We start from the raw sequence: 57,671 nt of genomic DNA on the forward strand, positions 1-57,671 counted from the left end.
TCTTTTCAACCAACTCATAACCGAACCTAACAAGTCTATCTTTGTGCATGACAACAATTTTTTCAACCTCATTGTTCTCAATGCGTTCAATTAACTTATTAAAGCCTTTTTTCGTATAGTTGATTCCAGAACCAATATCTTCGATAATTTCAAATTGATAACCTCGTGCGATAAGATATTGTTTCATTCTATCGACTTGTCTTTCTAGGTCATTTTTTTGACTCGAAGAACTGACTCTACACTAGCCAATTATTGTGCGATTATTCGGGCACTCACCTTTTAGATAATGAAAGATTTGTTCTTCTGAATAGTAACGTGTTCCACCAGCAGTCACCTTTTCAGGTACTAATTCACCTTTTTTGTGCATTCTCCTAAGACTACTAGGATGCAAACCTGTTAATTCCGATACTTGACTAACTCGTAAAAATTTCATTATTATTCTCACCTCATTGAATTTACCATAACACATAGGTTCGGTAGATTCAGTGAGATTTGATAGATTTGATTAAATTTATCTCGTTCAACTAAGGGCGCAATTCCTTAGCCAGTTCTCTTATGAACTTCTCATGTTTTCACATGAGCGCAGACTATTTGTTTATCTCCTTAGAGATAGAGGATTTTTCCATCACCATAGGCTTGTGATGTACTCTCGTCAGTTATACGAGATAGTCGTTGAACGTTCATCTTATCAATTTTAACTTAGATGATTCGATGCGGAAGACCCATTGTTCTAGTGTTTAGGATTTAACCTTGCACCATCTGATTGATTTTTTCTGCTTTCGCAACATTCACGCTCACCATTTCTAGCCACGTTGTAGTTCAATCAGCTTTAGGGATTGCCCGCAGTTAACCCTCACTACTAGCCAATCACTTGACTAGCAGGGCTTACTGATATATTTAATTAACTTTAGTTATAATTGGTTAAATAAATCGTAACAGTTAGTTACCCTTCTAAAAAAACAAGAATTCCCCAATATCCCTCAGTACATTTGCAGAACCCAATATTAGTATATCGAATTCTAATATAAGCATATCAAAAAATATATCATTTGTTGTCGATATAGCAGTATAATTGTATATGCAATTGTGCATAAATTTATGGAATGGCAAACTAAAAGGAGTCGACCATATACGACTCCTTTTAGTTTGCCTATTTCTTAACTTCAGCCCATTTATAATTAAATTCCCCACCAAAATCAGACGTCACTATACCTTTTATAGAAGAACGCTGTAAATACGATCTACCCTGCTGATAGAAAGGCGCTACTGCCACGTCTTCTAATAATATTTTCTCTGCTTGTTTCATTGCTTTCCAACGAGCTTTTTCATCAACAGCTAAATTAGTTTTCACTTGATGAATTAGTTCATCGTATTGTTTATTTGAGTACTTATCGGAATTATAGGTACTATCTGTCGTGAATAAATCTAAAAATGTAATAGGATCAGGAAAATCGGGCCCCCATACATCAACACCCAAATCGTAATCACTATTCAGCAACAATTGAATTTGTTGTTTGCGCAGTTGTGGCTTAACATTGACTGTTAACCCCTCTAAATTCTTTTCAAGCTCACCCTTTAAATACTCTGCATTTCTCTTGGCTAACGCATTGTCACTAGTTAGCAATTCTAATGTTACTTCCTCTTTCCCTAGCTCTTGCTTTGCCTTTTTCCAATCTTCCTTCGCTGCATTCACATCATCTTTTACTAATTTCCCATTTTCTTCTCGGAAATCTTTTCCGTCCGGTCCTTTAGCAAAACCATATGGCACAATACCATCCGCAGGAAGAGAACCATTGTTTAACACTGTCTCTACAAAAACTTTCTTGTTCATTGCCTGACTGATTGCCAAACGAGCATTTTTATTTTTTAGCACCTCATTTTTTTGATTTAAACGCAAGAATTGTACTGTAACTTCAGACCGTTCCTTGAAGTCAGTATTATTTCTATATTTGTCCACAAAATCTCCTGTTAATCCTACACGATCAATTTGACCTGATTCATACAAATTCACTTCCGTTGACTTATCTTTTATAATATCGAAGTTAATTTCGTCTAATTTAACTGTTTTAGCATCCCAATAAGTAGAATTCTTTTTTAATTTGAAACTTTGTTCATGTTTCCAGTTATCTAGTGTAAATGCTCCATTATAAATTAATTGGTCCGCTTCTAGACCATATTGATTCCCTTTTGATTCAAAGTACTTCTCGCTGATTGGTAAAAACGTTGGAAACGTTGTCAAATTTATAAAGTAAGGAACAGGTTGTTCTAATTGTACTTCTAATGTTTTATCATCAACTACTTTTACCCCTAATTCGTCTACAGATAATTCCTTACTGTTTATTTTCTTTGCATTTTTTATATCAAAGAATAAAAACGCATATTCTGCTGCCGTTTCCGGATTCACCGCACGTTTCCAAGAAAATTCAAAATCTTTTGCCGTAACAGGAGTTCCATTTGACCATTTCGCATCATCTCTAAGATGAAACGTATACGTTCTTTTATCTTCGCTAACATCATAAGATTTTGATACACCTGGAACCGGCTTATTCCCCTCACCCAGTGTATATAAACCTTCAAATACATTACGCATCACAGTCATTGATTCACTGTCAGTTGCCTTTGTTACATCCACCGTTGGAATCTCGGCTATATACGGTAAATTAATGGATTGTTTTGTTTCATTCTTGTCAGTTGCCTTTGCTGTATTTTTTGTCTCTTTTTCTCCACTGCTACAAGCTGTTAGTAGTAGACTCGCCCCTAAAATAGAAGCCACAACCGGTGTAACTTTTCTAAGCATCTTGCTTTCTTCCTCTCTAAATGTACGGTTCATTTAATTAATTGAATTATCTATATATTTAATTTTAAAGACTATAAGAAGAGAGTTTTCCTTTCCCTAAACGTATTCCGACATCTTTTCTCATTATATATGTTACCCCTAAACAATAAACCTCTTATAACTTTAACATTAAAAAAGTAGCATTCTAGCGCTTATTGTGTCAATTACTAAAATTAATTTTTAATGAGGGGGTCGCCTTACATGCCCATCAACTTAAGAACGGCTACAATCATAGGCAACACCCAGAATATTAAAAGCTTTTTCTCTTCATATCTGTGAGGCTTCCGTCCACTCTCCTGTAAGGGGTGGAACAGCCGAATAAGAATCGTTGCTATTTCTTGGGTGTCTTTCTGTATAGCTTGATAGGGAAAGACACCTAAGGGATAAGTTTATTTTGTTAATATTTTCAAAAATAGTAACATTTTTACTTAATTATGTTATAATTGAATATGTAAATAATACATAAGGGGATGGGAATATGTTTAAAAAAGCTATTTTAGGAGTTTCATCTTTAGCAGTTGCGGCGGTAGTTGGATTAGGAATGGCACCTGAGGCATCAGCAGGGTCAGCTCCTCCTTTAACTTCCTTAGATGTAGTAAAAATTGAATCAGAACTAGGAGGGGTCGAATATGTAAACCCTAATAATCTTAGTACGGTCAAAGATCACGGTGGAAGTTATTTATACATTTATACAAGAGAAATTGGCTATGGTCACCTTCGTACTGCTAAAATGAATGGCACAGAATTAAAAGAGATTGATCGAACAATGATAGATTTAAATCGCGATCGCATTGTAGATGGCTGGACAATGAAATGGGATGGATCAGGGCACCAAGATGGACGATTTGAATATCAAAACAAGTCCGAGAACTACCCTTGGAATAAAATGTATACAGCAATAAATATTAGATAATAAGTACTTATACGGTGGCCTGTGTAGCAACCGAATGATGAAATTATCTAAAACTAGATCCTAAGGAAATTAATTATAGTTATCTTTTCTTTATGGACATAGGGCACTCACTAGAGTGTCTTTTCTTTATGAAAAAATCCCCACACATTGGTGCAGGGATCTGAAGTAAAATACTCTACAAGCTCACCAATATATGATAACCCACCTATTTCCGTAGGTAAGTTATCACTTTATTGCACACCATCAAAGTATACCCTCTTTTTTTCATAAACTTTATGCAATTATACATATTCGGAACAAATTACATGAAACAAATAATTAATATGGTAAAATAACTATTGTGGATACGTTCTATAAAACAGATTCTATGATTAGAAGGCGTAACACATCTCAATCATATAGATGTGGCGTTATTCTAATCTAATCAACAAAATGATATCAATAATCTTGTATTTGTACACTAACAATCTGGTAAAAATAAATGATTCTGTTTTATAGGACGTGTTTACACGTATAACAATGGGGTAATACGGATAGATTCGTATTAAATGAAAGTGGTTCAAGTTAGAGAAGGCACCTTATGGTGTCTTTTCTTCATTTCTCAACGGACCTGCTGGGGTCTGTGTAGCAAAATACAGTTTATTGCCGTTTCTGTTCCATTACTACACAAACCCCGAACTCAGCTCATTTTTTTCGTTTTGGGGAATAATTAATTTCTTAAGTTGATGGGTGTGTAAGGTGACACTTAGTAACTCAATTATGTATCTTACAATCAACAATGTCCGTGAATTGGAATTGATTTTTAAAACGGAATGCATCTGTAGCAATTACTATTTGAGCATATGGATCTATTTTTTGAATATCCATGATTTCATGGAAGATAAAACCGTCCTTATAGTACCAAAGGTCAACTTCTTCCTGTGTTCTATATGCATTATGTAACACACGCTCTATCTCTTCCTTTTGCTGCTCATCTAATATTGGTTTTGGCACTTTCGTTTGTTCATGAATCATTCTGTGTAAGCCAGCAAACTGCTCATGCATACTAATAAACGGAGCCCACTTTTCTTTTCCTCGCCCTCTTGGGATACGTGTTTCTTTCATGCTCGGTGTCCTCCTATAAGCTGATTTCTGTATTTAATTGTAGAATGTGGCATATATGACACAGCTCTTAATACGCTATTTTTTCCAAAACGAGTACGAATCTCATCACTTTTAAACTTTATTATTCCTACACACATGTAATGAATTGTTTTTACATTTGAGCAAAAGGATTGAATGTTATAGGCTTACTTTCATCTGTATTTAATATTACAATTCTATCTACAAGATTAATAGCCTTATCCAGTGAAATGTTTTTTAAATAACATTGATACCCTAACTCCAATGTTAAAGCAGTAGCTTCACTAAGAAGATATTCATTTTGAATTTCTTCAATTTGTTTTCCTGCATTGCGATATTTGATATATTGTTCTATTGACATGAATTCAACCTCCCATAATTTGTTTCCTTTATATTATTGTTTAGATTTTTTATTACTAAAAAGTATACTTTTTTAAACTATTTACTTGATTTCTCAATAAAAAAAATGAAAATCGCATATAACAAAACAAATAAAGAAATCGCACCAAATATCTTAATAAAAGCAATTAATATATTCATTCCTTCACCTTCTTCCAAACTAGATTAATTAAGTCATAGATTTACTAAAATTATATTAAAGTATTTGAAGTTATCAGGAAATACAAGCCCAAAAATGCTGAAAATCTGTGAAGAAAAGCAGCCAGTAATTACTAAACCAATACCAATAGATAATAATTTCATTCGTAGTTTTCTAGACCTTGTAATACCCCCATTTATTTTAGTGCTGAGATAACATATTATCTTCTTCCATTTCTTCTTGTCTTTCTTTTGCCTCTACACAAAATTTAGCGTATATTAACGTTCTTTCAAGTCCATCATTAGAACCATTGAAATCCTCAATATAACGTTCTTTGCGTCCAGGGCTTAGAAATTCGTTTTCTTGCATATATTCTAACGTTTCTATATCTAATATATTTCGAACTTCTTTCAAATGAGTACTTATTTTAAATGATATAAATAAGCCTATTGCACACAATATCGAACCTATAGTTGCAAATAATAATAGATATAATGAAAGGGAGTTATCTATAAACATAAAATAAATAAAATAGATAATTGCTAAAGCCCATAATGTGGGATGATAAACTCTTTGTATGCTTTTATATTTTTTAATTTTGCTATTATGAAACTCTTTTTTTGCTTTTAGATCTTCTGACATTTCAATACTCCTTGATGATAGTGTGTTAACTTTAACCCATGCAACTCAATATTTCTTAATTAATTTTCTGTTTTCATTACCTGATTCATTTCACCAATTCCTATTATATTACCTTTAGAATCATATGAGAAATTGACTTTAAATACACCTCTATCGGATGTTACTTTGGTAAATTCTTCATTCCTTTCAACTATTAATTTATCTTTACTTGTTTTTAATTCCTTTTCTAATAGGTGATACATCTTATCCTCTTTCTTTTGTTCAATTTCCTTTTGCTTTTGTTCAAGTTCCTCAATCTTACCTACGAATTCAATAACCTCCTCATCACCTTTTTGCCCTGTATGATACATCCATAAAGAACCCAGTCCAAAAAAAGCGATGAGACAAGTCAAAGATATGTATTTAGCTGCACTAGAATCAATCCCAGAAACTAATGTATATGTTAATACAATTCCAGCTGCAATGAATATCGAAATCATCAGTATGGAAAAAGACGTTAGCATATTATCCCTCCTTATTATTGCTTCTCACATTCAATAGGCGTGATGGTTGCTGAACCAGAATTGTTGCTATCAGAACTATAAGTATATAAATAAGTACAATTTTTTTGTTTGTCCCGTAATATCATAACTTCCTTTAGAGCGCTATTTTTTTCTCTGAAAACTCCAGTACCCCCGCCATCATCGACTTTATGAGACTCCAGGATCTCAATTCTAGGTTCTACATTACGCTGCTTCTCTGTAATTTTTATTTTACCAATTTCCTTTTCATTAAGTTGGGCTTCTAGAACGTTGATAGCAGATCCTTTAGTAGTCCTTTGCTCTGCAACTGGTGAAGAACAACTAACTAATGTAGTTCCAATTGTTACTAAAGAAAACAATTTACATATATTTTTTGTATTTACCATGGTATAAGCACTCCTATTTAATTTATATATTAGTTAAAAATAATAAAACGATATATAGATTATACATATGTATTTAATAATGGTGAATGAATCGGTTCGAACTTTTATAGAATTGTGGAAATGCATATAGAATTAAATAGGTTAAAGTGAGATGATTGCAAATAATTATCAGATACACTATAATTGCTATCTCATAGAGTAAATTAAGAGGTGGATATAAAATGAATAAAACTGAACTAATAAAAATCGTAGCAGAAAAAGCAGAACTATCACAAAAAGATGCAGCTGCAGCAACACAAACTGTATTAGATTCCATTACGAATGCACTTGTAAACGGAGAGAAAGTACAAATCATTGGATTTGGTACATTTGAAGTCCGGGAGAGAGCTGCACGTATGGGACGTAATCCACAAACTGGTGAAGAAATGCAAATCGCTGCTTCAAAGGTACCTGCTTTCAAAGCTGGAAAAGAGTTAAAAGAAGCAGTAAAATAATAAATAACAAAAAGGATCTGCATGAGTAGCAGATCCTTCTTTAATTAAAAATAACCAAAGATATTTATCCATTCTGTTGATCGATGTGAAGTGACTCCACATCGATCAAATTAAAGTAATCAAATACCCACATAGTTCAAATAAAACAACGATGAAACAAGCAGAGAAAATCTTGTTAGAAGACTTTATATCCCATATAGTTCAGATAAAACTAGAATTCGGAACACCTGCACCATTACGCGATAAACACTTTAAATCCCAAATAGTTTAGATAAAACTTGCTTAATAATATTGATAAGCTGTCCCGCATAGTCCTTTATATCCCACATAGTTCAAATAAAACAACATCTCCCCAACAATCAGCGGGCTCAGGAGCCTTCTTTATATCCCATATAGTTCAGATAAAACTTGTATTGCGACATTCAATCTTGTTTTCTTTTCGTCCTTTATATCCCGTATAGTTCACATAAAACGGGGAAGCGGGACTAGAAGCCGCAGTTCCTCTGGTCTTTATATCCCATGTGGTTCAAATAAAACAAAGTTATATGCTGCTACTCGATGCCATGCTGAACAACTTTATATCCCATATGGTTCAGACAAAACTTCTTACAAAATCTCAACTTCGGTTGATTGAAAGGTGTTTATATCCCATAAAGTTCAGATAAAACATATCACTGTTGATGAATAGTGTACAACTGATACCTCTTTATATCCCATAAAGTTCAAATAAAACTGGAATGTAGAGTCTGATTTAAGTAGTTCTGTAACCTTTATATCCCATATAGTATCAAATAAAACACGTAGAAGGAGAAGGTGCTACACAAGTAACATTCAACTTTATATCCCACATAGTTCAAATAAAACGCGCTCGCTAGAATCGAAATTATGACCTTCTGCCACACCTTTATATCCCATAAAGTTCAAATAAAACTGTCGAAGATTAAAAAGGGCGGTGTAACCATTGCTCTTTATATCCCATATAGTTCAGATAAAACCCTAGCTATATACAGGTGATAAATCTTATTATACCAACGTTTTAATATGTGTATCAATCAGCATTTTGCAGCAAACCATCGATCGTGGTTTTGTATTCCCTTAAAAAATGCTTTAAGACCTTGTCATATTAATGTTTTCTGCACTTCTGACAAAAACGAGGTTCACTGCAAAATTACGGAAGTACAATTCCTGTTCCTGTTATATTTTCTTTATCAAAATCGTACTTACAATATAAAATGTGAATGTATTGAAGTCCGGAAATATCAATTTCCTTAGTTTCCATTCCGATTTTTTTAACCTGATTCCTAGAAATAGAGGTTGTAAGCTTTTCAATTTGCATTCGTAATAATTTTCGCTTTTTCGAATTTTTTTCCTGTTTAAATAAAGTAAATAGTGTTTGATTCTCTTCATATACAGAATAGGGAATAACTTGATAATTATCAATATCACGTAACAACCTTTGTGCTTCTGTATTTCCCATATCGTTTAGTGGAAGTTTATCTAGTACCTTTAAAGCTTGATAGAATTCGTCTAAGTATTTTTTGCTTAGGTTTTCTGTTTTATATAATGTTTCGACAAGCTCCATTTTTGTTTTTTCATGTAGTTTTTGTCCATTAAAGGGTTCTAAAAGTTTTAAACCGTTATGAACAATATCCTCATCATAAACGGATCCGATCCCTTCTGCTTCTGTATAAACAAAAACATTAGGTTTTGTACCTTCATACTCTCTTCCACGATAACAACGACCTAAACGCTGAAATAAGCTATCTAATGTAGAAATTTCAGTAAATAACAAATCAAAATCAATATCTAATGAAGCTTCTACAAGCTGTGTAGCAATCCAAATGCCACTCTGTTTTTCACGATTTTTGTCATTTGGTGCGAATTTCTTAATTTCTTCTTCTAAAACGGAACGGTGTTTTTGAATAAATTGCGTGTGCAACAATCTTGCATTTTCATTATGTAACAGTCCATATATACGTTTTGCCTCTTTTACGGTATTAGCAATAATTAATACCCGTTTATTTCGTCCGGCTTCACGAATATGTTCTAAATCTTCATCGATTTTAATTTTGCGTATAGATATCCGGTGCCGAATTAGGTCATTGTAGAATTCACCTTTTACAAAATCACTTACCTTGATTTTGCCTCGTTTCTCCATTGTTTCCATAAAAACAGTAGGAAGTGTAGCGGTCATAATCATAAATTTTCCGCCTATCTGGTGAATCATTTCCAATGCTTTAAGTATAACAGCTAAGATTTTCGGAGAATAACCTTGTATTTCATCTAAAACTATCTTAGAATACGCCATTGTAGCCAAGTATTTCTCATACCCGCGAAATAAAAATGGAAACTTCAAGATTTGATCAATTGTACTAAATGTTAACTTTTTACTCAATAAACGAGACTGTTCGTAGATAAGCTCATTGGTTCCGTAATCGTCTTTTAATGTTTGTAGAAAATCAACGCTACCACTGTGAAGCAATCCAGCAATCGCTTGCTCTTTTTCATCAACATATCCCATTCCATTCGTTATACGCTCATACAAGGCATTTAAGCTTACGCGGATAGGAAGCGTAATAAAACCTTTCGCTTCATCAATCCAAAATAAAGCAGATTCTGTTTTTCCCATACCAGTTTGTGCTACAGCCACAATGTTCTTGTTTCGATTCTCGTAAGAAAAAAGCTGTAAATCACGTGGTTTATGACCATTCTTCTTTAGGAATATATCGACATAAGTGCCCACCCCTTTGTCTGCATGATATTCTACGAGCTCTCCTGCAGAAGCTGCATGATCTACACGGTTTAAAAGTCCCTTTACAAGCACAAGAAGAGGATATTCTTTATCCTTTTTCTTAATTGGTTTCCAACCTATAGTTGTAGTATCAAGTTCTTTATTAACAGAACAGCACAATTCTTGCTCCAAACGGTCCATTTTTCCTTTTAAATCTGGTAAAACTGCATTTAGTATTTGCGCATCAAACATTACGTTCCGTACATGATGATATGCAATTGCCTCTTTTACAACCCGTTCTGTACTTTGGGAATAATGAAATTTTAAGAATGGGACACAAAGTAAGGAAATAAAAGCATGAGGAACATTAGGATATTTCTTTTCAATTTCTTGTTTTGTTAAAGAAGATAACCCCATATTGAGTTTGATAAATTGTTGAAATCCCTCATAAATCTTTCCTGCATCGTGGTATTGTGCAGCTACTTGTGAAAGCTCCCAAACCTCTTCTGACAAAAGTGAACCATACGAGTGTTTTAGTAAAGATAAATTTTCTAATACACGTCCTGTATGTTCTTGTAATGTTTCAAATTCTCCTGTTTGCTGAGCCCACTTTGCGTAAATGAAATCTTCCATGGATTTTTCCTCCTGAAAAAAATCCATGCCTACTTATAAGGCATGGAAAAATACAATATGACCATCTTCATCTTCCATATACTGAGGTGAATTTAATCCCTCTCCTTTACGGAAGAATTGTGTTTGAACCGTCTCCCAAGTACGAATTCCTTGTTTCACTTGATATACCGTATTTAAACGGTATGAAATTCCTTTATAATTCATATAATCAAGGCGATCAGCAATACTATAACGTGGTACATAGATATCGTTTTTGAGTGTAAGGATTTCTTTTGTATGTCTTTCATTCAACGTTACTAATTTCACGTTTTCAATGACTGCTAAGTCTTCACGTCGACCAATGCTTGGGGCCTCATTGATATTTTCTAATGCTGTTTGTAATTGTTCCAATACACTTTGTTCTGCACGCACATGGAAAATAAGAGAGATTTCTTTCAACATATGAACATGCATGGGCATGGTTGTTACTTCTTTCGACTTGTAAAAATGATGTGTTTGCAAGTCAAACAGCTTTCCTTCGTGAGTGCCCTGGATGCTGATTTCCATTGGAATTAATTCATTTGCATCTAGTACATAATGAAGGAACCCCTTTACCGTACTGTACGGTGGAAGAGGATAGGTTTCCTTTGCCTTTTGTGCCATTGGTTTCTTGTAACAAGCAGTTTGTTGATATAACTCTACTCGTAATGCTGCATTAGCCGACATAATAATTCTCCACTTGCTCTAATAGATAATCTAGCATACCTTGAATCGTATGGGTTGAGTCGCTTGAAACCAGATTTCGCAACTCTTCTTCATTGGCGAAAACACCAGATAATAGACCAACATGTGTTTGTTCTTGTACAGTCCGTCCCATACTGCGACGTTCTAAAATCTCCTGCAGCATAACAGAATTTAAACAGTATTCACGTTTTCTCGGAAGTAATTGTGCACGGCCTAAGAAATACGGTTGATTAATCGAATACAGCCCTCCAATTACAAACAAAGGAGATAAATCTTCTTGACGACCGCGGATATTACGGTTTAAGGCAAATACAATTTCTAAGAATTCTTTGATACGTCTTGCCTTTTCTTCACGTGGTAAGTCAATTTCTCCATCTACACCAATTTTATCTAAATCAATAGTAATGGTATAAGAATATAGGCTTGTATGCCGCTCAGATGTTGCGATATTTGGATTTTCATTGATACGTGAAGCATGTCCTAAATTTGTTAAAAATTCTAAATCTCCTCGGTACGGTTCAAGAGAAACGGCATGAGACAAACGAACACTCGCTGGGCGCTTGTTCCCCATATCACCTTTTACAGTTTTCATGTAACCAAATAAGTCCATTTCTTCTGACTCTTGAATGGTAGCACTAGGAGAATATTGGACCACATTTTTACTTTTCCCTTCCCCTTCACCTTTTTCACGACCAACTGTATCCAAGTTCCAACTATAACGCTCGGCTCCTAAACGAACCATATCGTATCGAATAGCTTGGCGTGAAGCAAATGTATGAACATCCCCATTTCCACGATTAAATTTCTTTAATTCGGAGATGTTACCGATTCCTTCCCCATAATTTAATGAATCTCCTTGAAACACGATCGTTAATGTTAATCCAGCCATTAGTTTGTTTCCTCCACTTCTTTTTTATAGGGTTTGTCATTTAATCCGGATAGTAAAGCACTTGCAATACCTTCAAATTCATTACTATGTTCCCTTGTAGCATCTACATACATAGAAGTGTTCTTTTCTACTAATAAAAAGGTGCGGAATAATGTTTCAAAGAATTGCTGACGGTTATTGGTAGTTAAAGCATTTAACAGACGGTAAGTAATGCCTGGAATCTTATTCTCCATTCTACGTTCAGTAAGTCTTCTACGGACCTCACGCCCATCCATTAGTGCATACTTGATTCTATTTTGCATAGATTCGTATTGTTCTTCTCGTGTTTCATTAGACATACCATAACACCCCTTTATTCTATTTAAATGAAACATAGCCAAAGTGGCTGCATACGTATCATAACAGGAATAATTGTTATCTACGTTTTTTCGCAATTGATTAGTAATGTCGCGGAAAAATTGCTCTCCATTTAATAATTTACGTAGAATCACGTTCCGAAACGGTGGATATTTAATATGATCGAGCTCTTTACCTCCGCGCTCCTGAAGGTATTGGATGGCATGTTCTGATAAAAAGTTCTGTGTAAGAGTCGTCTTTTTTCCACTATTTTGGAACTCAACAATTAGCATATTTTTAGAAATCCAACCTGCTTTATCTTTTGCTTCTTTTAATGTGTCATATAAAAACACTTCAAAAGGGTTGTTTTGTTTTTTATTGGTAACAAATAAATCATTTACTTCTGCTAGTGCATCAAAATCCTCATCAGTTTGAATAAATGAATAGGTTTCCCCGTCTTTGTAAAGCCCAAAAGCGGAACAAAACATAATTAACCGATACAAATTGGATATAGGAAACGTTTTTTGATTATTCCACGTGTAATTCGTTGCATTTGCTAAACTGACTGCATTCGGAAGAAATACCGCTTCCGTGTAATCAGTAAGGGCAAGTTGCCCCTCGATAACAGGACAATATAGTAATTCATCCTTCTTTAGTTTCGTAATTGTTTGTTTCGCTAACTTTCTAAAATCTGCATCATCAGTTTGCTGTATCACCTTGTTTAAGCCTTCTATTGCTTCGTTAGGATTGGTAGAAGATTGAAGAACAGCAAGAACCTCTTGTTCTAGTAAAATAGGTTGAATGAAGTCTCTTGCAAGAAATTCTTCATGTTCTGAACGATTTAAGGTGCTGCGTGATCTTTGTAAAAAACTCGTTTGACCATGAAGTTCTCCTAAACGAAACCGAATCATATTTAATGTTAACACTTCATTTACTTGTTCTTGCTTTAACAACCTCAGGTAATCTTTTGTGATTGTGTTTAATTCTTCAATGGTTGATACATCTTTTTTTCTGCTAAACAGCTCTTTTAAGGTTCTACCTTCAATCGGTAAACGTTTATTCAGCTTATTTTCTGTACTTTTAATATCAGCAAAGATAAAGTCTTTAAAACGTTTAAAGTTGGATGAGGCGTGTGTTAGATAAGCATTCATCCTATTTTCTTTTTCATTTGCAACAGAAAACATATCAAAAGCATAATTGAAAAACCATTTCGGAAAATCGTGAAGCAATTTTGGATCAAAATCTAGATATGTCTCTTCTATTTCAAATAAATCTGTTTCAGCATGCTCTAAAATACGATAAAACCCCAAAATACCAGTGTTCGTAGCCCAATCTTCTAAGTACAGCCGAATCATTGATACTCCACGGACACGCAGCCGTACCCTTGTGATTTTTTGAAAGATGTACCGATTTGACGAAGGATTTCTAAGTCTTCCTGGTTTCCTTTTAACAAGAATGTTCCTTTATAAGCTTCAAAGTGCTGGTAATGGGGGATGTTTTCAAATTTTTCTTTTACAACTTGTTTTGTTAAATTCATAGGTATAAATTGCAATGGTTTTTTCAGGCCTTCTCCATGATAATTACGCAAACTCATATCACAAATGTAATTGAAACTCTCTTCGTAACCTTCTTCTGTCGGAGCAAGGGGTTTCCCCTCCTTGTCTTTCATAAAAATAGGGGAAAGGGTGCGAAATACTACCGTATCACTTTTCACTTTGACTTCCGGCAGTAGAGATATACTCTTCTTCTGTAGTTTATATCCTTTGTACTGAAAATCTCTAATCTCATTTAAGCCATCTACTAGGTGACAAATGAATTCAGGATCAGGTGAACTAATAATCCAGTCCAGCCCGTTCTGTAGGAGAAATTCATCATTTTTTAAAATATAGTCTTTGAGATAAACAGAAAACGTAAAATTCTTACTTTTTTTGTTCGGTTTATTCTCAAAGACATACAGGTTCTCTGCATATACTGCGTTTGATGTTTTTAGAGCTTCTTTAATAAAACTCACAAACATAAAACGATACGAGAGAGGAATTACTTCGCAAGTAAAGCTTACTTTCAACCTCATCATTTTCCTCCTCAATCTGTAATATATGATTATTATAATGTATTCAAAAACTAAGATTCAATAAACACGTGGGAATAAACGGAAAAACATTCCTGTCTAAAGAAAGTTTTTTCTCGATCTCATATAGAAAGATAAAAATCATGTGGTAATTTCGTAATTTTGCAGTGAACCACGTTTTTGTAAATTGGGCAGAAAATCTTGATATGACAAGGTCTTTAAGCATTTTTTAAGGAAATACAAATACACGATTGATGGTTCGCTGCAAAATGCTGATTGATACACATGTTAAAACGTTGATATAATAAGGTTTATCATCTGTATAAAGATAGGGTTTTATTCGAACTATGTGGGATATAAAGCCGTCTAATCCCCAAAATCTTTGCTATCTCTTTCAAAGTTTTATTCGAACTATGTGGGATATAAAGTACTGGAACGATTCAGCTACTCTTTTAATAAGCGGTGTTTTATTCGAACTATGTGGGATATAAAGTATTCGGACATGACATTCCCGACGCCGTCGTTTTTCGTTTTATTTGAACTATATGGGATATAAAGTCTAGTAAAATTTGTTTTTCGATTAGAAATAAGTCTTGTTTTATATGAACTATGTGGGATATAAAGATAATACATTTTCCGGTGCGGATGCTGTTTTGTACCTGTTTTATATGAACTATGTGGGATATAAATTACCAAAGTACTGTGAAAGTCATAGTCGCGTTCATTGTTTTATCTGAACTATATGGGATGTAAAGAACATAAGTCATTCTTTTATTATTAAAAGCTATAAAGTTTTATCCGAACTATATGGGATATAAAGGCCGTTGTCACATGTTTTATTTGGTATTTATTCGTAGTTTTATATGAACTATATGGGATATAAAGAGATTTAATTTATGTATATGTGGTAGGGAAGAGTGGGTTTTATATGGACTATATGGGATGTAAAGGTGTCTAGCTTTGTTGTAGCTTGTCCGCCCGCGCCGGGGTTTTATATGAACTATATGGGATATAGAGGCTTCTTAAAAATATGAACCTATGACAAAGAAATGAATAGAATCCACAACAAACAAGCAAAAGGCACTCTTACTTCATACATCATATAAGAGTGCCTTTTGCTATTGATTTATTATCTTGTTAAATATTGTTGTAATGCTTTAAGTAGAGTCTTTGCACCTTCAGAACTTAATGTGATATTTCCATTGGCTAGCGAAAAATTATGCTCTGAAATCTCTCCTGTAATCATACATGCAGAGTTAGGTTGATATTTTTGAAGTACAATTGCATCTTCTTGTACAAATACTGCTAATGGAGTTTTATTCTCGATACCCAGAGTGTTTCTTAGTTCTTTTGGTAGAACAATACGACCTAATTTATCAAGTTCTCGTGTCATTCCTGTTGATTTCATCTTTTTTACCTCTTTTTAATCAAAGTGTATATCTAAATAATCATATTATACGCTTAGTTATGCCCTCAAACAATAGCATGCGGGTATATTCTCGTTTTGGGGCATTTGTTTTTCTTAGCTTGATGGGCATGGGGTACAGCCAACTAAATGACATAAAACCCACTCTAAGACATTTTTTTGGAAGTTGAATCCTTGTTTTTCGTACGCTAAAGATTTTCTAAGCTATAAAAAGACAATAAACAGTTTGAATTCCTTTGTAAGGGGTACCGCAAATCGGAAAAAATCATAACATGGGTGTTTTAGCCCATCCCCTCGAAAAGGGGGAATAAGCTTAATTAATTATAAATTTTATGTCATGTCATAAAGTGTGCTTTTTGATATGGCTAAAAAGTGAAGTTTTTAGCCATGTCAAAACTACAACTTAATCACATTTGAAACATGTCAATAAATTTGTATATGTTTTGAAATAAACATTTTTAGAACTATCTCTCTGTTATACTAAAAGAAAAAAGGAATTTACGGATTATGGAAAAATACACTGAAGAACAATTTTTATATTTTACAACTAGCCTGAATCATTTGGAATCTATTAAAGAAGATAGGGAAACATATTGGAATGAATATAAAAAACTACAAGACTGGTTGCAAGAACACCAATTAAGTACCGCTTTTATTAGTTGGGTTGAAAAGAAGTTAGAAAAATAATCCTTCTGTCACTACTCCATAAAAGGTGGGTACAACGATTTTAGCTTATTCCCCCTTTTCGGGGGGATGGGTAAACAGACCCAACATGAGCATTAGTGAATTGCTTGCTTATTGGTTAGAACAATATTAACCAAAAATCCCCTTGCAAGTATAGTTACAAGGGGTAGTGACAGGATTGCTGTCATAGACCACAAAGTATGAATCAATAAAATTATAAAAAGTGAATGAGGCACTTTTGGAAAAGGTTTATGGTAATCATTTTGGCAATTTAATATTTTATTCAGGGGTTTTGGAATCTTCTTGGTTTCTGTAGAAAGGATATACTTCTTCAAAAAGCTGTTTCACTTCTCGGTCAGTCATAGATGCTAGAGATCTACCGATAACTGTATACCCTATTTTCTTGATAAGGAAATCAACACGTTCTTTCCTGTTTTTTGGATTTCTTACTTTAACAGATTCTTTTTTATTCAAATTACATTTTTGCAGAAGCTTATTCGTATTTTTAAATTGTATCTCTCTGTTACTTAATGTGAGAAACATTGGTTTAAAATTAAATGTCAATTTTAAAGGTTCTATATATCTTGTATCTTCCACTACAAAATCAAACTTCTTATAAAACTTCACTAATTTCATTATGAAAAAACTGGTTTGCATACGGTCAGAATGTTCTTTCTTTTCATAAATTGGATAAGGAATAAGGTGAATCACCTCTACTTTCCCCTTAAAAAATTTAATTATTTTTCTCATGAAATATGTTCCATAACCTTTATTTCTTTCTTCTTTTTTTATATAAATTCTAATAACTCCAAATCTTCCGGGCATGGAGTTTATAAAGTCTTTAGCGTATGTATTATCTAATAAAAATTTATCCCTACTATCTTTATTACTTCTATCGACTATTAACAAAGATGCATATCCAACTCTTTTAGAATCTATTATCAAAGGTGTTTTTTCACCATCAGTATTAAAATTCATATCAAGTCCCCCTTTCCACAAAGTAACCTGTCATTACCCCTACAAGGGGTACGGCAACCATTCGTTACTTTTAGAGCCACTCAAAAAAAATGGACTAAATAAGCCTACTTTTTAGTTTTTTTGTATTCGGTAAAGTGAAATTAAAGTTAGAAATTACGTGTTCGGTAAAGAAAACTACTAATTTTTTATTGAATTACTATACCGAAGTCATATTCGGTATAGTAAAACACTTTAAAAACTATAAAAAATGCCGAGTGGCTCCAAAAAGAAGGAATGGTTGCCGTACCCGTAATATAGTAACGTTTTCTGTTCCATTATCACGAACCAGATGTATCTAATTGTGACCAATCACATAGTAAATCATTTTGTCCAGCCCATCCTTCTATCTGTTCTTTGGTCCACCCTTTTCGTGAGCCAAGCTCTACAAATGCCACTGGAAGCGCCGATAATATTTTAGAGCGGTCATTTCGTTTCTTTAACCATACTGACAGTGCAGTAGGGTTTCCAGAGAAGACAACTCTGCTAATCTCTCGGTTGCCATATACTTTAATTGTCATTCACAATCTCCTTTTCTATTTCTTCCCATATTTTGCTCATTTTTGTTGTTTGAAAATAACGCATTAATGTGGTGGCACATAATCCAAATTCTTTTAAACGTCGTATTGGAATACGGCCACCATTTTCCTTGTAGATCCGTTTTAATTTCTCAGTTAATTCTCGTTGGCTATACTTTTTCGGACGATATGAAGAAACAAATCCAGCCCTTTTTCGAAGGTTATCAAGGCCACCAAAACGTAAGGTAAATACATCTACATTATAGATATCATCAGATGCATTTAACTGAGGCCCAGTTGCAGCTGCTCCTAACCGGTTCGAAAAATCGATGTACATTTGAATCAATTCTTCATCCGTTTCTTTTACTCTGTCGGGAGTTTTATTCTTAGGTGTTATACCTGCTGCAATTAGTGCATTATTATAATTTTTGAAATGGGTTCTTATACACTGAGAGCTATACCTCCATTGTTCCATCTTGTTTTTCGAGGGTATTTCCCCAGATTCCTTGTATACCCTTTGTAATATTTTAATTATGTCATCACTAGTGTGTTGAAAATTAGTCAAACTATCTTTTGGAATACCTGCTAACACCAGTATATGATTCCAACGCTTTTTAAATCGGTTTTCATAATATGCTAATGAAGGTACTAATGTTTTATTCCGATCTCTTAAGAATACTTCTTTTTTGGTTGTACCAAGACGTTGTATTTCATTTTTTAGTAATTGCAGCAATTCCTCATCACTTTGTAAATAAACAGTCACATCTATAGGCTCATAGCCTAACGATTTAATAAAATCCGGATAGCTCATTTTAAAATGTCGCTGAATTGTTTTATTGTCAGGTAGATTTTGATCTAATATTAAATCTGAAGTGGTAGGAACCCTCTTATTAATTCGAATCCATTCATGAAACAACTCGCTAATCTTCGCAGCTGATAGTGTTCTTTGATTTACTTTTTCATAACCGGCCGCAGTAAGAGCATTGTTCCAACTCCCAAAAGTTTTTCGTATTGGTGTCTGTTGTGATATCTCTCTGCGTGTGGGAATCCTACCTAACTCTTTTGCCTTCTCTTGTATAATTTTTATCAGTTCTGATTTTGTATATTGCAACATCTCTCACCTACAGTACAAACTGTTAATTTCTCATTTCAACTGCTTCTCTGATTTCTTTTTCTATGGCATTCCATATTTCAAGTATGTCGTATGTATTTGATTCTTCTTCAGATAGACTATTCGATAAATAGCCCTCATAAGACCCCTCCGAATTGCATACATTTTCAAGGTAAAAATCTAACTCATTTTCAAACTCATGTTTCTCTGTAGCATGGCTACCTTCACACATTTCGATATCAACATGTTCTTTTACGATTTCGTCAAAACTTCTCATTTTTCTATCCCCTTTGTATTTGTTTATATAAATAATAACATAATCGTAGACCAATGTCTACGATTATGTTATTACAAGAAGTACAATTAATCTTAATAATGTTATACAATGATTTAAAAAGATAAGGGTGAACTCATGATGGATTTTTATGAAGTTTTTGGTTTAGAAAAAACCTGGAGTACAAAGTTACAAATACGTGGCGATATAAAGCATGAAGTACAATATATGTCTCAAAAATTAACTAAAGAGGGATTCAAAATTCTTTCCATTATTGAAAAAGAAAATGAAGCATTAATTTTATATCGTACACTGTTTGAAGATACTCCTATTGAAGAAGAGGACATGATAAGCATAAATCTTCACATTATCACAAAAAAGGGCAACTTGTATCCTAGACCGTATTTAAGGGCTTTGTATACAGGAGAAAATCGTAAAGAAATTGAACTAGCAGATATTTATATGCAGGAGCCCATGCGAAATTTAGGTTACGGTAGTGTGCTGCTAAGAACATTAATAGATATTGCAATGAACACTGGTGTTGAGTGTATCACTGGATTGATAGTTAGTGATAATGATGAACATTGGAAAGGACAAGTACACTTTTATCAGAAACACGGTTGTATGATTAATGGTAACTACCTTAAATGGGAAAGAACCAATAATTAAACCAAGAAGCAGGTAATCCCTTATTGTAAGATGGGTTGTTAATTAATACGTATGGTACGTGAAATTATATTTATGTGGCTTAATTGTTGTCTCCTAAATTATTATAGATTTTTATATAGATTTTGTGTTATTATGTAGATACAATCTTATATTCATTAAGTATTTCTCTATTGTATGTAGCGTGAAGGACAAACCTTACGCCCTGTTAACTCGGGCGAGGTTTGTCCTTTTTTAATTTTAAGGAGGTTTTTCACATGAAAAAAGTATATAAAATTGGAGCTATTGTTACGACTATACTCGTTGTTGGTATTTTGATCTTTACTCTAACTAAAAATGATGCCGTCAAAAATGAGGTAGCAAAACCAAACAAACCTATCGTATCTGCTGCGAATGCAGAAGCAAAACCTACTAGTATTAAGGATGTATCCAAAGAAGAACTAAAAAATATAATTGAATCCAAAAAAGAATTCGTTGCATATTACTATCAACCTAACTGTCATTATTGCAAGAAAGCTGCACCGGCTATCAACAGTATGTCACAAAAACATGACAGAGCCATTTACCGCATCGATCTTTCTACATCAGAAAATCAAAGTGCTTTCCAAGACTTTAACATTCCAGGTACACCAGTTGTAGTAGCCTATAAGGATGGACAAGAAGTTGAACGTATTGAAGGAGCAATGTCAGCTGCTACATATGATGGATTCTTTGCAAGACATGAATCGAGTACTAAATAATTGGTACTCGATTTTCTTTTCACAGAAAGGATGGAAACCTATGCAGCAGAACGCTCGTATTCAATCTCTAGACATTATGAGAGGAATTGCTATTCTTTGTATTCTCTTTGCTAATCTCCCTACTATGACGGGATTAGACCCTTTTAATCAAAATGGTTATATAGGAATAGATAAAACAATTCGTTTTTTAGTAGACCTATTGATTCAATCTAAGTTTTATACGATTTTTGCTTTTTTATTCGGTGTAGGATTTTATATTTTCATGGACAATGCAGAGAAAAAAGGATACTCTACGAATCTTCTATTTACCCGTAGGCTATATATTCTATTCGTATTTGGGATTATTCATTTTGTTTCTCTTTGGTTCGGAGATATCCTACATGCATACGCTTTGGCAGGAGTTATTTTGCTATTATTCTATAGGCGATCCACTAAAGTGATTTTTATAGCTGGATGTTGCTTTTTATGTATAAGTTATGGACTACATATCAGTTCAGTCCTTCTCTCAAAATCTAATTCCATTAACACTGTACCAGGTTATTATGAATTTATGTTTACTGGTGATAAAAGTAGCCATACAGTTAATTTATTTACACATTACACGAGTCAAGCTAAATCAAGGTTATTCTTCTTAATGACAGAGGAATTTCAGCAATTACTTTTTGGATTACCAGAGTATATTGGACTCTTTTTAATTGGATTATGGGCAGGAAAGCAAAACATCTTCAGGAGAGTTAAGGAATTGAATAGGCCTATTCGTATTCTACAGATTTCAACTTTATGCATATCAGTTCTTCTCTCCCTCCCTATTGTTAATTATTATGTGCATACCAATATCTATTACTCTAACCATGTTCAACTATGGATCCTTTTTGGAGGGAAAAGCTTAGCAATATTTTATATTTGCTCCCTGCTTTTATTATGTGAAAGAAAAAAATGGGTACGAAGATTAAGAACATTAGGGGCAATTGGCAAATTAGCATTAACGAATTATATAATGCAAAGTGTTCTTGTACTTACTGTTCTTTCAGTAGCCTTTGATGATATGTCAAAATTAACATATTTACAGCTCTGTATCTTTGGTATAGGTATTTGTATCATTCAATGTAGTAGTAGCATATTATGGAGTAAATTCTTTAAATATGGGCCATTAGAGTGGTTATGGCGTATGGGTGTCTATAAAAAAATAAGATGAGGACATGCCTCATCTTATTTTTAAATCACCAAATCTGACTCATAAAAACAAATAGATTCATACTAGCATGCACAATAAATGATACTAACAGTCTATTTGATTTTACATATACTATTGCAAGTGCAGTTCCGATTAAAAAGTATCCAAATACAAATGGAAAATCCATATGAATTACAGAGAAGATGATCGCAGCTATGAATATACTTCCTAATGTATTCAATCTGTATGTTAATACGTTCATTAATGCATACCTGAAGACCAATTCCTCAACTAATGGCGCAAGAATAACAACAGAAAGAATTGATATTGGTGAAATTTGAGCGATGCTTATTATATTTGAAGTATTTTCAGATACCTGAGGTGTTTGAAAAAAAACTTTGTCTAATACGCTACCTAAAATTTGCGCCACAAGTACTAATAGAACTCCTTTCCATATCCATGAACGTGAACCTTTAGGAATAGATAATGCTAGTCTTTCATCCTGTTTCCAATCATTTTTACAAACAAATAAAATTGTAATTATTAGGAGAATAAACCCTATCACTTCCCAATGCGCAATGATCTGCATAATTGCTTTATCATAGTTCCCCTGGATATCATACCAACCTGTTTTTGCTAGAAGTTGTACACCTATTACTCCTAGAAATTGTGTCATCAAGAGATAGAGGACAATAACATAAATTGATTTATATATTGTACTGTTTTTCATACATTCTTATCCCTTCCAAATAAAACAACATGCTTATCTTCGAACCCGTCTGTGTGAAGAATCTCGAAGATTTTTCATTCTATCTTCACTCCTGATTTTGATTCCCTAATTATTTTACTTTTTCTCCGAATTTGCTCTCTGGATCTATCATCAGAATTCTTTTTTTGCTTAACGCTAAATTTAAATTTTGTCGAACCTCTAATAAAAAACTTGCTCCGCTCATTCCAGTTAATTGTCCTTCGATGCTGATAATCTCAAATTTTTTCATATCATTATTATTACACTTTTTACAACTTCCATTAATTCCAGAGATCTTATTTTCTTCTCCACACTTTTTACATTTAAAAATCATAAAAATGCCTTCTTTCATAGGAAAATTAAATTTTTAATTAAACTAAATAGACTGAAGCTTTTATTAGACATTTTTCTTTTATTCAGCCTTTTCATAGTCAATACAAACCACGTGATTTTCAAAAATTTCAAAAGTGTTTCCACTCTCAGGATAATCTGCATCTTCGTATAATACATTGCCGCTAAGTTTATGAGTAACGAAATTATTTCTAATTTTTAATTGTGCGTCTTCTATATTTTTCACTTCTACAATAGTTCCTCTTTTCTCTCCACTACTTAAATGAAAAGTAACTCTTATTTTAGTCATATTGCTTCCCCCTAATTTTTTATTGTTAATTCCAATCTCTTATCATTTAACAAATCTCTAAGCAAACTAGGCCTTATTTTCAAAGCGGCTTTTAATATTTCACTTTCATTTTCGTAAGATATTTGATTCATAGATACCATTTTCCATAACTCCATATAAAAATCTTCATTAATCGCGTGGAGTTTAGAATCAAATTTAGAAAATATTTTCTGAGCATATTCCTTAAACGGTTCCTCTATATCCCCATATAGAAGCCAAGTCACACTTCTCTCAGCTTTTCTCTTAGATAGTAAAGAAATTATCTCTATCCTCCTTACATCCGGTATATGAACGCCGTTTTCCCAGCTAATCACCATTTCATTTGAAGCATAACCAACTAATTTTCCAAATTCCTCTAATGTCCAACCGCCTACTATTCTAATTCCGTTAATTCGTTTCCCTATTTGTTTTCTCATTTTTTCAGGTAATTCAGGTAGTGATTTCCCTTGATAAATCCACTCGACAGTAGTGTCCCCCAATAATGCGAGCTGTTTTACAATATCCAATGATGGTAGAGCCAGACCTCGTTTCCAAGAATAAACTGTACCTTTTGGAACGGGATTACCCTCTTTATTTACGAGCCGCTTGCCCAAACCTTCATAAGTTAAATTCTTCCTACCCATAATTTGTATAATTCGTTTCCCGACTTCTTTTTTATCTAATGACTTTCTATCAAATTCCATATCAAATTCCTCCGTAAACCTTATCTGTATTGTATATCACCAATAATTTTTTAAAAAAATCCTTCACTTATATTTAAATCATTTAGCATTAATTGGGTTTATGCAATAATTCCTGAAAATCTAAATAACCACAATGAGTACAAATAAAACGGATCTCTTCCTTAGAGACTTCTTCTTTTAGCGTGATTCTTTCACATCTAGGACATTGTTTATGAGGAGGTTTCTCCATATGTAAATAAATCGCCGTTACGTCCCTTCCCTTCAATTTTTCCTCCTGAATGAATATTTCTGCATCTTTTTCGTTTGGATGTATTGAGAACTCCTTATCTTCTATATAACCAATGAGTTTTGTGGCCAATTCATTATTGTCAATGACGAACAAAGTATAGTTTTCTTCTCTGCCTACTACAAGCTTTACTAGCATATGTTGCACCTCTCGATATTTATTTTGTAGCGTTTAACATAAAAAAGGACAAACCTATGGCATAGTAGCACGATAGGTTTGTCCTCTTCGTTGGATAAGTTCATTATAGGGTCTAAAGCGTCTAATATTTCATAAATAATTATATATCAATATTGGGTTTTTGTACATACATTCTCATGCCTAAACGGCCGTGAATAACCCGTACAATCCCCTACCAGATTCCTGATGCTTTCAGTAACATATTCACCATACTACCAGCACAAAAACTGAAGGCTAAACAAAACAAATTTTTATCCCATACACTTAACTCTTTTTTCTTTTTATTTCTAACAAGTAAAATACCCATGCCTACATACCCTACTACAATAAGACCAATATTTAAGTACAGCTCCCAAATATTCATATAAACCCTTATCCTACCTTTCTATTCAAATTACTCTTTTGTTTAGTTTTTCATTTCCATTGTTTTAGCCGTTTCTTCCATACAATTCATACATAATATACTGTCTGTTTTTGTTTCTCCGTAATATAAAATCTCAACTTTTTTGCTTGTTCCGCAAACTTTACATCTTTCTCCTTCACTAGCTTTTTCCCAATGATATTTGCTCATATGAAATCTTTTCATGATTTTTCCCCTTTTCGTTTAAAATAACGCTTTGGTTTAGTTTTTATTTTGTTCCTCAATTACTTTTAACGCTGCCTTACAAATAGCAAGTGAAGGACTTGGATTAATGACCTCAATATCAACTTCATCCAATTGGAAACGACATCTGTAATCAAGCGAGAACGCACTATCAGTAGTTAGTTCAAACCAAAATTCATGATCATTTTTCATCTTTTCTACTACTTGCCATGCATACTTTATTTCTTCACTGTACGAAGGAATGCCACTTCTACGACCTTCTCGTACAATGTAATTATCAGTAACTTCATAACCTAATACTTGACTAGCAATTAACTTATCAATATCTCTTGGTTTCAATTAAACTCTCTCCATTTCTTAACGGGGTAGCGTCCCGAAAATGCGGATTTACAACGTTAAGCTGTTTATATCATTAAAAATAATCAGCTTAACAACGATAAGAATTTTGAGACAAGTCATATGATACACTCGCAAGCCTTATTTGAATCAAAATCAGTTAAGTCTCAATAGAGTAAACCCTACTGAGACAAGGATTTCTCCCTTAACGTTGTAAATCCGCAAAATCCTGATGATACCCCTTAACCAAATTTAAATTGTATTAATTTAACAATCTCGTTTTAATTCTTCTAAATTCTCGACCATTTTAGCTGTTAATTCATAAATTATTTCCATTGCTTTTTCAGCCGTTATTTCCTTATTTAAATATTTAATGTTAGTCTTTGCGATGCATTCCATATACTCTAGATAATTTAACATCTTAATATTTTTCACTTCTGTAGATAACATAACAATCTACCTTTCTATTCAACTAACGCTCTTGTTTAATTCTATACCTCTCCCTTGCATTAGCGGAGTGAAAAATAACTCTTTCGTTCAAAACTCTTTAACTAATACCATGTTTCTTATTAAACGCTAATTCATCGTTATACTCGTCCACCATTTTTTGTTGTGTTTCCGATAATTCATCATAATGTTCATCTAACCATTTTGCTTGTTCATCAGTTCTCCCTAAATAAGATATAAATACATAATCCATACTTGGTCGTGATCCCCATTTCGGAACTCCCATAGGTATCCATAATAGTTCTTTCAACACCTCTTCTTCATGCACAACCGTCCCTTGTTCAAAGCCGATTCTTGACCGTTCTTTCCTTAACTTTTCACTGGCTCTCACTTGTTTGGTTGCCAGTTGCATATGTCCCCCATATTCACAAGGATAGAACACACCATCAGGCGATAACCATCCTGTTAACCCATTACCCATTCATTTCTCTCCTTTTCTATGCAAAATTCAAAATCTATCACAAATACTATCTATATATATAATTTTATAAATTAATAGGACAGAAAAATATTAGTTTTTGAAAGAAAATCAGCCTTACGCTACTTGCAAATGCTTCAATCCTATTTCAAGCGCTCCTGTTCCACCAAAACCTTGATTGAATAGTAGTGGTACATCATATTTTTTAGCAAAATCTTTTGCAACATCAATAGACACATGACCACATGCACCTTTTTGCACCACAATTACATCACATTTTTTAATCACACTGCGGAATGTCTTCTTGACCCCACCATGATTCTTCCCATCATGGAAAATAACCTTACAATTTCTTTTTTGTGCCAATTTCTCCAGTGTTCTACCGTTCGAACCACCCAATACTAAAATTGTATTCATCAGTAACTCTCCTCACTTTTATTTCCATTTTTTTGCTTCTGGTTCTGGAATTAATTTAAACGTAACTAGAACTAACCATGCAATTGTAGATGTTAAGATATCAAACAAAATCCATGCAACTACCGCTATAACACCAAAGACAGGCAGTAATGCAAGCAAAATAAATCCCGTAATCACAACACAAACAAAGATAAATCCATTACTTTCGCCCTCTAAACCTTGTACAATACTAAGGCTATGCATCCAGCTCATAATACTATCCCAATGTTCTACTAATAGATATCCACCACCAATAAACAATGCCCATCCTAAAATTGTTCCAAGAAACCCCGAACTTTTCCCATTTCTGTATCCAACATAAAAATTAGCAGCTGCGCCGAACAATGTTCTCATTTTTATCTCCTCCGTTTTCCATTTCTATTTATCTTTATATAAGAATTTTAAAAGGCTATAGGTTTATTATATCAGAAGATTCTAAATATTCAATAAATATTTTTAGGGTACTCTTTATTTTTTTTATGAAAGAGTTGTTTTACGCGAAAATTAATATATGGTATCACAACTCTTTCATTTTTTTCATTACTCTACGGGAATTTCCTCAGTATGTTCTATCTTTTGTATCGGTGTAACAATCTGTGCATATTTATTTACTTGAATCTTAAACTCACGCGTTTCAATAAAATTTACTTGTTGAATTTCAAATTCGACGTGAAATGTGTCTAATTTCCCCCCACGCTCAATCTTTTTAATTTTGCTGTTATAAAATGTATCACCTTTTAGAAAATAGGCATGTACAGCTTCTGTTGCACGCATTCTTTCATCACTTGTCATGTTCATTGGTTCAATACCAAAACCTTCTTTAGTAAATAGATATGGTACATCATAACTATTGTTAGAAATCATACGAATTAAGTCTTCCACTGTTTTGGTTTTGGCAATGTACTCTTTTTCTTTTGTATCAAAGCCTTTTTTCTTGTCACCTAGCATTTCCACCTCGTCCTTATCATGTTTCTCCACGACTTTAGACTTTGAATTTTCTATACTACGATGAATGGTGTTATAGATTGTAACACCTAACACAAGAATGAAAATCCCAATCCATATCAGATACTTTTGTGGAAGGTTTTTAACCATCTTTATTATTTTCTTCAATACCTTCACCTCAATCGATTACATTTCGAATTTGAGTCATATATTGACCTGGCGCAGTGTAATTCAATCCTGTTATTTGCACACCTTTATTATTACCAATATGAATCATTTGGTTATTCCCCATATAGATAGCAACATGCCCAGGATTTTGATAAAATATCAAATCTCCAGGTTTTGCAGATTCCAAAGTAACTTGCTTACCTTGCGTTACCTGTGCACCAGTCCAATCACCCAATGCCACATTAATACTCGTTTTAAATACATATTGTGTGAATCCAGAACAGTCTGAGGTACCAGCAGCGGGATTTCTTGCACCTAATACATAGCTTACCTTCCCTTGTCCAATCCATTTCTTCGCCTCTTCAATCACTTTATTTCGTTTATCGGACCCACCGCCAGAGGTCATACTTCCATCTGCACCTTTTTTAAAGAATTTCATAGGATCGACAGGTTGGTCGTTTATACGAATTTGGAAATCTAAGTGAACTGCATAACCATTCATATTTAGTTCCCCTGTACTACGGTTATAGTTTGAACCACCCATTTTGGCAATTACTTGTCCTTTTGTAACTTGTTGTCCGGGCTTAACTAAAATTTCATTTAAATGAATGTAGCGTGAAACGACTCCATTTCCATGATCGATATATACTCCTAAACCGCCGCCACCTACAAAACCTGTATCACTTCGAACAGTTCCTGCCTCCATAGCCCAAACATCGTCACCAGCTTTACCAGCAGTGGTTGCACCAATATCCACAGCATTATGTTGCTGACCATTCCGTACTGCATCAAAGGTGTCTGTAATTCTGGTAGATTGTGTTGGCCATTTCCAACCTTTATCTGAACTCATTCCTCCATCAGCAGTCACACATCCCACATCTTTGTAATTTTTCATTATTTTGGTAACATATGTATAATCCCCGTAACAATAAGGTGAACGCCATCCACATGAGCTTGAACTAGCTTGTGTCAATGAAAATGCCTTTGCTGTATCTTCAGAATACCCACCATGACTTTTCGCAAAGTTGATATAACCAGGTCCCATATTATATCCTTGTAAAGCAAGCGCAACATCTCCACCCGCTTGCGTTAACACGTCTTTAAATTCCAATACTCCAGCTTCAACTGATATATTGGGGTCTGTGATACATCCAACACGAGCATCACCTCTTACTCCCTTACAGGCTGGACTTAAATCCCCGTACGCTCCTTCAGATGCTTGCATAGGATCTCGTCCTTCTCCACCTGATTCCTGCATCATTTGAGCAGCGATAAGTCCTGCATACTCACCGATGCCATGCTTAGTCGCCATTTCTTTAATTTTCGGAAAATAATTCATTACACTTTGGCTCACACCTACTGGTTCACCACCAGGATTAATCGGGCCCACACACATTCCTCCAACAAATGAACTTGGAGCAAGGTGTCCATACATTCCTTCTAACATACCAGCTTCTAAAATTTCTCGCGCTCTTTCTTTTTGACTTTTAGTAAATTTAGCGAGTTCCATGGCTTTCTCAATCCCGTGAGAAGAATAGGTGACTTTTTTATTTGGATTACTGTTAATCTCATCTATTTTTTTCTTAAAATCTGTTTCTCCTAATATCTTCTTTACCTCTGGACCTGAATAGCTTTCTGATTTCGTTTTTTGCCTTTCTACTTTCTTCTTTTCACAAGGTCCATTCTGTCCAGCCTCGCATACTTCTGTTTCCGTATATTCTTCATACTGAACCTCTAAGAAGTATGAGATAGCATCATGTGGGTCGCGATCCGTTATGTCATTATCGTATCTTGCCATATCGAAGGCTAATACTTCTTTCCAATCTACATTTAACTCTGTTGCAATTTGTATATACCTCTTCACTTGTTCTTCCGTTTTGCTTTCATCCTTTGTAAAGGGAACAAAAGAAGCTATAATTACACACACAAGAATGATAAGACCCATCATTAAAGCTGCAGGTACTCCGATTACTCCTATAATTGCTGCTAGAATTTTCGTAACTCCTGCTTTTACTAGTTTAGCAGCAGCTTTCGCAGCTTTCTTCGCTCCTTTTCCAACAAGTTTCGCAGCCTTATTGCGAACCTGCATCCCTTTCTTCTTGACGAAGTGGGATGCAGCTTCTAAAATTGGACTGCTTTCTTTCTTATTATTTGGATCATTCGGATGTTGACTCATAGATTTGTCACACCATATTTACCAAATTCACTACTTCTATTACGTCGATTCATCAACCGTGGATTTGGCGTAAATGGAATTAAATTGTGCGGGTCGTGTTCCGACAAGTTCATGTGTGTCTCAGTGCGTTTTGTTTCATCATTATTATGTGTAACCAGAACCTCATCCTTGGTAACAATACTACTTTCTTTCACTTCACATTTTCTCTCTATACGTTGGTTTGCTTGTAAACGTGTATCTCCATTCCCAAATGGAGAAATACGAGAGACTGTACCATCTTGTGTCGTACCAACCATATAACTGCGGTCTCTTTCCACAACCATTTGAACATTACTAAAACCACCCGCTTGTAAATCAGCCATATAGAAATGCCCATTATCCACTTTGTGATTCGCTGTAAGCGGTGGTTCATTCATCACTCGTCTTTGCTGTAATGGTTGCGGATTTTGATTTCCTACTAGTTTATTTGGATTTACGTTAATCGGACGATTGATACCAATTCTGCCTCCGCTAGAATCCTGAATATAGGCAGAAGCCACTTGTTTCCCACTTCTATATGGGGTGAATTGTCCATCCGTAATGTTTAGATCTTGATACACAGCTTGTCCGGAACGAATACTACTATCTCCACTGCCGTAACGAGATACCACTTGTGTCATGCCACTTGAGTCTTTCGCCTCAATCCATGATTTATTATTTGTTGTCACTAGGCGAATTGCACCTCGTGCTACAGATTGATTTCCTGAAGGATCGGTTGTTGTAGGAACCATTCTTTTAATTTCATTCATTTCTTTTGCTTCTGCGCGGACAGCACCGTTATATGGATTGTATTTGCTAGCCATACGTGCTGTAGCTTGATATGCTCCTACACCGCCAATTACACCTGCCGCGTAGCTTAATCCTTTTGTCACGTTATAATGTCTTTCCGCAGCACTGCTTCCTAATGCAGTATTTACACCTGCTTGAGCACCACCTATCACTTGCTGTATAGCATTTCCGCCTTCTCCACGTACAGTTTGTGCACTATTTGTGTAAGCAGCAGTTACATTCTTAATACCATCCCAATTTACGGCTTGTTTGAAAGCTGTATCTAAGCTTTTTCCTACCATTGCCCCTTGTTGAGTGATACGTCCTACTGCTGAAGTTGGAATAGACATTTTCCCAATGCTTCGCGAGAAATCAGCTGCACTTGTAGTAGCATCTGCATAAGATTGTTCAATTTCTTTAACAGATAGATTTCCTGCTTTCGCCATACTCGCTTGTGTTTGGGTAGCTGTATATACAGCTTTATTGATCACACCACCATTCGATACCCCATGTGAACGAACATCTTGTACAGCACTCATAATACCGCCGCTCACTTGTTTACTTACTGTACCTAATGCTTGATGATTGTTTACTCCTTGTTGTAGTTGAGAAGCAAATGCATCCTTATTAATATAGGATTGTCCATGTAGACTATTCCCACTCGCATCTTTTGCACTTAATGGCATCGCACCTGCATTCACAGCTGCTTGTTGTGCCACTGCCTTAAATTCTGCTCCTTTTTGGTTCAGATGGGAAGCCCACGCTTCCGTTTTTTGTGCTTGGGTCATCGTAGCAGGTAAGTTATTCATAAATGCTGCTTGCTGGTCTGCAGCATATCCTTGTGTAAATGCTTCTGTTGAAGCATTCACTAAATTACCAACATTACTTACCTGTTTAGCAGTTTGACTACCATATCCGTTTGAGAGCGATTGTGTTTGTACGCCATCCACTGCTTTTTGAATGCCTGCGTTTGATATCAATCCATTCAGTTTTGGATCACCCTGTAATCCATTGGATAACTTAGACGCAAACGCATCTTTATTCACATACGATTTATTAAATAAGCTTTCGCCCGATTTATCTTTTGCATCTAATGGCATCGCACCCGCTTGTAATGCTGCCTGTTCAGCGTGGTTTCTAAATCCTTGTACTTTCGAATCCAGATGGTCGTTCCACTTCTTATTCTTTTCTTCGGCAGTCATGTTTTCTGGTAATTGATTCATGAATGCCTCTTTGTGATCTGCCTCATATCCTTTTTGGAATGCATTTGTAGCAGCATTTACTAAATCCTTTGCATTACCATAAGGCGTTTGGTTCCTTTTCATGTTTTGCAAGTTTTCACGATGACCATTTGCGAAATGTGAAAGCTGGTCTGCATTTGTCTTTGCAACTTTTTTTGCAATTTCAGCATCCGATGCCCCTGGAAAAGCTGCTTTCAATCGGTTCGCAATTTGTGAATCCGGATTATTTGCTTTCCAGTTTTCAAAGTCTTTTGTGGCTAAATCTTGTGCAATATCTTCATCTGTTAATTCTGGATATTTCTCACCATTTAGACCTTTATATTCATCGATACCTGCTTTTAATCCTTTTCCGACCTGCTTACCTAAACCAACTACACCTTCCATAGCCGCACCTGTCGCTCTACCTGCTATAGCACCTGTCACACCGCCTACTTTACTACCTGCTGCTGCACCTACTGTCATAGCTTCTGGACCCAACCCAGCACCCATGCTCATTCCAGCTAAACCAGTAGCCACTTTACCAATTTGGCTACCAATCTGACCTGCTTTTAACATGCGCTCCGCACGAGCTGTCGTACCAAGATCAGTTCCAAGATTTGCACCAAGAGCATTTTTAGGATTATCTGCATCATCATTTTTCTCTTTGTCTTCTCGTTTATTACCTATTACACTACTTGGTGTATTTTTACCATCTTGACGTATACCTTTAACCATACCAGCTACACTTGCTAAAGCCCCAAGCCCTAACATTGTTCCTGCTCTATGGATTGTACCCGAGGCATTTGTGCTTAAACCAATAAAGCTCTTTAAGATTTCACCTACTGGTATAAACATCGCAAGTAAAATCAACTTAATTATGGTATTTTCGGTATTTCCAATTAAAATAAGAATCAACCAAAATGTTATGGCATGAATACTTTGGATAAGAACAGTTCCAATGAATTCTTTAATCCAATATAACGTTTGTTGTTTCTTTGCCGGAAAAAGCCACATACCCACCATAAGAGGTCCCATGAGCATTAACACATATAATGATACAGCACGCATTAAATAGAAGAAGTTGGCCCATAACATTAATCCCGCTTCTATAAATAAGGAAAATACAGCAAAAAGATAATTATCCTTATTTTTTTCCATCGATAGGTCGGTTAGAGTTGAACCAGGTTTAAGAGCATCCATGGTTTCTTTCTTTATAGCTTCTTTAAACTCTAAAGTAACCCAACCGTTTATATCAAAAATAAGATTATAGAAGAAGTCTAAATGCCATATACAAATGGACACTATCATTAAATCCTTCGCATACTCAATCATGGAAGTTCGATACGACGGATTAATTGCAGTGGACGACATTTTTGCCCCTGCAATCACGGCGCTTACTAATACGATGAAAGCCGCAAACTTAAACATAATAGGCATACCGGTATCTAAAACACTTTTTGCTGTCGAATCTGTGAATAAATAGCCTAATTTGGCATTATCTCCACCGAAAATCAAGTCAGGAATTGTATCAATCAACTTATAGATTGGTGATAATAAAGTTTTTACCATCGATACAATAAGCCCACCGACCCATTCAATCAATTTATCTAGCACAGTTTCTCCCTCCTTTTCTCTTGTAATCTAATTAACTTGCATATCCTTGCGTTTTTTTCATATTATTTAGCAGCTCTTGTAATACCGCTTCATTCGATTCAATGAACAACATCTCTTTTTCTGACGGATCCGTTTGAATCCAAACAGAACTATCTCCTACACGAAAAATCCCCTCCCCTTTTCCTGGGTTGTTTAAAATAATATCGAGTTCCCCCGCCGTTAAATTGAAGTTCTCTTCAATTTTTTTCTTATCAATTTTGTTTTGTTCGAAGAAGAAGTATGAATAAGTGGCTTGCAAGATACCACGTGCTTTTTTGTTTTCTAAGATACGTACAAAATCCTGACTCGCCCAGCACATTCCGGCATTCCGCTTACGTGCACGACGCGCTACCTTTTCTAAGAAATTAACCGTTTGCTCATAATCAATGAACTGCCACATTTCATCGACATACAGTACTTTACGTTTTACTGCATGTTCTGGGTTCTTGATCCAATGCTCCCAAATATAGTTCAAGATAACGTGGAAGGCTATTGGTTTTAAGAAACCTTCTTCTAAATCCCTAATATTAAAGTTAACAACACGAGACTCATTTAATTGAGTTTCTACGCCACGCCCAAAGTAACTTTGTCCATCAAATAAGGGTTTTGAACCATCCCGTAGAAATGGACGAATAGCTGCGATTAACTCTTCTGCTTTTACATCCTCCCCATGATGTTCTACTAGTACATCGTAGATTTCTTTCAACTCCGGTTCTGGTTTTCTTACTTGAGATTGCACTAGTTGACCATCAATTTTCTTTACATCATCTGTGTATAAAGAGGATGGATGGGATGTAATTTTATGCTTATCAAAGACTTCACGAATCGCATCTTCTAACATAGTTCGCTGAAATACATTCAGTCCTGATCTATCAAAGTCTTGTCCACGAATAATAATGTCAAAGAATCCTAGTAATTCATTGACTTTTTCTAAGACAGGAACAAATCGAACATATTTCTTACCATCTCGTTCCACAATTTCCTTCTTATCATATTGTTCGATTGCTTCTAATTCTTCATCTTTATCTGTAAGCTCCAACTCTGTAACAGACATCGCACATGGATTGATAATGATGTTACTTTCTGGCGAGATATTAAGATTAATCCCTCCTAGCCGTTTCGTTATTTTAACGAATTCTCCCTCTACATCGATAGTCATAGAGTAGGTATCTGCAAGTGATGTTTCACGTGCCATTTTCATTTTCAACTTTAAGCTTTTACCCGAACCCGGAATTCCTGTAACACCAATGTTATAATTAGGCGGACGATATTCATTATTACCAAATGAGTTCAAAAATTCGACTTGTCCTGTAATTTTATTTTTCCCAATCGGAATACCACCATTAAACCTTCCTGAACCAGATGCAAATGGGGCAAATGTACATAATGCTCGTCTATCTATATTTCGGTACGTATCTTGTAAAGTATTCGGTGCTCCTATTGGCATAACTGCTTTTAAACCACTTTTCACCCTATTCCATGTACTTGCAATTTTAAAATGAGAAGCTTGCATTTCATCTTCAATATATTCACATAACACATCCAATTCTTTTTTAGACTCCGCAAATGCAACTCCCATTGTACTTACCATATAAGAATCATTTTCATTGAATTGAATTTCATCCATTAAATTATTTGTATCTTGAATTTTCGCAATCAGATCTTTTTCTTGGTCAATATTACCTCGTGTTCCCTGAAACGCTAAGTTAGACCTTAACATTGTCATTTGCATATCTAAGGAACGCATAGCTTTTGATTTAGGTTCTTTATAAATATCAATCATGACATCCACTTCTCCAGCAGACGTTAACGTATTGAGCCAATTTGTTTGCATCATACGTGGATAGCCATCACGTGGTATATAAAACGGACGAAAGAATGTATTCGTTCCTAATGACTGCTTAATCACTCCATAATCTTCTGCATCAATCTTGATTCCTTCTGGTGCAATAACATCAAAAACAGTCGTTTGATTCTCTAATTGTGTAGGTATCTCATCCTGTTCTTCCTCATCAATCCTTACTTCTTCCGTTTCCTCAACCTCTATCTTCTTTTTCTCTTTTTTCTTCCTATTAAATAACTTCATTTTTACGCCACCCCATGTTTTGATTTCGCTTCTTTTTCTTCAGCTATGACTTGTTTTATTAATTCTAGTTTTCTCTCATTTGTCTCACCAGTTGAATATAAAGAGAAGTTTTCATTTTCTATCAAGTCCTGGAAACGTGCTTTTAACGCTTTACGACGATTAAATGAAACGTATAAGAGTTCAATCAGCTTATCTTTTGTTAGCATTTCCACATTAACTTTTGCTTTAAGTAATAAATTTCTTGACGCATTGTAACGGCGATATAATTCGTTAAATGCTTTATCTACAATCTTTTCTTCCAACTCTTCCTCTGAATCTGCCGTAATGGTGCCAATATCAACCTTATATGGATAAATAATGTAACGTTTTTGTTCATATCGAGGTCGTGAACGTTGCCAACTCTCTATGTTATCAAGAACTTCCTGCCCATATAAAATTGTTTCAGGCGTTAAATCCTTTGCTCCTTTCATGGTACTTGTCATTTTTCTTACAGGATCCGTCAAGTCAACAAACTTACTTTGAATGTATATTCTTGTATTAAATTCCAAAGTAGTTAACCAAGATTCAATCTTGATATCAATCGCCTCTTGTTCTAGGCTGGATAACAAATAGTAGTTAACTGGATTTGCCTCCGCAATAAATACGAAAGTGTCATCGTCATAACGAATCATATGGTTTTCAATCTCTTTGATATCCGATACAAAATCCATGAAGAAATCCACGTCTTCTTCATCTATAGCTTCATCCTGTTTATTTTTTGTAACGTTTTTGTTTTTTCCCGTAGCTCCCTTAATTTGTCCCTTCTTTCCCGAACCGAAGAATGGCTTACCATTCATCTTTCGGTAGAAGAAGAAGCCAACAATGGCCACAACTGCGAAATAGATAATTTCTAACATTTACAAATTCTCCTTTGTCCAATTTGTTGGTTCATAACCCTTTCTCCATTTCCCACGTTCGGAACGACTACGCATCTTTATCATTAAATATCTATCCAAGTACATGTGTTGCTTCTCTTTGTAGATAAACGCAAATGCAAGTACACCAAGTACTGTAGGTAAGGCGGATAGGATACAAATCAAAAAGCCTACAATAGCATTGATAGGTGAGAAAATCCCCCAGAAAAACGGTACATAGATATACAATGCTGCCCCTCCGCCAAGTAAGTAAATTAATTGACGCTTACTCAATACACCAAGAAGCGTTTTTTGTTCCGAAGTCATATCCACCGGGACGGTAACTTTACGCATTCTATTCCCTCCTATACTTATTAAAAAGCCCTCCCCAAAACAGAGGAGAGCTTCCTAAAAACTCTAGACCTAAATTGTCGCAACCCAAGCAGCGATATCATATGACTTAATCATGATAAAACCGCCGACTGCTGCACACGCTAAACCTACGAGCGCTTGTGTACGATTCTCTGGGTTCTTTCCTTGCGCTCCTGATAATTTAATTGCCGCGAAAACAACACAAGCAACAACCCAAATCCCACCAAAGCTAATTAATACTTTTACAAGTGTATTCATACTATCTTGCACAGTTTTTGCACTGGCGCCACTACCTCCACCAACACCACTTGTGAAACTACTTTTTGCCAGTACAAAATCTCCTACTGGTGTTGTCATAAGCTTTGCAGACAACCAATTTAACATATTCTTGCACCTCCGAAAATTTTTGCCCGCAAACGCAAAAAGACCCCAATACACGCACACGTCCCCTAGGGACATGGCGCATATTGAGGTCATCTCTTATATGCGAACTGTTTCATTGCTATTTTATTGTTAAATCTTGTTACAAAAATATTATAGCAATACAATCTATAAAATACAATACTTTGTTTCTACATTTTCCAAAAATATAAAGTAGAAACCTACTTTATTATATATTACTCCCCTATACTTAGTTCTGCTCACTATCTTTCGTGAGGTCTTCAAGTGTAACAAATTCACCATTTTGTATACGATGCTTTGCTTCCCTTGCTTCTACTTTCTCAGCTGCAGTTATGTACTCATCCCCATCTAAAATAGACTGGAACAAATCAAAAATTTTAGGTAACTGTTCATCAGGCGTTTTTTCCAGCATTTGATGCAACATTTCGCGAGTGACCTTCATATTCTCACCCCAATCTTGAAAACCAACCTTACTAATGTCATTTGCATTTCCTCTATATAAAAAGTAGGCTCCCTAAACAAACCAGGAACCTACTTTCTATATACTTCTTCTTTATTACCAACTTTTATTACTGTTCAGTTTTTAATATTGTTTCTACCTTTTCTACACTTAGTTCTACTGCCTCTGCAATCTTCTCTACCGGAAGTCCCAATCGATTTAGGTTCACAACGGTTTGTTGCTTCTCTTTTTTTGCCCCTTCTTCTATTCCTTTTTCTATTGCAAATTCTATCTCTGATTGTCTATCTCTAATTTCTTTTTCACGTGCTTCATATCCACGACGAAAAGACGGATCACTGCTCATATACTCCCACTTCTGCATCGCTTGTTTTAAAGCTGGATCTTTTTCCATTGCGATCGCCTCCAAAGTTTTCGTTAATTCTTCATCCTCGTGCGCAGGAAACAACAACAACCATCGTGTTAATGTATCTTCCCAAGGATTCAAACGTTGCCCTTTCCATTCTTTTGCGATTTTTGGAATTTCTATGAAATGTATTTCCAAATGATCACATATAACCATATCTGTATCATCATCCTTAAATTGTCCCTTTGTATGGAACCCTTCTTTATGCGAGTACATAATGAAATCCACTAAATTGATACAGATAGTTTTTCGTAGGGCTTCATATGCCATTCCTTTCTCTAACTGAGAACCATATATATTGGCCCAGTAATATAAAGAACGTTCTTTCATATCTTTTTTATCTCGGACCTGAATCTCTATATTTACTTTTATACCATTGTCTAGAGTCGCACGCAAATCTAATATGGACAGTTTATCATCCTCATGCTCCATCGGAAGATGCGGATCTTCTATACGTAAAGAAGTAATGGTTTCTTCTAAAGAAGAGTGTAGCACCGCGTTCAAAAAGTTAATTAATATCTCCTCATTCCCTACTACTCCAAATAATTGTTTAAACGCAAAATCAACTCTTAAATTTACTAGACTTTTATTCATAGTATTTCCTCTACCTTTCTTCTCTTCAATATTTTTATATAAATTCCTCTATCTACAGACATAATAAAAAGATAGAATGGTCATCCTATCTTTTTTATCCTTTATGATTATCTTGTTAAAAGAATGTTTTACACTAATACTGCTCTAAACCCCATATATACCAACACCTCTGGAAAAACAGTAAAAACAAAGTTGGAAAATACTTCTCTCTTTTATTTACTGTATATGGTGACATAAAGTAGGTAAAACTGTTAATAGTCAACGCTTTTACAAAAAATCAGTGTATTACTTTGTTGTAAAATGTACGACTTTCTTTTAAATTCACAATGATATTTTTTATAAACGTTGAAATACTGGGGTATATCCGAATTGCATTGACTCATCCAATCCCTTGCCCTGTGTTGGATTCCACGCCGCAATCGTCACGTTATAATTCTCTTTTCTCAATTCTGTCGCAAAAGCAATTAATGCTGCTCTTACTTTCTCGTTTTCTACTAAATCTGAGTCGAACGCTAGATAAATATTTTGTACATCCATATCTTTTAATACTGGCATTGCAATTCTCCATGCATTTACACCAGGTATTGCAAGTACAGTTGTTCCTACTTCTTCAAGCTCTAACGGATCAAATCGTTCCTGAATTAAATCTGAAATTAAATCCGCTTTGAGGGGCCCCTCTGTAATCCATACTGATTTTGCTTTATGTAGCGTACCAGGACTCCAATATTTCAATTGAGGAGTAGGGACAGCAACATGTACAGGAAGTGGTTGTTCACTACCACCAGCACCCGTACCTTGATGCTTATTCGCAGAAGAAATCCATAGATATTTTTGTCCTTTATGAATCTTCAAAACAATTTTATGCCCTTGAAATTGCAACTCTACATCTTTTCCAAGTTCAATCTCATCTTCAAATATACAATCCTCGTTTAAAGTTAATTTCACTTTATTTGGCTGTTGTACAAGCTCTGCCCGCAGACCATTTGGTCCAGTTTTCACATTAACTGTGTTCTTTACTTCATCAACACGTACTTGCCAACCAACAATTTGGTTATATTGATTTCTGAATGGAATCATAATACCTGGAAACCCTGCCAGTAAACGTAGGGACAGTTGTCCTTTATTCATTTCGTGGAAACCTGGAACGCCTTTCCAGCAATCTTGATTACCTAGTTGTGCAAATAGCTTTTCCCATACTGTTGTATAGGTTTCATTCTCTAATACAATCTGCTGTTTTAAAAAAGAACGATATTGACGAATTGCTATCTGTTCTTTTGTCATTTTTCTCTCATTGATTAAATGTGTATGATGATATTGTTGTAATGGCAAAAATTCTATTAATGCACGATTAAAAACATCTAGTTCTTCATCACTTTTTTTCGTATTTGTTTGTACTGGTTGTATCTGAGGAAGTTGATATTTCTTCTTCCCGTTTAAGTAATGAACGTAACTTGGATTACTAGAGTTCTTCCCATACACCCACTTACTCTCTACTCGAGTACACGCTACTTTCTCCTGTGACACATGAATCATACAATTTCCAATACTATTGCAAATTGGGCAAGGGACACGATAAAATTCCCACCAACTACCTCTTGGTTGCGCACTTGTTAAACGAAATTGTCCTTTTTCAATGTTATAGTTCATCATTCTCCGCTCCTTGTATCATTTTAATTACATATGGAATAACATCTTTCATTAGGCTTTCTATATGTTTATTAATATTTTCTCTTTGTTTCTCAAGTGGATACACAAACGAATATGTATCACATACAAGATAATCATTTCTTTGTCCACGATCTATTAATGTTGACTCAACATATGCTTCAAAAGCTCTTGCAAACATTTCATGATTCGTAGACCAATATTTTTTTGTCTTTCTTTTATCTAATTGAACTGCTGTATCAAAGAATACAGAACCATCAGCTTTATATGTAATCGTCTCAAATTTTTGCCCTGTTTTTTGAAAATGATAAGCTGCAAGCATTTGTGCAGCACGTTCAAAATCTTTTTCAATTTTACGTAACATTCGTGACTTTGCTGCTTCAGGTTGATTTTCAAGTCTTCTATGCAAACATGTATGATGCGTCCCTAATATAGCAGATACATTACCTTTAAACCCATCATAACAATCTATTACACTACCGTGAAAATACCATTTGCGATTGTATGCAGCTGTTACATCCACTTCTCTTTCAACTTTACCAGATTTAAATCCATTATTTGTTGATTTTAACTTATCAGCAATAGTTTGAGGTAACTCATGACCTATGCTTTTCAAATTGGAAGAAAAACCTGTGGTACCATTTTGAAAAGCGTAGCTACAATCATATAAAAAATGATCGAGAGCATGGAGCCATTCATGACATAATGCCCCTACACCATTATCACGTGTTAAATTAATTACTTTCGTAGACGGTTCATAGTGGGCTAATGCTGTACCACTTCCCCTTGCGCCGATTGCTAGTCCTAAACGACCACCTAATCCCATATACTCTGGTGGAAGCCCTAAAACTTGTGCTAAGTCATGTAACGCTTCTGATACATGCATGATGTGTTCCTTTGCATACTGTTCGCCGCAATAATGCCCAAATTGCAGTCCCTTTAATCCAAACATAGAAACGAGTTCTTCAGGCTTTGTAGCAAGCAACACTTGCGACCCTTTCCTTTGTAGCGTATCAGGAAGTTTTCTTGTCCAAACAGGCGCTGACTTTTTACGAGTAATTTCTTTCTTCGTAAGCAAGTCACTCCACGTTAAATTATGTGATACACGATTATATGTTTGATTTATACTTTTTGAATTTGTACATAATGAAATGAACTTCTTTCCTAATGCCAGGAGTTCTAACCCACTTGTATTCACAAATTCATCAAACTTCTCTACCACCATTCGTTTAAATGAGCATTTCGGATTCGTGTGTTTTCTAAACTCCGACCATCCATTGTTTATTTCAATTCCATAAGAAATGACAAGATCCACCCATTGAGCTGATGTTTGAACAGACTGTAAATCCTCCCATACCTTTCTACACGCCTTTACATATAATTGTCTAGCAGTTGGTGTATCGACAGGAGGTTTCGTATTGATTCTACGTACTAACAACTGTTTCAACTTAGCTACGTAAGGCTGTATTTCTTTATCCTTTTCTATTTCAAATGAAAATGGCATGAGTACTTTGCGGTCTAGTACATTTACTGCTTCAGCTGCAGATTCTTTCTCAATTTCCGATAATATATCTAGAGAAAATGATACCAAAAATGATTCTTTTAGCGCTCGAATCTCTTTCTTTGCACCAGCTAGTTTTTCCCCTACATCATAACTAAAACGATTTCCGAATTGTCTTTCAGTCCTAACATCATTGACTACATTCTCCTCTACTTGTACATCAAAAAGTTCGAATAATTTCATTTTCATATCTCCTTTTTATAAATAAAAAGACAGTAATTCATAGCAAACTTACACTACGTATTACTGTCATATCCTCTGGTTATATTTTTCTTTTATCATATTACTTTTCTCTATTTTGCATTTTTTTCTTGAACTGTAACATATGCAAATCTTTAGCTCTTTTTTTATCCATAAATCTTCTTTCATCTTCTTGTGTCAGTTTTGGCTTTTCTTTTCTCGGAACAGCAAGTACCATTTCCTTCTCTTCCTTACTCTTTTCATTCATCAAAAAAATTCTCCCGTATCCAAAGTTAAACACTCACTCCATACAAAGAAAACAAGTCTTCTTTTGAAGGATTTATGGCATGTAACCAACTATCGATCTGTAAAAAGTCCCCTTTTTTTAATTTCCCGCCCTTTTCAGCACGTTTTGTAATTTCTAATACACCATGATGTTGTACGAGTATCATCATGTCATCTTTACGAAAGATACTTGCTACATCTGATGATTGTATGTTGTTACGACGTAAAATTGGCTTCCATTGTGTAAGAGAATACCCTTCCACTTCTAAGAAACCACGAATCGCAGTAAAACGAATGCTCGTACCTCTAAAACATTTTTCTAACAAAAAAAGAAAGTCTCGTATAGATCCGTTGAATCGGACGTGATACAAATAGACTTTCCCCGCTTGTTTAACTGCTTGTTGTGATAGATTGGATGGTTGGATTGCGAACTGATAACAATCACGTTCCCAAAATGCCCCCTCTTTTGTTATTTTCATCCGTAATGCACGTAAACCTGGAATAAAATCATTAGGATGCGCAGAACAAAATATAGATACCTCAAAACTCATTTTCATTTAAAATCCCCCTAAATACATATTTTTTAATAAAACCCTTCGACTTGAAGACAACACAAAAAGGGCTTCTTCAAGTCGATTAAAAATGTGTACAGCAAAATAAGCTATATACATTAAATCGGCTCAAAGAAGCCCTTTCTCATTGAAACAAAATAAAAACATGTTTCTACTACTCAACCACTACACAAAGGTGTGGGAATAAACGGAATCAAATAAACAATTAATATACCCTTATATTAAAAAAAATAATCATAGATTTCAACAACTTTCTAAATAAATCCAATTTAATATAAACATAATTTCCCAATATGGGTAAAATTATGTTATAATCAACCATAAATGAAACATACGTTCTTAAGGAGGGGTTTTTAATGTTTAATATGTTTAAAAAGAATGCTAATACTAATGAAGCTATTGTTATGACTAATGGTGACATATTTGATTTATTTTTGTTTCCTACCATGCGTGAACAACAATATCATCTAGTTACAGAGAATTTTCACAATATGGGGTATAATCATTATTTACTATACGTTGATAGTGACAAAAACTTATTACACATATATGATGAAATCTCTTCAACTACTGGAGGAACAAGTGCAATTAACAGAATTAACGATTACTTAATTGAAAAAGTATATGAGGCTCTAAATTTAGGGAATCCAAAGAAGGCAAAAGCACTTATCTATTTCCCTGAAATGAACAGTACAGGAGTAGGTATCGTAACATATGGCTACCATGCTGACAGAGAAGAATATGACTTTGGACATGATATCAGTGAAAGTAATAGACATGAACCATTCATAAAGTTAGCTCAAAATCACAAATGAATTAACAACATTCTATCACTTTCCTTGTTAGGGTATTCAAAAAGACAAAAGTACTAACTTTTGTCTTTTTATATTATATATTTTATTTCAGAGCTATCCATTCATAACTCACCCAATCTCTCGGTTTCTTATCATATTTTATGCGTCCTGTTGTGCAAAATGAAGCGATTACCCATTGAATCAGGTTCATCTTTGCGTATGGATCAACGCACTCTTCTAGCTTTTTCAATTGATAACCTGTACTATTTTTTTGCCAAAGCGCATACATGCGAAAATGTGTAGTTGTGACTAGCCTAGCTTTTGTTGTTACTTGCCATTTCGCAATTTTTATTAAATCTTCTTTTACTTTTTGCTCATACTCTTGCTTGATAGTTTTATAATTCTTGTTTTTATTAATTAAACCATTTTCAAATGTTTGAGGCATGTGGTGTACTTCATATACAGTTCCTTCTTCCTCCCCTAATATATTAGACTCAACTAGAAATATATTTTTTAGCTTAAGCTGTTCCGTTAATTCTCTTCCACTTTGTAAAAATGGTTTTTTTACCTTTTGCAATAAGAGAACTTGAACAACTAATGCAAGCAGTAGGGGATATTCTAACACAAACAGAAACGAAATAAACATATTCAAAATATATACTGCCACTAAAGCATAAATTGTTAGGTAAATATATTTTTCTCTTTGATGAATTACTCTACTATTCAAGCGATAGTACCTCCGTTGTGAAATAGGGTGAAAGCAATATAAACCACTGCTCCTAACAAGATAGAACAAGCACCCGGAAAGCTCTTAATTAGCTGTATTTCTTGTTTAGGTAGTTTTACTCCAAAGATAGAAGCAGCATGCTGGAATTGGTCTTTAATAGCCCCAGCAAAGCCTAAAATTTTTATTAATCGGTACACACTCGCAATCCAGAAGAATGAAAGATGAAAAGCAGTTAATATAATTGCAGTTAACATCGCTGATTCTTCAACTACATTACTAATGTACAAAGCGGCAACTATTAACATTTTTGTATCCCCTGGTGACGAGAACTTAAACATTTCTAGTATTAATCCGCATACCATTGCCATGACGAGTACAATCCCTATCTCTTTTAGCGTACGCACATGTCCAAAATAGGTTATTACAACGCCTAACATCAAAAACAGTGCGTGCCATGCGTTTTTTGTTTTTCTATACTTTAAATCTGTGAATACATTAAGAAACATATAACTTAAGAGCAATCCTATACAATACATGCCCATATTTTTTCCTCCTCATAATGATTATCTTTTGATAAAAGACTCGTTATATGTNNACATATAACGAGTCTTTTATTCTCTTTATTTATAAGTGAGGAACTATCTTATTTTGATAGTTCCTCATCAAATATTCTTTTAGTTCCAGTGTTCCACATCTGCATTACTTGCTGCTTTTGTGAAACGAGCTAGAATTGTTTCATAGCCACCTTGAATTGCTTTCCATACAAACGGCCCAATTACTAACACTAGGATAACCGCTAAGGCAATAAGCATCCCGTTTTCTGATGATAATTGAGAATCTTCGTTTTTTAACCAGTTCTTTACTTTTTTTAACATTACGTATTTCCTCTTTTCTAATAGATTTGATTTATTTTTATAAGTTGAAAAACTATCTAACCTGAATTGATCTACTACTAGTTCCAGTGTTCCACATCTGCATTACTTGCTGCCTTTGTAAAGCGAGCTAGAATTGTTTCATAGCCACCTTGAATTGCTTTCCATACAAATGGCCCAATTACTAGCACTAGGATAACCGCTAAGGCAATAAGCATCCCGTTTTCTGATGATAATTGAGAATCTTCGTTTTTTAACCAGTTCTTCACTTTTTTTAACATTGTGTTACTTCCCCTTTTCTAATGGATTTGATCTATATTTATAAGTTGAAAAACTATCTAACCTGAATTGATCTACTACTAGTTCCAGTGTTCCACATCTGCATTACTTGCCGCCTTTGTAAAGCGAGCTAGAATTGTTTCATAGCCACCTTGAATTGCCTTCCATACAAATGGTCCAATTACTAATACTAGGATTACTGCTAGAGCGATTAACATCCCGTTTTCTGATGATAATTGAGAATCTTCGTTTTTTAACCAGTTCTTCACTTTTTTTAACATTGTGTTACTTCCCCTTTTATAATGAATTTGATTTATTCTTATAGGTTGAAAAATCAATTTCTAATTAAGTCATTTGCAACCGCTCCTTATATCTCTCCATACAAACGGAGTAAGTATGAAAACTGTTATGACCGCTGCTGTAAATATAAGAGGATTCGTTTCAAGATAATCTTTGACTATCATGCAGATTGCGTCTCCCTTCTATATACTTGCAAACCCTTGAATTAAGGATTGAACTACAATTACCATTGGATATACCACGATACAACCAATAACAACGACATTATATTTATTCATTTGCATTGGTTTATTTTGAATAAGGTGGTTATAATTTTCATGCTTTAACTCACGCATCATTTTAATTTGTGAGTCCATAATGCGAATACTCTGTACCTTGTCTGTTTTTTGTGCTTGTTGTAAGGCAATCGTAAATGTATTCACTTCTGGGATATCTAAAGCATTCGCAAAATTTTTAAAAGGCTGATCGGAACCAGCATACATTTCTAATTCAGCTGCAAGTGTATTCACATATGGACGAATATAACTTCCTGCATACAGCTGCGTCTTTTTAACTGCTTCTAGTGTTGTATGTGTCTTTAATATTTGACTGAGTGGAATCAAAAACTCAGGTAATTCAAATCGTCTTTCTTCTTTTGCTTGTTTCATTCTCATTTTTAATAAATAGTCTGGATAAAAGTAAAGAAATGGAGCGATTATTATCCCTACTTTAAACAAGTAATAGTCATGAAAAACAGAACAAATGAGAAAGATAGATGTAAAAATGATAGGATAGGCAACCTTCATCTTTAAATACTCTTCTGGCTTTGTCTCTAGACCTGCTGCATCTAATTTCTTTTGAATGTTTTCTTTCTTTTCTTCTGTTAAGTACTTGTGTGATAAAGAATGAAAGGGAGAAAGCATCATTTGATTCAAGTTTTTCTTTTCGATTTTTTTCGCATTTTCTACATAATTGGTAAGTACACTTCCCCTATCATTCCTACTTTGTAGGAATGTAGAAAAAATCCAATATGCTAGTACAAATACGATAAGGCATAAAAATGCAGCCATTCTATTTCCCCCTTTCTGTCGGATTGTAATTTGCGATTTTTTCTACTCTCGTTGCGACTATAAATAAAATGAGCATATTAACTGTAATTGCAATCTTTCCTACCAAAGAACCAGCTAAGAAGCCATACGCCTGTTTCGACATCAACATGATAATAATTGGAATCGCAATGACTATTAAACAGTTCTGTAGAAAAGCTCGTTGGGCTTGTGACAAACTGGAACGTAATCTTGCCAAATACACCTTCTGTTTTTCGAAATCTTCTGCAATATCTAGCAATACTTGAACTGAATTTGAACCACCTTCACGGTTACATACTTCTAACATTTCATGAAAGAAAATGAGTTCCCTAAAGTGGAATGTGTCATTAAAGCCTTTAAATGCACGATGCATGGTTGTCCCACCCTCTAATAGCAATGTGACCTTTTCTATTTCCTCTTGAATACTTTCATGCATCATCGACTTCACTTGATGTAACACCACTTTAGGGTTATTACTAATCTGCAAAGCATTCGCAACAGCTTTCATATAGATAGAAAGACGGTCTACAACAATTAAGTAATAACGTTTCTTTCTTCGATACACCATTAACCTTGGAATAATGAATCCACATAGAATAGAAATCAATGTGAAAGGATCTTTACCAAAGCTAAAATAGACAATTCCAGCAATCACAGCACCAGAGGAAATGGTATATGCCCAATACATACTCTTCGTTAGCTTCCATTCGTATTTATTTGCTTCTTGTATCACAGAACGTGGAAAATATTTTCGCACTCCACTTATATGACGTACTTCTATACGTCTTTTATCTTCCTCGTTCTCTTTTACAAATTGCGAAAGCGCAGAACCTTTTGACTTTGTAAAAAGCAAGGCGAGTAGAAATACGCATATGAATACAAGAGCGATACAACCATATGCGAATAAATTATGCATGTTTTATATCCTCCTCTGGGAGATAATGTTGATATAATGCTAAGTCAACCGTGGACTCTTTAAATACCTTTGCCATAGCTTCTGACATTTTTGATTCTGTTACGTGTTTCCCATGTATTTTTACTATTTTCCCAACTTCATTTCTTTCTTCATGTGTTTTATAAAACTGAGAAAGTTGATTAAATTGAATTTGTCCATCTATGTAATCCCCTACTTCAACCATTTGGGTTATATAGCGTTCAGAGTCTTCTTTCTTTTCAAGGAATATAACAAGGTCAAAAGTTTGTGCGAGTAAATCATATATCTCCTCCGCATCCATTCTTGCTCCACTTTGTAAGCACATAAGCATGAGTCGCTTGAATGCTTCTCTTGCACTTCTGGCATGAATAGATGTAGAGCCTGGATGACCTGTTTGAAAAAGGTTAACCGTTTGTAATGCTTCCTTACCACGCGATTCACCAACGATTAATCGTTTCATACCTTGACGCAACGCATTTGTTAATAGCCTGTCGTAACCAATTGCATTTTCTTCTACCTCAGATGATCGACACTCCATTGGAACAAAATGATGTTCTGGAAAAACACGGTGTAGGTATAGTTCTGGGTTGTCTTCTACTACAAGCGTCCTATCATCCTTAGGAATGTGTGAAGCCAAATACTTTATAAACTCCGTTTTACCAGTACCTACGGAACCAGCTATTAATATATTCATTTTTGCTTTTACAGCTGCACCTAAAAGATCTAGCATTTCTTTTGTTGCTTGATTTGTAGATAACATACGTTCTTCGGAAGCACGTAAATGATTTGCATTTTTACGTATGGTAATTGTTGTACCTAAGCCTGCGATTTCATCTAATGCAATGTTGAAACGAATATACGGGAATACACAATCTACATACGGTTTTGCTGTATTCAATGATTCAGAAGTACTATTTACGATTTTATAAGCTAGTGATTTTACTTCTTCTTCCGTTTCAAATCGAACAGCAAATGTATTCGCACCTTCGCCCATCTTCTCGTATTTAATCTCTTTTGTACCATTTATATAAATATCCGTTACACCTTCATCATCTATAAGGGATTGAATGATGCCGAATCCTACAATGTCGTCACATATAATATCTAGTAATTCATTCGCTGGTACATCTGGTACTACAAGTTGGTTGTTTAAAAGATAGCTTTTTATGACTGTTTCTACTGCTGCACGCTTATCCTTATTCATAAACGATTCGCTTAACATAGCCCGATGATCTTTCACCAAATAAGCCCGTATTTCTGTTGTATAATTCTTAATTAATTTTGTAGTAGTTTCTCCCAAACGACGGACTGATTTGGAGAGAAGCATATAACCAAAATGATAGAGGTCCACTCGGTTACGTTTTATTAATGTTTGTTTTGCTTCTATATAGCTCCACATATCTAGCATTCCCCTCCCTTACCGAAAACCAAATAGTCCTCTTCTTGTTTGTCCTGTTTGTGCTCCTAATTGCGCTTTAGAAATATTTAATCCTGCAACATCCATAATAGAATGCACTCTTTCATTAATAAGAGGCGAACCGATTTGCATTGCCCATTCGTAACTCGAACGATCTTGGTCATACGGAATGGTAATAGAGATATTTTGAAGGGACAGGTTTTCTATGTCTCCAGCAAAATTTTCATCTCCCATATTTAGTACGTGGAACATATGCGGTACAGTAAGCTTTGCTTCTTCTAGCATCCTCAATTCTTTTTGTAATGCTAATGCACCGCGTGGGTTGCTATTTAAAATGTTAATAACCACATCCGCTTGATGTAAGATTGGATAACTTAATATCTCAGATAATTCATTTGGTACCGACAAAATGACATAATCATAAGGGGCATTCATAAGGGATTCCATAAATGTTTTAACGAACATTTCCTTGCTTTTAATTTTTGGGAAATCTTGTTGATGATATCCCGCAGGAAATGTAAGAAAACTCAAATTATCATGTAGCTTTTGTAGAACTTTAGGTGATACTTTCTGCACGGCCAAATCTTGTTTTGTACAGATATAGTGTAAGATGTTATAATCATTTTCTTTCTTTACTAGTTCTAGCATGTTTTTACTATCGTGATGTAATCCCGTCACAATCGAAAAACTAGGTCTTACTTGGTCTGCCTCCACATATAAAACCTTTTTGCCCAAATTCGCTAATTCACTTGCCATCGCAATACTTACTGTACTTTTTCCTACATTCTCATTTGTTGCATAAAACGCTATGATCTTCACTTGTTTGTCTTCCATCTTCCGCACTCTCCTTTCTTATTTCTCTTGCCCATAGTGCTGCGCTACATATTCCTTCACGTTATCTGGAATTGGATTAGCTGAATTTTTTTCGATGTATTCTAAGATATTCTTTTGATCGGATATTACAGAAAAGTCGTTTGCAAGTTGTACATCTTTTCTCTTCGCTTCTTCCTTTTTCCCTACTGCGACCGGCACAACATCTCCAATAGATTTTGCACGGTTTAAGTATTGTAACTGTTCAGGCGTAACAGCTAATGTATACAGACGTGTTACCTTTGGCTTTTGATTTGGATCCTTTTCTTTCTTTTCGTCTTTCTTATCCTCTTTGAATGCATCTTCTGTATTAGCATCTTTTGCAGCAGTTACTCGTACACGCTGGAATAGCCCACCGAATACAACCTTTTCATTGTCACCATTTTTTACTGTTTGCTTAAAATATAAATCTACGTAAGTATCAGGAATGATACTATTCCCTGAACTTGTTTCGATATCAACTAACAACGGAAAAGCAACTTCACCGCTCTTTAAATTCAAAATTGCTGAATCCGGTAATTCTTCTTTCTTCACTACTTTATCTTTGAATAAATAACTATTTTTTGTAACTGGTTGTCCGTCTGTCGTCCATTTCCCAATGACATCGCTCTTTTTGACAGTTAATGCATTGGGCGGAATTGCGTCACCAGGTATTGTACGTTCAACAAGCATTTCATCTTTTATTTCTGTATGGGCTGGAATGTCCCCCGCTGCCAATACGATTTTAGTTGGCTTAACCGCTTTCTCAACGGAATAATAGTTATAGCCGTAAATACCAGCTACAGTAGCGGCAGCTAAACCCACCGCTACAATCTTTTTCTTTTGAAATTTAGATGGTTTCAATGTGTATTTCATCCCTTTCCTAGCTTTAAACACAAAAAAAGGACACACCGGTGGCGTCTCCGCCTTAGGTGTGTCCTTTTAGCTTGTTCAAAGTCTATATTAAAATGTTGGATTTGCTCTTTTTTATATTACAATATCTACATTACGATATACGGTGAATAATGTCAATATTTAATCGAAAAAAATGTATTTCTTTTTCTATTCCGCCTAATTATTCTACCAACAAAAACCCTCAAAAACGTTGTCATATCAAGGGTTTTAAGCTATTCATACTACTAGAATTATGATATAATATTATTAATGTAACATATAGGCGTAAGGGTGGACGGTTTTCTCCTTCTTTCCATTTTGGAATGGAAGGAGGTGAAACATATGGATGATATCTTTGAGTTTTTGAAGGAAATTGCGAAGGGGATTTTACGTGAAATCTCTGCGCATACCTACAAAAAGAACTTTTTAGAGGATAACAAAAAGTCCATTCCGCGCCGACCAAAGCATAAGAATGGACTTCGTAAAAGAAAATAATTTATGAAAACCGCCATCCTTATGACAGCAGTTACATAGACGAGATGTTAGAGCATCTCGTCTTTATTAGTGTATACGAAAAAACTATGTCTAATACTTCTACACACATTATAACATGCACTATAGTATATGTCATTTGAAATCCTTTGACTATATTCGATAAAAATATAACAAAACTTCTAAAATGAAACTAGCTTCGTTCCTGCGTCGAAATATTTTGCAGGTGCATATCTTTTCCCGTTTTGATCCTCAAATTTGCTCCCAATATATACAGATACAATCATTGCTAGGACGCTAATACAAATCATGCGTATTATACTTTTCTTTTTCTTCTTATTCATTTTCATTATCCCCTTTCTAGACAAAAAAAGGCACACCCCTATTAAGGAGTGTGCCGTTGGTTTGTCCATTAAGCTACTAGTTATACTGGATATTTAGTTAATTCATTTATCCTATTATACAATATATATCGCTTCACATAATAGCAAAACGCACAATTCATATTCTTATTTCCCATTTTTCATATAGAACCAGTCTATCGTATCTTTTATAATCTGCTCTTTTCCTTTCCAGTTCCAGCCTGGTTCTCCTGCCGGAAATGGGTCATCCGGTAAAACACTTCGTCGTACAAAGTCATCGTACGCAACACCTTGTACTTCTACTTGTTTAGACATGCAGAGACTCATCTGATTTACGCCAGAAGGCTTCGTTTCAACATTGAATGTATACACACCGTCTTTTTGTTTCATCGGTGCATACCATTTACGCTTGCCGTCGATTATTTTTTCTTGTCCATCCCAAAGCGGCGATTTAGTAGGTTTCTTAGTATCAAAGACATGTCCCGTGTATTCACTAAGATACATATTTTTAGGCAAGTATTTCGCTGTTAATCCTGTAAACTCGGCTTGATCCAGAGTTTGTGTTGTTTGTAAACCTTGATCCGCAAATGGGTATTTAGCAGTCGCTTCTGTAAAAACTCCTTTATAACTTGGGTCCCATTCATTTCTGTATTTTCCATTTATCTCATATGTGAATCCGTAACCAGAACGGAATTTAGAAGGGAGCAAATTATCTATGTTTCCGTTTAGATACTCGTAGTATGTTTGAGTTGTCGTTTCTTTTTCAGAAACCCTTGTGGTTACTGTTTGCACAACACCCTTTACGCTTGTTACTCCACATGGTGCGCTTTCTTCTGTCGGCTCAGCAACTGTTGTTTTAATAAGGTTATTGTCGTACGTAACTTCTGGTATGTCTAATAACCTATCTCCAAGTGGATTTATCTCCGCTTCTAATTTTCCTTTTCCTAGATATGTCCAATCAAAATATAGAGTTTTTCTCATCTCTTCTGTTAAAGTAACTTTTTGCTCTGCTACTTTTTTACCGTTATGACGCAGCACAACAGTGGTTTGTATAATGGAATATTTCTCCTCTTCCTCTTGCAATCTGTTTAGTTTTCCCTTATATTCCTTTAATTTTTCTTTCGCCTTCTCTAATTTACTCTTAATTCTGTCTAAATTATCTTCATCCCAAGAGCAATCCCTGTCTCTCAAGTGTACATTGCCTTCAGAATCTATTTCACGAACCGGGTCTCGGCGACAAGTTCTAAGACTAGATTCAGCGTTTTCATATTCTGGCGTGAGAGCATCTACTTCTTGCTGGTACTTTTTAATGTTCCCCTTAAAGATTTCCCTAAATTCATCGCGTTCTTTTTTATATGAAGCTCGTGATACATCTACACGTGTTTGTACTTTAGTGCCTTTTTTTGCTGTCGTTCCTTCAATACGGTCAGCCGATAAATCGATATTATATCGATATGGTCTTTCGTCCGGATTAGGAGGAACTTTCGAGTCACATTTTCCATCTACATTAAAGTTTACTGTTTTCTCGTTCGATGTACGCTGTACACCATCCACAACCTTTAATTTCGCTGTATATCGACCACACATTTGAGGTTGCCATTTTATACTTTCCTTACTAAAATAACCAGGATCCCCCTCGTTTGGCTTATCTCCATCTTTTTGGGGTTTCGAACGAATATAATCCTCTTGATGATTTACATTTTCTCCATCTTTCGTGATATCTAACATCCACTTAACACGGTTACGTTCACCCGCAATCGATTGATATGGATTTACCGTATTATCAGAAAAATCCCTATCTTTATATCCTTTTTCCTTAGATACATACTCAAAACCATCGAAATTGAAAGTAACAGGCTGGTCTTTTGCACCACTAGTAGAAGCCTTAAATCCCTTTATTTCTGGTTTGCTCGTACGTACATACCACAAACTGTATCTGTTTACACCCTCTACACCACCAGCTCCTGCATATCCACCTGACAGATAGGCGACGTCACGAATCCAGTAAAAAGTACCTAAATTTCTAGAACTCTCAAATGTAAAAATCTTATGCTTAGTCATATTCTTTAAAACAAATTGAGGGTTTCCCCAATATTTATCAGCAATAATAGAAGCATTCATTCGCTCAACTTCTGTAACTAAACGGTCCCCTTGGGGCACATCGCTATTTAAATATCCTTCGTTAGAAATCCGAATATAGGGTTCACTTCCATCTGCTTCTTGCACTAAATTTTCCCGCGGGTTACCGTAATTAAAAGAACCATTGTACACGGCCGGATAATGAATATCTGCAGTGTAATAGAGACTTCCTGGCTCACCTTGTCCAGGTGGAGTATAGCCACTACCTGGACGATAATATTTACCAGGCATTTGTAACTCACCCGATGTTAGAAATGTATCTGTGTCTCCATTAAAAAATGGAACATCAACATTTTTTGCATCTGCTACTGTAGGTAACGCTAATAAAATAGAGGTACATAATAATAACGCTTTTCTTTTTATTTTCAATTTTTCCCCTCCTAAAACATAAAAAAGGACACACCTGTACCGTTGGAATGGTACGTAAGGTGTGTCCTTCACGTATGTTTAATTAATGTTATTTATTTTTATATGATAATTTAATGCTATCACAATTTTTAAGCTAAAACAACACTAAATCTATTATTTAGGTTCAACTTCTACATACATTGTATGATCTGCTGTAGAGTGACCAACACGGATTTTAAAATTATCCTTTTCATAGTTATTAATCTTTTGTTCATCAATCGTTTCTTGAATTTCTTTATCCAAATTCAATCCACTTAAAAATGTAGTCCACTTTTTAGTTAACTCTACAGTTGCAGGATTATTATCCAAGAACAAAAGTTTAAAGTTGTTTTCCCCACCTAATGCAACAAACTGTGCTCCAATGCTACCCGCTGGAAGATACATATCTTTATCTACTATATGTACTCCCCCTCGAAGATTATCATATTTTAGGTTTGTATTATATTTATTGTTAACTTCTCTTAAAATGTTTTGTGCTTCCGGAGATAATTGTTTCTGTATCTCTGGATTCTTTAAAGCTTCCGGATTATAGTCAAACTTCTCTTGCGCAAGATTTTTATCTAATCCTGCTGGTAAAGTAGGTTCAGGTTTTTGTTCAGGTTTCTCTGCTGGCTTTTCTGGTTGTGTTGTTCCACCATCTGGTTTTTCAGCTGGTTTCTCTGGCTCTTTTGTTCCAGCATCTGGTTTTTCAGTTGGCTTCTCTGGCTGTGTTGTTCCACCATCTGGTTTTTCAGCTGGTTTCTCTGGTTCTTTTGTTCCAGCATCTGGTTTTTCAGTTGGTTTCTCTGTTGTTTTCGTAATTGCATTAAATAAGAATTGTGAGTATTGCTCACGGCTTACTACAAGCTTAGGTTGGAACATATTATCTCCTGTACCAATAGTAACAGCATTGGATTGTAAAGCACTAATTGCATTTTTAGCCCATGAATCTGCATCCACATCCTTGAATGTGTGATCAGCTTTCACCTGAAGCTTAAATGCTTTTGTTAATACTTGTGCCATTTCCTCACGAGTTAATGAATCCTTCGGTCTAAAGTTCCCTTTTTCATCCCCTGTGAAGATTCCCATTTCTGTTAAAGCAAGAATTTCTTTAGGGAACATTGTTGTTTTTTCACTTACATCATTATAAGGGTTTTTATAATCATTTTTCACTTCTGGTTTGAAGTAACGGAACATTAGGGCAGCTACTTGCTCACGTGTCACATCATCACCGAAGCCAAATACACCGTTTCCATATCCTTCTACAATCTTTTTATTCGCTAAATCTGTAATCGCTTTGGCAGACCAATGATCCGCTGGCACATCGTTAAATTTTAGAGAATCTGTAGTATCCGCCGCTTTAGCAGAAAAGTTCCCTGCTCCAAATAGTGCTGTACCTGCAATTGTTAATGCTGTTGCTGTTTTTAGTAATTTGTTCGTCATGTTTATTCCTCCATTGTATGTTCTATTTTAGTAGATTCTTATATTTTACCTAAACTACCAATTACATCTAGATAGTTTAACATATTAATAACTAAATTTAATTGCGCTTTAGAAACTTTAAAACGCCGCTGTTCTATATGGAAAATATTACCATTTAAAACTAGGCTTGTAAAGTGTTTTTCTAAAAAAATATCAAAAAAAGATTCTGCTAAACAAAAAACCTATACAATGTATAGATTTTTTAGAAAAAGTTAAGGGAAATGTCATCTACTTTATTTAAAATAAACTTGTCCAACACCATCTCGATTCGCCCAAATAGGTACTTTAATGGCGTCTGCTCCTATTAATTCAAAGATGTGGATTTTGTATTCAGCCTTCAACTTGAATGAAAGTGGCTGATTATGGTCTACACGCCCTTTTGTGTATTCAAATTTCCAACCTTCCATTTTCTCTTCTTTCATTCTTTTCTCGATTTTCGGGATTAAATCCACCGTTTTTCCGTTATAAGTATATTGAAATCCACCTTTTTTCTCTGCAAGTTCTACTGTACTAGTAGCAAAATCATGAGCTTTTACCATCTGTATACCATATAAGACCCCCTCAGGAATCAAGCAAATAAACAGTAACGATAACGTTAATAATAATGCGGTTGTAATTGTATTTTGCATGTTCTTTTCTGCACCACCTTACAAATTTATTTGGTTACAAATCATTTTACATTCCCGCCAATTCGCTTAGTCCCTGATACCGCCTCGTAAATGACATCATTACGCGATTTACTTTTAATGCTCCCTTTTTGCTCACTAAACGTTTTCAAATAACTCCCTGCCTCTACATCACCTTCAACAGCAATCATGGCTGGTTTCCCGTTCGTAACATGGATATTATAGTCACGTTTTGCTGCTGGATCGCGAAATGCAGTATTTTCCTTATAGGCTTT

Annotated in this window: 64 protein-coding genes and 2 pseudogenes (2 of these 66 cut by a window edge); 8 read left to right on the forward strand and 58 right to left on the reverse strand. The window is 34.9% G+C overall.

The window, feature by feature from the left end:
- The 3 genes and pseudogenes from COO03_RS04855 to COO03_RS27440 all read right to left on the reverse strand — a co-directional run.
- A pseudogene (locus COO03_RS04855) lies at nt 1-433 on the reverse strand (IS607 family transposase); it reaches 206 nt to the left of the window's first position.
- Nucleotides 434-1,150: 717 nt separating this feature from the next.
- On the reverse strand, nt 1,151-2,797 hold the full coding sequence (locus COO03_RS04860) for a peptide ABC transporter substrate-binding protein (protein ID WP_097895565.1): 1,647 nt from the start codon (nt 2,795-2,797) through the stop codon (nt 1,151-1,153).
- Between the two features lie 252 nt (nt 2,798-3,049).
- Nucleotides 3,050-3,201 (reverse strand): annotated as a pseudogene (locus tag COO03_RS27440) (IS4 family transposase); the annotation flags it as partial.
- 113 nt (nt 3,202-3,314) lie between these two features.
- Here COO03_RS27440 and COO03_RS04870 point away from each other — a divergent pair.
- Nucleotides 3,315-3,749, forward strand: a complete 435-nt coding sequence (locus COO03_RS04870; protein ID WP_097895567.1) for a DUF4879 domain-containing protein — start codon at nt 3,315-3,317, stop codon at nt 3,747-3,749.
- Nucleotides 3,750-4,502: 753 nt separating this feature from the next.
- On the opposite strand, the gene COO03_RS04875 is transcribed toward COO03_RS04870, so the two are convergent.
- From COO03_RS04875 to COO03_RS04895, 5 genes are all read right to left on the reverse strand, one after another.
- Entirely contained in the window at nt 4,503-4,853 is a 351-nt protein-coding gene (locus tag COO03_RS04875) for a YolD-like family protein (RefSeq protein ID WP_097895569.1), read from the reverse strand.
- A gap of 151 nt (nt 4,854-5,004) precedes the next feature.
- Nucleotides 5,005-5,232, reverse strand: coding sequence for a hypothetical protein (locus COO03_RS04880; RefSeq protein ID WP_097895571.1), 228 nt, complete (start codon nt 5,230-5,232; stop codon nt 5,005-5,007).
- Between the two features lie 378 nt (nt 5,233-5,610).
- Nucleotides 5,611-6,051, reverse strand: a complete 441-nt coding sequence (locus COO03_RS04885) for a hypothetical protein (protein ID WP_097895573.1) — start codon at nt 6,049-6,051, stop codon at nt 5,611-5,613.
- Between the two features lie 59 nt (nt 6,052-6,110).
- Nucleotides 6,111-6,554, reverse strand: a complete 444-nt coding sequence (locus COO03_RS04890) for a hypothetical protein (protein WP_097895575.1) — start codon at nt 6,552-6,554, stop codon at nt 6,111-6,113.
- A 14-nt stretch (nt 6,555-6,568) separates the two neighbouring features.
- Complete coding sequence (locus COO03_RS04895) at nt 6,569-6,958, reverse strand: hypothetical protein (RefSeq protein ID WP_097895577.1); 390 nt, start codon at nt 6,956-6,958, stop codon at nt 6,569-6,571.
- Nucleotides 6,959-7,179: 221 nt separating this feature from the next.
- Between COO03_RS04895 and COO03_RS04900 the strand changes: the two genes are divergently transcribed.
- Nucleotides 7,180-7,452 carry an HU family DNA-binding protein gene (locus COO03_RS04900; protein WP_097895579.1) on the forward strand — a complete coding sequence of 91 codons (273 nt, stop codon included), beginning with the start codon at nt 7,180-7,182 and terminating at the stop codon, nt 7,450-7,452.
- Nucleotides 7,453-8,620: 1,168 nt separating this feature from the next.
- Here COO03_RS04900 and COO03_RS04905 read toward each other — a convergent pair.
- The 6 genes from COO03_RS04905 to COO03_RS04930 form a co-directional block, all read right to left on the reverse strand.
- Nucleotides 8,621-10,816, reverse strand: coding sequence for a CRISPR-associated helicase/endonuclease Cas3 (locus COO03_RS04905; RefSeq protein ID WP_097895581.1), 2,196 nt, complete (start codon nt 10,814-10,816; stop codon nt 8,621-8,623).
- A gap of 33 nt (nt 10,817-10,849) precedes the next feature.
- Nucleotides 10,850-11,521, reverse strand: coding sequence for a type I-B CRISPR-associated protein Cas5b (gene cas5b / locus COO03_RS04910; RefSeq protein ID WP_097895582.1), 672 nt, complete (start codon nt 11,519-11,521; stop codon nt 10,850-10,852).
- Nucleotides 11,511-12,428 carry a type I-B CRISPR-associated protein Cas7/Cst2/DevR gene (gene cas7i, locus COO03_RS04915; protein ID WP_097895584.1) on the reverse strand — a complete coding sequence of 306 codons (918 nt, stop codon included), beginning with the start codon at nt 12,426-12,428 and terminating at the stop codon, nt 11,511-11,513. The genes cas5b and cas7i overlap by 11 nt, the downstream gene beginning before the upstream one ends.
- The gene (gene cas8a1, locus COO03_RS04920) at nt 12,428-14,119 is read right to left on the reverse strand and encodes a type I-B CRISPR-associated protein Cas8b1/Cst1 (protein WP_097895586.1); all 1,692 of its coding nucleotides are present in this window, start codon (nt 14,117-14,119) and stop codon (nt 12,428-12,430) included. Before cas8a1 ends, cas7i begins: the two co-directional genes overlap by 1 nt.
- Nucleotides 14,116-14,781, reverse strand: coding sequence for a CRISPR-associated endoribonuclease Cas6 (gene cas6 / locus COO03_RS04925; RefSeq protein WP_257132034.1), 666 nt, complete (start codon nt 14,779-14,781; stop codon nt 14,116-14,118). The genes cas8a1 and cas6 overlap by 4 nt, the downstream gene beginning before the upstream one ends.
- Before the next feature lie 1,180 nt (nt 14,782-15,961).
- Complete coding sequence (locus COO03_RS04930) at nt 15,962-16,240, reverse strand: AbrB/MazE/SpoVT family DNA-binding domain-containing protein (RefSeq protein WP_097895590.1); 279 nt, start codon at nt 16,238-16,240, stop codon at nt 15,962-15,964.
- Between the two features lie 525 nt (nt 16,241-16,765).
- On the opposite strand from COO03_RS04930, the gene COO03_RS04935 reads away from it, so the two are divergent.
- The gene (locus COO03_RS04935; RefSeq protein WP_097895592.1) at nt 16,766-16,945 is read left to right on the forward strand and encodes a hypothetical protein; all 180 of its coding nucleotides are present in this window, start codon (nt 16,766-16,768) and stop codon (nt 16,943-16,945) included.
- 276 nt (nt 16,946-17,221) lie between these two features.
- Here COO03_RS04935 and COO03_RS04940 read toward each other — a convergent pair whose 3' ends face one another.
- From COO03_RS04940 to COO03_RS04955, 4 genes are all read right to left on the reverse strand, one after another.
- Nucleotides 17,222-17,920, reverse strand: coding sequence for a GNAT family N-acetyltransferase (locus COO03_RS04940; protein ID WP_097895594.1), 699 nt, complete (start codon nt 17,918-17,920; stop codon nt 17,222-17,224).
- 317 nt (nt 17,921-18,237) lie between these two features.
- The gene (locus tag COO03_RS04945; RefSeq protein ID WP_097895596.1) at nt 18,238-18,477 is read right to left on the reverse strand and encodes a hypothetical protein; all 240 of its coding nucleotides are present in this window, start codon (nt 18,475-18,477) and stop codon (nt 18,238-18,240) included.
- A complete protein-coding gene (locus tag COO03_RS04950; protein ID WP_257132031.1) occupies nt 18,467-19,588 on the reverse strand; it encodes a homing endonuclease associated repeat-containing protein in 1,122 nt (373 codons plus the stop codon). The genes COO03_RS04945 and COO03_RS04950 overlap by 11 nt, the downstream gene beginning before the upstream one ends.
- Nucleotides 19,589-19,610: 22 nt before the next feature.
- Complete coding sequence (locus COO03_RS04955; protein WP_097895600.1) at nt 19,611-19,862, reverse strand: hypothetical protein; 252 nt, start codon at nt 19,860-19,862, stop codon at nt 19,611-19,613.
- 135 nt (nt 19,863-19,997) lie between these two features.
- Between COO03_RS04955 and COO03_RS04960 the strand changes: the two genes are divergently transcribed.
- From COO03_RS04960 to COO03_RS04970, 3 genes are all read left to right on the forward strand, one after another.
- On the forward strand, nt 19,998-20,528 hold the full coding sequence (locus COO03_RS04960) for a GNAT family N-acetyltransferase (RefSeq protein ID WP_097895602.1): 531 nt from the start codon (nt 19,998-20,000) through the stop codon (nt 20,526-20,528).
- Between the two features lie 254 nt (nt 20,529-20,782).
- Complete coding sequence (locus COO03_RS04965) at nt 20,783-21,265, forward strand: thioredoxin family protein (RefSeq protein WP_097895604.1); 483 nt, start codon at nt 20,783-20,785, stop codon at nt 21,263-21,265.
- A gap of 40 nt (nt 21,266-21,305) precedes the next feature.
- A complete protein-coding gene (locus tag COO03_RS04970) occupies nt 21,306-22,460 on the forward strand; it encodes a DUF418 domain-containing protein (protein ID WP_097895700.1) in 1,155 nt (384 codons plus the stop codon).
- Between the two features lie 25 nt (nt 22,461-22,485).
- Here the strand turns inward: COO03_RS04970 and COO03_RS04975 are convergent, their stop codons facing one another.
- From COO03_RS04975 to COO03_RS05090, 25 genes are all read right to left on the reverse strand, one after another.
- Nucleotides 22,486-23,169 (reverse strand): CPBP family intramembrane glutamic endopeptidase, encoded by a 684-nt coding sequence (locus tag COO03_RS04975; protein WP_097895606.1) that lies wholly within the window; start codon nt 23,167-23,169, stop codon nt 22,486-22,488.
- A gap of 109 nt (nt 23,170-23,278) precedes the next feature.
- A complete protein-coding gene (locus COO03_RS04980) occupies nt 23,279-23,521 on the reverse strand; it encodes a hypothetical protein (protein WP_097895608.1) in 243 nt (80 codons plus the stop codon).
- A gap of 78 nt (nt 23,522-23,599) precedes the next feature.
- Nucleotides 23,600-23,827, reverse strand: coding sequence for a hypothetical protein (locus COO03_RS04985; protein WP_097895610.1), 228 nt, complete (start codon nt 23,825-23,827; stop codon nt 23,600-23,602).
- 11 nt (nt 23,828-23,838) lie between these two features.
- Nucleotides 23,839-24,549, reverse strand: coding sequence for a helix-turn-helix domain-containing protein (locus tag COO03_RS04990; protein WP_097895611.1), 711 nt, complete (start codon nt 24,547-24,549; stop codon nt 23,839-23,841).
- A gap of 88 nt (nt 24,550-24,637) precedes the next feature.
- Nucleotides 24,638-24,973, reverse strand: coding sequence for a hypothetical protein (locus COO03_RS04995; RefSeq protein WP_097895613.1), 336 nt, complete (start codon nt 24,971-24,973; stop codon nt 24,638-24,640).
- Nucleotides 24,974-25,184: 211 nt separating this feature from the next.
- Nucleotides 25,185-25,376 carry a hypothetical protein gene (locus tag COO03_RS05000; RefSeq protein ID WP_097895615.1) on the reverse strand — a complete coding sequence of 64 codons (192 nt, stop codon included), beginning with the start codon at nt 25,374-25,376 and terminating at the stop codon, nt 25,185-25,187.
- Between the two features lie 42 nt (nt 25,377-25,418).
- Nucleotides 25,419-25,598, reverse strand: a complete 180-nt coding sequence (locus COO03_RS05005; protein WP_097895617.1) for a hypothetical protein — start codon at nt 25,596-25,598, stop codon at nt 25,419-25,421.
- A gap of 36 nt (nt 25,599-25,634) precedes the next feature.
- Nucleotides 25,635-25,955 carry a BC1872 family protein gene (locus COO03_RS05010; protein WP_097895620.1) on the reverse strand — a complete coding sequence of 107 codons (321 nt, stop codon included), beginning with the start codon at nt 25,953-25,955 and terminating at the stop codon, nt 25,635-25,637.
- A gap of 264 nt (nt 25,956-26,219) precedes the next feature.
- Nucleotides 26,220-26,402 (reverse strand): hypothetical protein, encoded by a 183-nt coding sequence (locus COO03_RS05015; protein WP_097895621.1) that lies wholly within the window; start codon nt 26,400-26,402, stop codon nt 26,220-26,222.
- Between the two features lie 97 nt (nt 26,403-26,499).
- Entirely contained in the window at nt 26,500-26,880 is a 381-nt protein-coding gene (locus tag COO03_RS05020) for a hypothetical protein (protein ID WP_097895623.1), read from the reverse strand.
- A gap of 114 nt (nt 26,881-26,994) precedes the next feature.
- Complete coding sequence (locus COO03_RS05025) at nt 26,995-27,294, reverse strand: DUF2325 domain-containing protein (protein ID WP_097895625.1); 300 nt, start codon at nt 27,292-27,294, stop codon at nt 26,995-26,997.
- Nucleotides 27,295-27,312: 18 nt separating this feature from the next.
- A complete protein-coding gene (locus COO03_RS05030) occupies nt 27,313-27,687 on the reverse strand; it encodes a hypothetical protein (RefSeq protein ID WP_097895626.1) in 375 nt (124 codons plus the stop codon).
- 186 nt (nt 27,688-27,873) lie between these two features.
- The gene (locus COO03_RS05035; RefSeq protein WP_373605237.1) at nt 27,874-28,428 is read right to left on the reverse strand and encodes a hypothetical protein; all 555 of its coding nucleotides are present in this window, start codon (nt 28,426-28,428) and stop codon (nt 27,874-27,876) included.
- A gap of 28 nt (nt 28,429-28,456) precedes the next feature.
- Nucleotides 28,457-30,622, reverse strand: coding sequence for a lysozyme family protein (locus COO03_RS05040; protein ID WP_097895629.1), 2,166 nt, complete (start codon nt 30,620-30,622; stop codon nt 28,457-28,459).
- A complete protein-coding gene (locus tag COO03_RS05045; RefSeq protein WP_097895632.1) occupies nt 30,619-34,263 on the reverse strand; it encodes a hypothetical protein in 3,645 nt (1,214 codons plus the stop codon). Before COO03_RS05045 ends, COO03_RS05040 begins: the two co-directional genes overlap by 4 nt.
- A gap of 31 nt (nt 34,264-34,294) precedes the next feature.
- The gene (locus tag COO03_RS05050) at nt 34,295-36,388 is read right to left on the reverse strand and encodes a VirB4 family type IV secretion system protein (RefSeq protein ID WP_097895634.1); all 2,094 of its coding nucleotides are present in this window, start codon (nt 36,386-36,388) and stop codon (nt 34,295-34,297) included.
- A gap of 2 nt (nt 36,389-36,390) precedes the next feature.
- Nucleotides 36,391-37,284 (reverse strand): hypothetical protein, encoded by an 894-nt coding sequence (locus COO03_RS05055; RefSeq protein WP_097895636.1) that lies wholly within the window; start codon nt 37,282-37,284, stop codon nt 36,391-36,393.
- Complete coding sequence (locus COO03_RS05060; RefSeq protein ID WP_097895638.1) at nt 37,285-37,635, reverse strand: PrgI family protein; 351 nt, start codon at nt 37,633-37,635, stop codon at nt 37,285-37,287.
- Nucleotides 37,636-37,704: 69 nt separating this feature from the next.
- Nucleotides 37,705-38,037: a hypothetical protein gene (locus COO03_RS05065; protein WP_097895640.1), complete on the reverse strand. Its 333-nt coding sequence runs from the start codon at nt 38,035-38,037 to the stop codon at nt 37,705-37,707.
- Between the two features lie 247 nt (nt 38,038-38,284).
- Nucleotides 38,285-38,497, reverse strand: coding sequence for a hypothetical protein (locus tag COO03_RS05070; RefSeq protein ID WP_097895641.1), 213 nt, complete (start codon nt 38,495-38,497; stop codon nt 38,285-38,287).
- A 127-nt stretch (nt 38,498-38,624) separates the two neighbouring features.
- Entirely contained in the window at nt 38,625-39,512 is an 888-nt protein-coding gene (locus COO03_RS05075) for an Rpn family recombination-promoting nuclease/putative transposase (protein ID WP_097895642.1), read from the reverse strand.
- A gap of 336 nt (nt 39,513-39,848) precedes the next feature.
- Nucleotides 39,849-41,159, reverse strand: coding sequence for a DUF3854 domain-containing protein (locus COO03_RS05080; protein ID WP_097895644.1), 1,311 nt, complete (start codon nt 41,157-41,159; stop codon nt 39,849-39,851).
- Nucleotides 41,149-42,921: an LPD1 domain-containing protein gene (locus COO03_RS05085; protein WP_097895646.1), complete on the reverse strand. Its 1,773-nt coding sequence runs from the start codon at nt 42,919-42,921 to the stop codon at nt 41,149-41,151. Before COO03_RS05085 ends, COO03_RS05080 begins: the two co-directional genes overlap by 11 nt.
- 100 nt (nt 42,922-43,021) lie before the next feature.
- Nucleotides 43,022-43,186, reverse strand: a complete 165-nt coding sequence (locus tag COO03_RS26865; RefSeq protein ID WP_179863005.1) for a hypothetical protein — start codon at nt 43,184-43,186, stop codon at nt 43,022-43,024.
- Between the two features lie 25 nt (nt 43,187-43,211).
- Nucleotides 43,212-43,760 carry a hypothetical protein gene (locus COO03_RS05090; protein WP_097895648.1) on the reverse strand — a complete coding sequence of 183 codons (549 nt, stop codon included), beginning with the start codon at nt 43,758-43,760 and terminating at the stop codon, nt 43,212-43,214.
- Between the two features lie 371 nt (nt 43,761-44,131).
- Here COO03_RS05090 and COO03_RS05095 point away from each other — a divergent pair, with 371 nt between their 5' ends.
- On the forward strand, nt 44,132-44,590 hold the full coding sequence (locus COO03_RS05095) for a hypothetical protein (protein ID WP_097895650.1): 459 nt from the start codon (nt 44,132-44,134) through the stop codon (nt 44,588-44,590).
- An 82-nt stretch (nt 44,591-44,672) separates the two neighbouring features.
- Here COO03_RS05095 and COO03_RS05100 read toward each other — a convergent pair whose 3' ends face one another.
- From COO03_RS05100 to cpaB, 10 genes are all read right to left on the reverse strand, one after another.
- Nucleotides 44,673-45,296 carry a hypothetical protein gene (locus tag COO03_RS05100; protein WP_097895653.1) on the reverse strand — a complete coding sequence of 208 codons (624 nt, stop codon included), beginning with the start codon at nt 45,294-45,296 and terminating at the stop codon, nt 44,673-44,675.
- Nucleotides 45,293-45,838: a hypothetical protein gene (locus COO03_RS05105; protein WP_097895655.1), complete on the reverse strand. Its 546-nt coding sequence runs from the start codon at nt 45,836-45,838 to the stop codon at nt 45,293-45,295. Before COO03_RS05105 ends, COO03_RS05100 begins: the two co-directional genes overlap by 4 nt.
- Nucleotides 45,839-45,970: 132 nt before the next feature.
- Complete coding sequence (locus tag COO03_RS05110) at nt 45,971-46,171, reverse strand: hypothetical protein (protein ID WP_097895657.1); 201 nt, start codon at nt 46,169-46,171, stop codon at nt 45,971-45,973.
- A gap of 77 nt (nt 46,172-46,248) precedes the next feature.
- On the reverse strand, nt 46,249-46,449 hold the full coding sequence (locus COO03_RS05115) for a hypothetical protein (RefSeq protein WP_097895657.1): 201 nt from the start codon (nt 46,447-46,449) through the stop codon (nt 46,249-46,251).
- A 78-nt stretch (nt 46,450-46,527) separates the two neighbouring features.
- Nucleotides 46,528-46,728, reverse strand: coding sequence for a hypothetical protein (locus COO03_RS05120; RefSeq protein WP_097895657.1), 201 nt, complete (start codon nt 46,726-46,728; stop codon nt 46,528-46,530).
- Between the two features lie 201 nt (nt 46,729-46,929).
- Complete coding sequence (locus COO03_RS05125) at nt 46,930-47,796, reverse strand: hypothetical protein (protein ID WP_097895659.1); 867 nt, start codon at nt 47,794-47,796, stop codon at nt 46,930-46,932.
- Nucleotide 47,797: 1 nt separating this feature from the next.
- A complete protein-coding gene (locus COO03_RS05130; RefSeq protein ID WP_097895661.1) occupies nt 47,798-48,730 on the reverse strand; it encodes a hypothetical protein in 933 nt (310 codons plus the stop codon).
- Nucleotides 48,723-50,147, reverse strand: a complete 1,425-nt coding sequence (locus COO03_RS05135) for a CpaF family protein (protein WP_097895663.1) — start codon at nt 50,145-50,147, stop codon at nt 48,723-48,725. Before COO03_RS05135 ends, COO03_RS05130 begins: the two co-directional genes overlap by 8 nt.
- Before the next feature lie 18 nt (nt 50,148-50,165).
- Nucleotides 50,166-50,999, reverse strand: coding sequence for a tyrosine-protein kinase family protein (locus tag COO03_RS05140; protein ID WP_097895664.1), 834 nt, complete (start codon nt 50,997-50,999; stop codon nt 50,166-50,168).
- Nucleotides 51,000-51,017: 18 nt separating this feature from the next.
- Nucleotides 51,018-51,878, reverse strand: a complete 861-nt coding sequence (gene cpaB, locus COO03_RS05145) for a Flp pilus assembly protein CpaB (protein ID WP_097895703.1) — start codon at nt 51,876-51,878, stop codon at nt 51,018-51,020.
- A gap of 372 nt (nt 51,879-52,250) precedes the next feature.
- On the opposite strand from cpaB, the gene COO03_RS26870 reads away from it, so the two are divergent.
- A complete protein-coding gene (locus COO03_RS26870) occupies nt 52,251-52,403 on the forward strand; it encodes a hypothetical protein (RefSeq protein WP_179863006.1) in 153 nt (50 codons plus the stop codon).
- Between the two features lie 179 nt (nt 52,404-52,582).
- Here COO03_RS26870 and COO03_RS26875 read toward each other — a convergent pair whose 3' ends face one another.
- The 5 genes from COO03_RS26875 to COO03_RS05165 all read right to left on the reverse strand — a co-directional run.
- Entirely contained in the window at nt 52,583-52,744 is a 162-nt protein-coding gene (locus COO03_RS26875) for a hypothetical protein (RefSeq protein ID WP_179863007.1), read from the reverse strand.
- Between the two features lie 165 nt (nt 52,745-52,909).
- Nucleotides 52,910-55,270 (reverse strand): hypothetical protein, encoded by a 2,361-nt coding sequence (locus tag COO03_RS05150; RefSeq protein WP_097895667.1) that lies wholly within the window; start codon nt 55,268-55,270, stop codon nt 52,910-52,912.
- 153 nt (nt 55,271-55,423) lie between these two features.
- The gene (locus tag COO03_RS05155; protein WP_097895669.1) at nt 55,424-56,731 is read right to left on the reverse strand and encodes an S-layer homology domain-containing protein; all 1,308 of its coding nucleotides are present in this window, start codon (nt 56,729-56,731) and stop codon (nt 55,424-55,426) included.
- 272 nt (nt 56,732-57,003) lie between these two features.
- Nucleotides 57,004-57,399: a DUF4320 family protein gene (locus COO03_RS05160; protein WP_097895671.1), complete on the reverse strand. Its 396-nt coding sequence runs from the start codon at nt 57,397-57,399 to the stop codon at nt 57,004-57,006.
- 41 nt (nt 57,400-57,440) lie between these two features.
- A protein-coding gene (locus COO03_RS05165; RefSeq protein ID WP_097895673.1) for a hypothetical protein crosses the window boundary here: on the reverse strand, nt 57,441-57,671 show its 3' portion. Its footprint extends 219 nt past the window's final position; the window shows 231 of its 450 coding nt (coding positions 220-450); the start codon falls outside the window, past its right edge; it ends in the stop codon at nt 57,441-57,443.

Source organism: Bacillus sp. AFS098217 (assembly GCF_002551815.1).
Classification (GTDB): Bacteria; Bacillota; Bacilli; order Bacillales; family Bacillaceae_G; genus Bacillus_A.

What these genes read in the sequence shown, in the direction of transcription:
- COO03_RS04860 (WP_097895565.1), bottom strand. Translation starts at nt 2,797, where the DNA reads ATGCTTAGAAAAGTTACACCGGTTGTGGCTTCTATTTTAGGGGCGAGT.
- COO03_RS04870 (WP_097895567.1), top strand. Translation starts at nt 3,315, where the DNA reads ATGTTTAAAAAAGCTATTTTAGGAGTTTCATCTTTAGCAGTTGCGGCG.
- COO03_RS04875 (WP_097895569.1), bottom strand. Translation starts at nt 4,853, where the DNA reads ATGAAAGAAACACGTATCCCAAGAGGGCGAGGAAAAGAAAAGTGGGCT.
- COO03_RS04880 (WP_097895571.1), bottom strand. Translation starts at nt 5,232, where the DNA reads ATGTCAATAGAACAATATATCAAATATCGCAATGCAGGAAAACAAATT.
- COO03_RS04885 (WP_097895573.1), bottom strand. Translation starts at nt 6,051, where the DNA reads ATGTCAGAAGATCTAAAAGCAAAAAAAGAGTTTCATAATAGCAAAATT.
- COO03_RS04890 (WP_097895575.1), bottom strand. Translation starts at nt 6,554, where the DNA reads ATGCTAACGTCTTTTTCCATACTGATGATTTCGATATTCATTGCAGCT.
- COO03_RS04895 (WP_097895577.1), bottom strand. Translation starts at nt 6,958, where the DNA reads ATGGTAAATACAAAAAATATATGTAAATTGTTTTCTTTAGTAACAATT.
- COO03_RS04900 (WP_097895579.1), top strand. Translation starts at nt 7,180, where the DNA reads ATGAATAAAACTGAACTAATAAAAATCGTAGCAGAAAAAGCAGAACTA.
- COO03_RS04905 (WP_097895581.1), bottom strand. Translation starts at nt 10,816, where the DNA reads ATGGAAGATTTCATTTACGCAAAGTGGGCTCAGCAAACAGGAGAATTT.
- cas5b (WP_097895582.1), bottom strand. Translation starts at nt 11,521, where the DNA reads ATGTCGGCTAATGCAGCATTACGAGTAGAGTTATATCAACAAACTGCT.
- cas7i (WP_097895584.1), bottom strand. Translation starts at nt 12,428, where the DNA reads ATGGCTGGATTAACATTAACGATCGTGTTTCAAGGAGATTCATTAAAT.
- cas8a1 (WP_097895586.1), bottom strand. Translation starts at nt 14,119, where the DNA reads ATGATTCGGCTGTACTTAGAAGATTGGGCTACGAACACTGGTATTTTG.
- cas6 (WP_257132034.1), bottom strand. Translation starts at nt 14,781, where the DNA reads ATGTTTGTGAGTTTTATTAAAGAAGCTCTAAAAACATCAAACGCAGTA.
- COO03_RS04930 (WP_097895590.1), bottom strand. Translation starts at nt 16,240, where the DNA reads ATGAAATCAACAGGAATGACACGAGAACTTGATAAATTAGGTCGTATT.
- COO03_RS04935 (WP_097895592.1), top strand. Translation starts at nt 16,766, where the DNA reads ATGGAAAAATACACTGAAGAACAATTTTTATATTTTACAACTAGCCTG.
- COO03_RS04940 (WP_097895594.1), bottom strand. Translation starts at nt 17,920, where the DNA reads ATGAATTTTAATACTGATGGTGAAAAAACACCTTTGATAATAGATTCT.
- COO03_RS04945 (WP_097895596.1), bottom strand. Translation starts at nt 18,477, where the DNA reads ATGACAATTAAAGTATATGGCAACCGAGAGATTAGCAGAGTTGTCTTC.
- COO03_RS04950 (WP_257132031.1), bottom strand. Translation starts at nt 19,588, where the DNA reads ATGTTGCAATATACAAAATCAGAACTGATAAAAATTATACAAGAGAAG.
- COO03_RS04955 (WP_097895600.1), bottom strand. Translation starts at nt 19,862, where the DNA reads ATGAGAAGTTTTGACGAAATCGTAAAAGAACATGTTGATATCGAAATG.
- COO03_RS04960 (WP_097895602.1), top strand. Translation starts at nt 19,998, where the DNA reads ATGATGGATTTTTATGAAGTTTTTGGTTTAGAAAAAACCTGGAGTACA.
- COO03_RS04965 (WP_097895604.1), top strand. Translation starts at nt 20,783, where the DNA reads ATGAAAAAAGTATATAAAATTGGAGCTATTGTTACGACTATACTCGTT.
- COO03_RS04970 (WP_097895700.1), top strand. Translation starts at nt 21,306, where the DNA reads ATGCAGCAGAACGCTCGTATTCAATCTCTAGACATTATGAGAGGAATT.
- COO03_RS04975 (WP_097895606.1), bottom strand. Translation starts at nt 23,169, where the DNA reads ATGAAAAACAGTACAATATATAAATCAATTTATGTTATTGTCCTCTAT.
- COO03_RS04980 (WP_097895608.1), bottom strand. Translation starts at nt 23,521, where the DNA reads ATGATTTTTAAATGTAAAAAGTGTGGAGAAGAAAATAAGATCTCTGGA.
- COO03_RS04985 (WP_097895610.1), bottom strand. Translation starts at nt 23,827, where the DNA reads ATGACTAAAATAAGAGTTACTTTTCATTTAAGTAGTGGAGAGAAAAGA.
- COO03_RS04990 (WP_097895611.1), bottom strand. Translation starts at nt 24,549, where the DNA reads ATGGAATTTGATAGAAAGTCATTAGATAAAAAAGAAGTCGGGAAACGA.
- COO03_RS04995 (WP_097895613.1), bottom strand. Translation starts at nt 24,973, where the DNA reads ATGCTAGTAAAGCTTGTAGTAGGCAGAGAAGAAAACTATACTTTGTTC.
- COO03_RS05000 (WP_097895615.1), bottom strand. Translation starts at nt 25,376, where the DNA reads ATGAATATTTGGGAGCTGTACTTAAATATTGGTCTTATTGTAGTAGGG.
- COO03_RS05005 (WP_097895617.1), bottom strand. Translation starts at nt 25,598, where the DNA reads ATGAAAAGATTTCATATGAGCAAATATCATTGGGAAAAAGCTAGTGAA.
- COO03_RS05015 (WP_097895621.1), bottom strand. Translation starts at nt 26,402, where the DNA reads ATGTTATCTACAGAAGTGAAAAATATTAAGATGTTAAATTATCTAGAG.
- COO03_RS05020 (WP_097895623.1), bottom strand. Translation starts at nt 26,880, where the DNA reads ATGGGTAATGGGTTAACAGGATGGTTATCGCCTGATGGTGTGTTCTAT.
- COO03_RS05025 (WP_097895625.1), bottom strand. Translation starts at nt 27,294, where the DNA reads ATGAATACAATTTTAGTATTGGGTGGTTCGAACGGTAGAACACTGGAG.
- COO03_RS05030 (WP_097895626.1), bottom strand. Translation starts at nt 27,687, where the DNA reads ATGAGAACATTGTTCGGCGCAGCTGCTAATTTTTATGTTGGATACAGA.
- COO03_RS05035 (WP_373605237.1), bottom strand. Translation starts at nt 28,428, where the DNA reads ATGGTTAAAAACCTTCCACAAAAGTATCTGATATGGATTGGGATTTTC.
- COO03_RS05040 (WP_097895629.1), bottom strand. Translation starts at nt 30,622, where the DNA reads ATGAGTCAACATCCGAATGATCCAAATAATAAGAAAGAAAGCAGTCCA.
- COO03_RS05050 (WP_097895634.1), bottom strand. Translation starts at nt 36,388, where the DNA reads ATGAAGTTATTTAATAGGAAGAAAAAAGAGAAAAAGAAGATAGAGGTT.
- COO03_RS05055 (WP_097895636.1), bottom strand. Translation starts at nt 37,284, where the DNA reads ATGTTAGAAATTATCTATTTCGCAGTTGTGGCCATTGTTGGCTTCTTC.
- COO03_RS05060 (WP_097895638.1), bottom strand. Translation starts at nt 37,635, where the DNA reads ATGCGTAAAGTTACCGTCCCGGTGGATATGACTTCGGAACAAAAAACG.
- COO03_RS05065 (WP_097895640.1), bottom strand. Translation starts at nt 38,037, where the DNA reads ATGTTAAATTGGTTGTCTGCAAAGCTTATGACAACACCAGTAGGAGAT.
- COO03_RS05070 (WP_097895641.1), bottom strand. Translation starts at nt 38,497, where the DNA reads ATGAAGGTCACTCGCGAAATGTTGCATCAAATGCTGGAAAAAACGCCT.
- COO03_RS05075 (WP_097895642.1), bottom strand. Translation starts at nt 39,512, where the DNA reads ATGAATAAAAGTCTAGTAAATTTAAGAGTTGATTTTGCGTTTAAACAA.
- COO03_RS05080 (WP_097895644.1), bottom strand. Translation starts at nt 41,159, where the DNA reads ATGAACTATAACATTGAAAAAGGACAATTTCGTTTAACAAGTGCGCAA.
- COO03_RS05085 (WP_097895646.1), bottom strand. Translation starts at nt 42,921, where the DNA reads ATGAAATTATTCGAACTTTTTGATGTACAAGTAGAGGAGAATGTAGTC.
- COO03_RS26865 (WP_179863005.1), bottom strand. Translation starts at nt 43,186, where the DNA reads ATGAATGAAAAGAGTAAGGAAGAGAAGGAAATGGTACTTGCTGTTCCG.
- COO03_RS05090 (WP_097895648.1), bottom strand. Translation starts at nt 43,760, where the DNA reads ATGAAAATGAGTTTTGAGGTATCTATATTTTGTTCTGCGCATCCTAAT.
- COO03_RS05095 (WP_097895650.1), top strand. Translation starts at nt 44,132, where the DNA reads ATGTTTAATATGTTTAAAAAGAATGCTAATACTAATGAAGCTATTGTT.
- COO03_RS05105 (WP_097895655.1), bottom strand. Translation starts at nt 45,838, where the DNA reads ATGGGCATGTATTGTATAGGATTGCTCTTAAGTTATATGTTTCTTAAT.
- COO03_RS05110 (WP_097895657.1), bottom strand. Translation starts at nt 46,171, where the DNA reads ATGTTAAAAAAAGTAAAGAACTGGTTAAAAAACGAAGATTCTCAATTA.
- COO03_RS05115 (WP_097895657.1), bottom strand. Translation starts at nt 46,449, where the DNA reads ATGTTAAAAAAAGTGAAGAACTGGTTAAAAAACGAAGATTCTCAATTA.
- COO03_RS05120 (WP_097895657.1), bottom strand. Translation starts at nt 46,728, where the DNA reads ATGTTAAAAAAAGTGAAGAACTGGTTAAAAAACGAAGATTCTCAATTA.
- COO03_RS05125 (WP_097895659.1), bottom strand. Translation starts at nt 47,796, where the DNA reads ATGGCTGCATTTTTATGCCTTATCGTATTTGTACTAGCATATTGGATT.
- COO03_RS05130 (WP_097895661.1), bottom strand. Translation starts at nt 48,730, where the DNA reads ATGCATAATTTATTCGCATATGGTTGTATCGCTCTTGTATTCATATGC.
- COO03_RS05135 (WP_097895663.1), bottom strand. Translation starts at nt 50,147, where the DNA reads ATGTGGAGCTATATAGAAGCAAAACAAACATTAATAAAACGTAACCGA.
- COO03_RS05140 (WP_097895664.1), bottom strand. Translation starts at nt 50,999, where the DNA reads ATGGAAGACAAACAAGTGAAGATCATAGCGTTTTATGCAACAAATGAG.
- COO03_RS26870 (WP_179863006.1), top strand. Translation starts at nt 52,251, where the DNA reads ATGGATGATATCTTTGAGTTTTTGAAGGAAATTGCGAAGGGGATTTTA.
- COO03_RS26875 (WP_179863007.1), bottom strand. Translation starts at nt 52,744, where the DNA reads ATGAATAAGAAGAAAAAGAAAAGTATAATACGCATGATTTGTATTAGC.
- COO03_RS05155 (WP_097895669.1), bottom strand. Translation starts at nt 56,731, where the DNA reads ATGACGAACAAATTACTAAAAACAGCAACAGCATTAACAATTGCAGGT.
- COO03_RS05160 (WP_097895671.1), bottom strand. Translation starts at nt 57,399, where the DNA reads ATGCAAAATACAATTACAACCGCATTATTATTAACGTTATCGTTACTG.